The 57,671-nt window shown below is 37.3% G+C and carries 60 protein-coding genes (1 of these 60 running past the window's edge); 44 read left to right on the forward strand and 16 right to left on the reverse strand.

Annotated features, from left to right (window positions below):
* Window positions 1–321: 321 nt before the first annotated feature.
* From F3H00_RS00005 to F3H00_RS10245, 25 genes are all read left to right on the forward strand, one after another.
* Entirely contained in the window at window positions 322–639 is a 318-nt protein-coding gene (locus F3H00_RS00005; protein ID WP_103617579.1) for a hypothetical protein, read from the forward strand.
* A 17-nt stretch (window positions 640–656) separates the two neighbouring features.
* Window positions 657–899 carry a hypothetical protein gene (locus tag F3H00_RS00010; protein ID WP_103587016.1) on the forward strand — a complete coding sequence of 81 codons (243 nt, stop codon included), beginning with the start codon at window positions 657–659 and terminating at the stop codon, window positions 897–899.
* A 9-nt stretch (window positions 900–908) separates the two neighbouring features.
* Window positions 909–3,377: a VirB4 family type IV secretion/conjugal transfer ATPase gene (locus F3H00_RS00015; RefSeq protein WP_149703639.1), complete on the forward strand. Its 2,469-nt coding sequence runs from the start codon at window positions 909–911 to the stop codon at window positions 3,375–3,377.
* A gap of 2 nt (window positions 3,378–3,379) precedes the next feature.
* Window positions 3,380–3,502 (forward strand): hypothetical protein, encoded by a 123-nt coding sequence (locus F3H00_RS10665; RefSeq protein WP_258030324.1) that lies wholly within the window; start codon window positions 3,380–3,382, stop codon window positions 3,500–3,502.
* Window position 3,503: 1 nt separating this feature from the next.
* Window positions 3,504–4,154 (forward strand): VirB8 family type IV secretion system protein, encoded by a 651-nt coding sequence (locus F3H00_RS00020; protein ID WP_021091981.1) that lies wholly within the window; start codon window positions 3,504–3,506, stop codon window positions 4,152–4,154.
* Window positions 4,151–5,374 carry a TrbG/VirB9 family P-type conjugative transfer protein gene (locus tag F3H00_RS00025; RefSeq protein ID WP_103574916.1) on the forward strand — a complete coding sequence of 408 codons (1,224 nt, stop codon included), beginning with the start codon at window positions 4,151–4,153 and terminating at the stop codon, window positions 5,372–5,374. Before F3H00_RS00020 ends, F3H00_RS00025 begins: the two co-directional genes overlap by 4 nt.
* 1 nt (window position 5,375) lies before the next feature.
* Entirely contained in the window at window positions 5,376–6,599 is a 1,224-nt protein-coding gene (locus F3H00_RS00030) for a DNA type IV secretion system protein ComB10 (RefSeq protein WP_103574917.1), read from the forward strand.
* A 9-nt stretch (window positions 6,600–6,608) separates the two neighbouring features.
* Window positions 6,609–6,815: a hypothetical protein gene (locus F3H00_RS00035; RefSeq protein ID WP_149703640.1), complete on the forward strand. Its 207-nt coding sequence runs from the start codon at window positions 6,609–6,611 to the stop codon at window positions 6,813–6,815.
* Entirely contained in the window at window positions 6,808–7,755 is a 948-nt protein-coding gene (locus F3H00_RS00040) for an ATPase, T2SS/T4P/T4SS family (RefSeq protein WP_103587021.1), read from the forward strand. The genes F3H00_RS00035 and F3H00_RS00040 overlap by 8 nt, the downstream gene beginning before the upstream one ends.
* Entirely contained in the window at window positions 7,752–8,162 is a 411-nt protein-coding gene (locus F3H00_RS00045; RefSeq protein WP_021091980.1) for a hypothetical protein, read from the forward strand. The genes F3H00_RS00040 and F3H00_RS00045 overlap by 4 nt, the downstream gene beginning before the upstream one ends.
* Window positions 8,163–8,214: 52 nt before the next feature.
* Entirely contained in the window at window positions 8,215–10,020 is a 1,806-nt protein-coding gene (locus F3H00_RS00050; protein WP_149703663.1) for a type IV secretory system conjugative DNA transfer family protein, read from the forward strand.
* A gap of 199 nt (window positions 10,021–10,219) precedes the next feature.
* The gene (locus F3H00_RS00055; protein WP_149703641.1) at window positions 10,220–10,417 is read left to right on the forward strand and encodes a hypothetical protein; all 198 of its coding nucleotides are present in this window, start codon (window positions 10,220–10,222) and stop codon (window positions 10,415–10,417) included.
* 41 nt (window positions 10,418–10,458) lie between these two features.
* Complete coding sequence (locus F3H00_RS00060) at window positions 10,459–11,334, forward strand: ArdC-like ssDNA-binding domain-containing protein (RefSeq protein ID WP_103620028.1); 876 nt, start codon at window positions 10,459–10,461, stop codon at window positions 11,332–11,334.
* Between the two features lie 69 nt (window positions 11,335–11,403).
* Complete coding sequence (locus tag F3H00_RS00065; protein ID WP_103576016.1) at window positions 11,404–11,679, forward strand: hypothetical protein; 276 nt, start codon at window positions 11,404–11,406, stop codon at window positions 11,677–11,679.
* A gap of 1 nt (window position 11,680) precedes the next feature.
* Window positions 11,681–12,901, forward strand: a complete 1,221-nt coding sequence (locus F3H00_RS00070) for a type IV secretion system protein (protein ID WP_149703642.1) — start codon at window positions 11,681–11,683, stop codon at window positions 12,899–12,901.
* Between the two features lie 14 nt (window positions 12,902–12,915).
* A complete protein-coding gene (locus F3H00_RS00075; RefSeq protein ID WP_149703643.1) occupies window positions 12,916–14,871 on the forward strand; it encodes a type IA DNA topoisomerase in 1,956 nt (651 codons plus the stop codon).
* Window positions 14,872–14,894: 23 nt separating this feature from the next.
* Entirely contained in the window at window positions 14,895–15,296 is a 402-nt protein-coding gene (gene ssb, locus F3H00_RS00080) for a single-stranded DNA-binding protein (RefSeq protein ID WP_148815809.1), read from the forward strand.
* Between the two features lie 8 nt (window positions 15,297–15,304).
* The gene (locus tag F3H00_RS00085) at window positions 15,305–16,303 is read left to right on the forward strand and encodes an adenine-specific methyltransferase EcoRI family protein (RefSeq protein WP_107831746.1); all 999 of its coding nucleotides are present in this window, start codon (window positions 15,305–15,307) and stop codon (window positions 16,301–16,303) included.
* Between the two features lie 17 nt (window positions 16,304–16,320).
* Complete coding sequence (locus F3H00_RS10670; protein ID WP_258030323.1) at window positions 16,321–16,452, forward strand: hypothetical protein; 132 nt, start codon at window positions 16,321–16,323, stop codon at window positions 16,450–16,452.
* A 289-nt stretch (window positions 16,453–16,741) separates the two neighbouring features.
* A complete protein-coding gene (locus tag F3H00_RS00095) occupies window positions 16,742–17,386 on the forward strand; it encodes an AAA family ATPase (protein ID WP_021092016.1) in 645 nt (214 codons plus the stop codon).
* Window positions 17,387–17,616: 230 nt separating this feature from the next.
* A complete protein-coding gene (locus F3H00_RS00100) occupies window positions 17,617–17,838 on the forward strand; it encodes a hypothetical protein (RefSeq protein ID WP_103620035.1) in 222 nt (73 codons plus the stop codon).
* Window positions 17,839–17,878: 40 nt separating this feature from the next.
* A complete protein-coding gene (locus tag F3H00_RS00105) occupies window positions 17,879–18,172 on the forward strand; it encodes a hypothetical protein (protein ID WP_103576081.1) in 294 nt (97 codons plus the stop codon).
* A gap of 33 nt (window positions 18,173–18,205) precedes the next feature.
* Window positions 18,206–18,652 (forward strand): hypothetical protein, encoded by a 447-nt coding sequence (locus F3H00_RS00110; RefSeq protein WP_107770683.1) that lies wholly within the window; start codon window positions 18,206–18,208, stop codon window positions 18,650–18,652.
* 120 nt (window positions 18,653–18,772) lie between these two features.
* The gene (locus F3H00_RS00115; protein ID WP_103576079.1) at window positions 18,773–19,339 is read left to right on the forward strand and encodes a hypothetical protein; all 567 of its coding nucleotides are present in this window, start codon (window positions 18,773–18,775) and stop codon (window positions 19,337–19,339) included.
* Between the two features lie 18 nt (window positions 19,340–19,357).
* Entirely contained in the window at window positions 19,358–19,519 is a 162-nt protein-coding gene (locus F3H00_RS10245) for a hypothetical protein (RefSeq protein WP_159070840.1), read from the forward strand.
* Window positions 19,520–19,552: 33 nt separating this feature from the next.
* On the opposite strand, the gene F3H00_RS00120 is transcribed toward F3H00_RS10245, so the two are convergent.
* From F3H00_RS00120 to abc-f, 6 genes are all read right to left on the reverse strand, one after another.
* A complete protein-coding gene (locus F3H00_RS00120; protein ID WP_223154259.1) occupies window positions 19,553–20,317 on the reverse strand; it encodes a replication initiation protein in 765 nt (254 codons plus the stop codon).
* Window positions 20,318–20,535: 218 nt separating this feature from the next.
* A complete protein-coding gene (locus F3H00_RS00125; protein ID WP_148798931.1) occupies window positions 20,536–22,476 on the reverse strand; it encodes a BCCT family transporter in 1,941 nt (646 codons plus the stop codon).
* A 125-nt stretch (window positions 22,477–22,601) separates the two neighbouring features.
* Window positions 22,602–24,047, reverse strand: coding sequence for a DKNYY domain-containing protein (locus tag F3H00_RS00130; RefSeq protein ID WP_148798929.1), 1,446 nt, complete (start codon window positions 24,045–24,047; stop codon window positions 22,602–22,604).
* Window positions 24,047–25,558, reverse strand: a complete 1,512-nt coding sequence (locus F3H00_RS00135) for a DKNYY domain-containing protein (RefSeq protein ID WP_148798927.1) — start codon at window positions 25,556–25,558, stop codon at window positions 24,047–24,049. The genes F3H00_RS00130 and F3H00_RS00135 overlap by 1 nt, the downstream gene beginning before the upstream one ends.
* 388 nt (window positions 25,559–25,946) lie before the next feature.
* A complete protein-coding gene (locus F3H00_RS10675; protein ID WP_262367345.1) occupies window positions 25,947–26,069 on the reverse strand; it encodes a hypothetical protein in 123 nt (40 codons plus the stop codon).
* Window position 26,070: 1 nt separating this feature from the next.
* Entirely contained in the window at window positions 26,071–28,002 is a 1,932-nt protein-coding gene (gene abc-f / locus F3H00_RS00145; RefSeq protein WP_149703644.1) for a ribosomal protection-like ABC-F family protein, read from the reverse strand.
* A 103-nt stretch (window positions 28,003–28,105) separates the two neighbouring features.
* Here abc-f and F3H00_RS00150 point away from each other — a divergent pair, with 103 nt between their 5' ends.
* The 3 genes from F3H00_RS00150 to F3H00_RS00160 all read left to right on the forward strand — a co-directional run bounded on the left by F3H00_RS00150 (window position 28,106) and on the right by F3H00_RS00160 (window position 30,621).
* Window positions 28,106–29,425, forward strand: coding sequence for an MATE family efflux transporter (locus F3H00_RS00150; RefSeq protein ID WP_148798922.1), 1,320 nt, complete (start codon window positions 28,106–28,108; stop codon window positions 29,423–29,425).
* Window positions 29,401–30,063 (forward strand): M48 family metallopeptidase, encoded by a 663-nt coding sequence (locus tag F3H00_RS00155; RefSeq protein ID WP_187424081.1) that lies wholly within the window; start codon window positions 29,401–29,403, stop codon window positions 30,061–30,063. Before F3H00_RS00150 ends, F3H00_RS00155 begins: the two co-directional genes overlap by 25 nt.
* A gap of 72 nt (window positions 30,064–30,135) precedes the next feature.
* Window positions 30,136–30,621 (forward strand): tetratricopeptide repeat protein, encoded by a 486-nt coding sequence (locus F3H00_RS00160; protein WP_148798921.1) that lies wholly within the window; start codon window positions 30,136–30,138, stop codon window positions 30,619–30,621.
* Window positions 30,622–30,760: 139 nt separating this feature from the next.
* Here F3H00_RS00160 and F3H00_RS00165 read toward each other — a convergent pair whose 3' ends face one another.
* Both F3H00_RS00165 and F3H00_RS00170 read right to left on the reverse strand, forming a co-directional pair.
* Window positions 30,761–32,827 (reverse strand): TRAP transporter permease, encoded by a 2,067-nt coding sequence (locus F3H00_RS00165; protein WP_148798919.1) that lies wholly within the window; start codon window positions 32,825–32,827, stop codon window positions 30,761–30,763.
* 86 nt (window positions 32,828–32,913) lie between these two features.
* A complete protein-coding gene (locus tag F3H00_RS00170) occupies window positions 32,914–33,855 on the reverse strand; it encodes a TAXI family TRAP transporter solute-binding subunit (RefSeq protein ID WP_148798917.1) in 942 nt (313 codons plus the stop codon).
* A gap of 315 nt (window positions 33,856–34,170) precedes the next feature.
* On the opposite strand from F3H00_RS00170, the gene F3H00_RS00175 reads away from it, so the two are divergent.
* From F3H00_RS00175 to F3H00_RS00190, 4 genes are read left to right on the forward strand one after another with little or no spacing between them, the layout of a single operon-like run.
* Window positions 34,171–35,043: a phosphate ABC transporter substrate-binding protein gene (locus F3H00_RS00175; protein WP_148798915.1), complete on the forward strand. Its 873-nt coding sequence runs from the start codon at window positions 34,171–34,173 to the stop codon at window positions 35,041–35,043.
* Between the two features lie 3 nt (window positions 35,044–35,046).
* Complete coding sequence (gene pstC, locus F3H00_RS00180; RefSeq protein WP_148798913.1) at window positions 35,047–35,904, forward strand: phosphate ABC transporter permease subunit PstC; 858 nt, start codon at window positions 35,047–35,049, stop codon at window positions 35,902–35,904.
* The gene (locus F3H00_RS00185; RefSeq protein WP_148798911.1) at window positions 35,891–36,748 is read left to right on the forward strand and encodes a PstA family ABC transporter permease; all 858 of its coding nucleotides are present in this window, start codon (window positions 35,891–35,893) and stop codon (window positions 36,746–36,748) included. The genes pstC and F3H00_RS00185 overlap by 14 nt, the downstream gene beginning before the upstream one ends.
* Window positions 36,717–37,382 (forward strand): phosphate ABC transporter ATP-binding protein, encoded by a 666-nt coding sequence (locus F3H00_RS00190; RefSeq protein ID WP_148798909.1) that lies wholly within the window; start codon window positions 36,717–36,719, stop codon window positions 37,380–37,382. The genes F3H00_RS00185 and F3H00_RS00190 overlap by 32 nt, the downstream gene beginning before the upstream one ends.
* 26 nt (window positions 37,383–37,408) lie before the next feature.
* On the opposite strand, the gene F3H00_RS00195 is transcribed toward F3H00_RS00190, so the two are convergent.
* The 4 genes from F3H00_RS00195 to F3H00_RS00210 are packed head-to-tail and all read right to left on the reverse strand — an operon-like array spanning window position 37,409 to window position 40,422.
* A complete protein-coding gene (locus F3H00_RS00195) occupies window positions 37,409–38,281 on the reverse strand; it encodes a carbon-nitrogen hydrolase (protein ID WP_148798907.1) in 873 nt (290 codons plus the stop codon).
* A gap of 1 nt (window position 38,282) precedes the next feature.
* Window positions 38,283–39,209: a cation diffusion facilitator family transporter gene (locus tag F3H00_RS00200; protein ID WP_148798905.1), complete on the reverse strand. Its 927-nt coding sequence runs from the start codon at window positions 39,207–39,209 to the stop codon at window positions 38,283–38,285.
* A gap of 2 nt (window positions 39,210–39,211) precedes the next feature.
* Window positions 39,212–40,180, reverse strand: coding sequence for an agmatine deiminase family protein (locus tag F3H00_RS00205; protein WP_148798903.1), 969 nt, complete (start codon window positions 40,178–40,180; stop codon window positions 39,212–39,214).
* Window positions 40,177–40,422, reverse strand: coding sequence for a CBU_0592 family membrane protein (locus F3H00_RS00210; protein WP_149703645.1), 246 nt, complete (start codon window positions 40,420–40,422; stop codon window positions 40,177–40,179). Before F3H00_RS00210 ends, F3H00_RS00205 begins: the two co-directional genes overlap by 4 nt.
* A 110-nt stretch (window positions 40,423–40,532) precedes the next feature.
* Here F3H00_RS00210 and F3H00_RS00215 point away from each other — a divergent pair, with 110 nt between their 5' ends.
* The 4 genes from F3H00_RS00215 (at window position 40,533) to F3H00_RS00230 (ending at window position 43,534) form a co-directional block, all read left to right on the forward strand.
* Window positions 40,533–41,186, forward strand: coding sequence for an amino acid ABC transporter permease (locus tag F3H00_RS00215; RefSeq protein WP_103559227.1), 654 nt, complete (start codon window positions 40,533–40,535; stop codon window positions 41,184–41,186).
* The gene (locus F3H00_RS00220) at window positions 41,173–41,841 is read left to right on the forward strand and encodes an amino acid ABC transporter permease (protein WP_148798901.1); all 669 of its coding nucleotides are present in this window, start codon (window positions 41,173–41,175) and stop codon (window positions 41,839–41,841) included. Before F3H00_RS00215 ends, F3H00_RS00220 begins: the two co-directional genes overlap by 14 nt.
* Window position 41,842: 1 nt before the next feature.
* Entirely contained in the window at window positions 41,843–42,580 is a 738-nt protein-coding gene (locus F3H00_RS00225; RefSeq protein WP_148798899.1) for an amino acid ABC transporter ATP-binding protein, read from the forward strand.
* Window positions 42,581–42,673: 93 nt separating this feature from the next.
* Complete coding sequence (locus F3H00_RS00230; RefSeq protein ID WP_021091264.1) at window positions 42,674–43,534, forward strand: cysteine ABC transporter substrate-binding protein; 861 nt, start codon at window positions 42,674–42,676, stop codon at window positions 43,532–43,534.
* A gap of 384 nt (window positions 43,535–43,918) precedes the next feature.
* Here the strand turns inward: F3H00_RS00230 and F3H00_RS00235 are convergent, their stop codons facing one another.
* The 3 genes from F3H00_RS00235 to groES form a co-directional block, all read right to left on the reverse strand.
* Window positions 43,919–45,286, reverse strand: coding sequence for a phosphomannomutase/phosphoglucomutase (locus tag F3H00_RS00235; protein WP_148798897.1), 1,368 nt, complete (start codon window positions 45,284–45,286; stop codon window positions 43,919–43,921).
* Between the two features lie 133 nt (window positions 45,287–45,419).
* Window positions 45,420–47,054, reverse strand: coding sequence for a chaperonin GroEL (groL, locus tag F3H00_RS00240; protein ID WP_002940160.1), 1,635 nt, complete (start codon window positions 47,052–47,054; stop codon window positions 45,420–45,422).
* 17 nt (window positions 47,055–47,071) lie between these two features.
* A complete protein-coding gene (gene groES / locus F3H00_RS00245) occupies window positions 47,072–47,332 on the reverse strand; it encodes a co-chaperone GroES (protein ID WP_021091238.1) in 261 nt (86 codons plus the stop codon).
* 168 nt (window positions 47,333–47,500) lie between these two features.
* Here groES and F3H00_RS00250 point away from each other — a divergent pair, with 168 nt between their 5' ends.
* The 4 genes from F3H00_RS00250 to F3H00_RS00260 all read left to right on the forward strand — a co-directional run bounded on the left by F3H00_RS00250 (window position 47,501) and on the right by F3H00_RS00260 (window position 52,665).
* Entirely contained in the window at window positions 47,501–50,041 is a 2,541-nt protein-coding gene (locus tag F3H00_RS00250; protein WP_148798895.1) for a translocation/assembly module TamB domain-containing protein, read from the forward strand.
* Window positions 50,042–50,845 carry an MFS transporter gene (locus F3H00_RS00255; protein ID WP_188115296.1) on the forward strand — a complete coding sequence of 268 codons (804 nt, stop codon included), beginning with the start codon at window positions 50,042–50,044 and terminating at the stop codon, window positions 50,843–50,845. It begins immediately after the preceding gene.
* A complete protein-coding gene (locus F3H00_RS10250; RefSeq protein WP_187424097.1) occupies window positions 50,811–51,200 on the forward strand; it encodes an MFS transporter in 390 nt (129 codons plus the stop codon). The genes F3H00_RS00255 and F3H00_RS10250 overlap by 35 nt, the downstream gene beginning before the upstream one ends.
* A gap of 127 nt (window positions 51,201–51,327) precedes the next feature.
* Window positions 51,328–52,665, forward strand: a complete 1,338-nt coding sequence (locus F3H00_RS00260) for a hypothetical protein (RefSeq protein ID WP_148798894.1) — start codon at window positions 51,328–51,330, stop codon at window positions 52,663–52,665.
* Between the two features lie 177 nt (window positions 52,666–52,842).
* Here F3H00_RS00260 and uvrB read toward each other — a convergent pair whose 3' ends face one another.
* Window positions 52,843–54,819: an excinuclease ABC subunit UvrB gene (gene uvrB / locus F3H00_RS00265; protein WP_148798892.1), complete on the reverse strand. Its 1,977-nt coding sequence runs from the start codon at window positions 54,817–54,819 to the stop codon at window positions 52,843–52,845.
* A 125-nt stretch (window positions 54,820–54,944) separates the two neighbouring features.
* On the opposite strand from uvrB, the gene F3H00_RS00270 reads away from it, so the two are divergent.
* The 4 genes in view from F3H00_RS00270 to F3H00_RS00285 are tightly spaced (at most 13 nt apart) and all read left to right on the forward strand, a layout consistent with a single transcriptional unit that may run on beyond the window.
* Window positions 54,945–55,178, forward strand: coding sequence for a coiled-coil domain-containing protein (locus F3H00_RS00270; protein WP_021091279.1), 234 nt, complete (start codon window positions 54,945–54,947; stop codon window positions 55,176–55,178).
* 13 nt (window positions 55,179–55,191) lie between these two features.
* A complete protein-coding gene (locus F3H00_RS00275; protein ID WP_087585320.1) occupies window positions 55,192–55,428 on the forward strand; it encodes a hypothetical protein in 237 nt (78 codons plus the stop codon).
* Window positions 55,425–55,841 (forward strand): type II secretion system protein, encoded by a 417-nt coding sequence (locus F3H00_RS00280; RefSeq protein ID WP_148798890.1) that lies wholly within the window; start codon window positions 55,425–55,427, stop codon window positions 55,839–55,841. The genes F3H00_RS00275 and F3H00_RS00280 overlap by 4 nt, the downstream gene beginning before the upstream one ends.
* On the forward strand, window positions 55,841–57,671 hold the 5' portion of the coding sequence (locus F3H00_RS00285) for a primosomal protein N' (RefSeq protein ID WP_148798888.1). 23 nt of this gene lie beyond the right edge of the window; the window shows 1,831 of its 1,854 coding nt (coding positions 1–1,831); the start codon lies at window positions 55,841–55,843; its stop codon lies off the right edge, out of view. The genes F3H00_RS00280 and F3H00_RS00285 overlap by 1 nt, the downstream gene beginning before the upstream one ends.

A 57,671-nucleotide genomic window follows, 5' to 3' on the forward strand; every position in this document is an offset into this window, starting at 1 on the left:
ATAAAAAAAAATAAATTAAAATAGAATATATAAAATTAAAAATATATAGTCAAAGATACAAAATATAATTAAAAGTAAAAAAAATACAAATTTTTTATAAAGTGACATTTTGTAAAAGAAAAAATTTATAAAAAAAATAAATGAAGTGCCAAAAAAACGTTACTTTATAAAAATTAAAAAGTAAATAAAAAATTAAGAAAAACTTATATCATATTTCAGAACTCCCATAAAAACATACATCTTAAAAATATTTATACAAAAAGTCCATTTTTTAAAAATAATATAGTAACGGAAACAAAATAAATTACAAAGGAGTATGGAATGAAAAAAATCCTATCAAAAGCGAAAAAGCTTTTTTATCTAGCAATGTGCTCACCATTGTTTCTTTTTGGATCAGGTGGTGGACAAAATGTGCTGAAAACACTTGAGCAAAACGTAAATACTCAAGTAACCGAAGCAGGAAGTAGTCTTGCAAGTGTTCTCAATACGATTATACTCGTTATTGGAATTCTCTGGATAATTGTCCTCATGCTTACAGCACTTTTTAACGTGGAACAAATTAAACAGCACATAAGGTTTGTAATTATCGCATCAATAATCCTAGGAGTTTGCTACGGGCTAACCGCCGCAGCAATGTAGATAAAAGCGAGTATAAAATGGTTGTAACTGACTGCTATATGGATTTAACACGAAAAACAAAAATAATGGGGCTAACTACAACAAGCTTACTAATTATCTTTGTAATTGGATTTATCTCATGGTTTATCTTGATTTTGTATTCGTTGGCAGTCGTTGCAGTTTTATATTGCCTTTTTTTCATTTTGGAATTTTTCGATGAAGATATCTATGAGATCATCGGCTCAAATTTTAAAATTTCACAAAGAAAATTTTTTGCATAGGACTAAATAATGGCTCGTGGACTTATAGATGTTTTTAGGGATTGGAAACAAAACAAACAAGACAAGCAAGAGCTTGGAACTGAAACAAAAAAAGAAAAAGATAGCGATATCCGCTCAAAAATAAGTCAAATAAATAAAAAAGCTGACAGAATAATAATGCTGGGCGAACCTGAAATATACACAATGGCAAAAGAGAACAATATCGCATGCAAATACGGCGAGAATGCTATTGTTACCAAAGATGGCAACATAACAATTGCAGTGGAACTAAAGGGGACAAGCTACGCTGGAATTAGTCTTGACGCTGAAATGGATTATCTATTAAATCGAATTATGTTTTTTACTACACTAAGAGATAATGTAGAGACCAATTTAATCATTAAAAAAACTAAAATCAAGGCTAAAGACTATATCGAAAAAAATATAAATCAATATGCGAATGAAATAATTGAAAAATGGGAAAAAAATCAAGATATTTATTCAATCAAATATTTTATGCTTATATCGACTACGACGAAAAATATAACTGGATTTCTTGAAAGCTTTAAAACCAAAGTAACTAGCGAACAAGACGAAAAAAATAAAGAAAGCTCAAACTATAAACAAAAAATGGAGTTGTTAAATAACACACTCTTAAATATAAAAAACCATTTGGCAACGTATCAGCCACGCCAGATGAGTAGTGATGAGATAATTAATTTTTATGCGACGTACTCAAACGCACAGGAAACAAATTTAAGATACACAAACGAATTAATTACAGATAGCTATATTAGCTCTTATGTCGAATTTAAAAAAGATTATATCGAATTTTACAGGAATGATGGCACAACAAAATATGCAAGATTTGTCAGTGTAAAGGCATACGAAACAGAGCAAATAAAGTCAATCATTACGTCAAATTTGATTAAGAGTAATCATGAGTTTATGACGATGATTTACTTTAAGGCGTACGAAAAACGCAAAGCGATCAAAAAAATAAAAGATACTAGAGTTTTCTCAGTTGAACTAGTCCAACAAGAACTGGATCATTTGATGGAGTTAATCCAAGCAGATAGGGAAAACCTAGTTGAAACAAGCTTTTCTATATATTGCCTAGCCGACAACCTAACAGAACTGGATAATCGCACAAACGAACTAAAAAATATCCTTGAAAATCAAGGTTTAAATGTTGTTAGAGAGACTATTAACCAAAAGGCACTATATTTTAGCCTCTTCCCAAGTCGTGGAAATTTGAACGCAAGAAAGAAAACCCTAAACATAAGCAACCTAGCTACGATCGCAAATTTTGAAAACGAAGTAACTGGATTTAACCAAAATGATTGGGGCGACGAAGCAGTTACGACTTTTAAACACTTAAATGGCACACCATTTTTGTTTAACTTTCACTGCCAACCTGATGGAGATAGACCAGCTGGTCATACAATGATCATAGGTGGAACAGGAACTGGTAAAACAACAACAATTCAGTTCTTAATGACAAACCTCTTTAAATATCCTGTAAGTATTTTTGCAATGGACAAGCTAAGAGGTATGTATTGCTTCACAAATTACATGGACGGAGAATATCATGATAGCGAAAGCGATGGGTTTAAACTAAATCCATTCAGCCTAGCCGATACAGCAGAGAATAGAGAATTTTTAGCGTCATGGCTAAGCTCAATGGCAGAGCTAAAGCCTGAAGAGCATGATGCAACAAAAGATATTAGAGAAACAATAAATAGGCTTTTTGACAATAAGCAAGCGGATCAAATATTGTCGTTAAGCGATTTCATAGACTCACTGCCAGCTGATAATGAAGCAAGATTAAAAACTAGATTTGGAAATTATAAGGGCTCAATTTTTGATAACAAGGAAGATGCCCTAAATTTCACAAAACAGCTATCAGTACTAAACATGGATGGAATATTGCCAAACAAAAAGGTATCAGCCCTCACCGCAATGTATGTATTTCACAGACTGAAAAATCAGGCAAAAAATAGCGAAAATATACGTGGCTTTTTTTGTTTCATAGACGAGTTGAAGGACTATTTAAGAGATGAAGTAATGTCAGAGAAAATCCTTGAAGGTATTTTGGAGTGGAGAAAGATAGGCGGTGTTGGATGCTTTGGCTTTCAAAACATAAGCCTATTTAATGGGAATGAGCGTGGCTCATCATTTCTTGACAATATCGCAAATTTTCTTATCTTCCCAACAAACAACGAAGATACGCTAAATCAGCTAAGCGAGATAATAGGACTAACACCTACGGAAGCTAAATTCTTGAAAGACACTCAATCAAATGCTAGGCAGGTGCTTTTAAACATGAAGCTACGAAATGAGAGTGCAAAACTAAATGTCAATTTGTCAAGCCTAGGGAATTATTTGAGAGTATTCTCGTCAAGCTCAGACAGCGTAAATTTGATAAAAAAATTAAAAACTGAAAGCCCAATACATTGGCGTAAATACTATATAGAACACAAAGAACAAAGGAGCTAAAAATGAAACTAGCAGTAATTGTAACAACGGCTTTAATGATATTTCTAGGTGGATGTGCTGATAAGCCAAGCAAAATAGAAAAAGTAAGTCCTTGCGCTTGCTACGACATCATACAAGTAGGTTAATATGGCATACGAAGACAAAAAAGTAGACCCAAATTTTATTTTTAAGGCGGAGCGAAACATAAAAGCGTATATGTTTTATGTGATCATTGCTTTAACAATAGTCAGCATAAGTTTATCCGTTGCGATAGCACTACTAACACCTCTTAAAGAGACAAAGCCTGTATTGTTAAAATTTTCAGATGGTGACTCAAGGTTTGTGACAATAGACGATACCAGTTTAAATGTTAGAAACAATGAAGAACTTTTAAAAAGCATACTTGCAGGATATGTGAAAAATAGAGAGTTAATTAATCGCATAGATGATGCTGAGCGTTACAACGAAATACGTACGCAAAGTAGTAGACAAGTATGGGAAGCGTTCGAAAATTTGGTTAGCGATCCTAATTCAATTTACACTACAAAAAATTACTATAGAGATATAAAAATTCTAAACGTAGCGATTTTAAGCCAAAATGTAGCTACGATAGATTTTCAAGCAGAAATTACAAATCCAACTCGCACTGAAGTAAGCTATAAAAAATATAGAAGTGCAATAGAGTATGACTTCCGCAACCAAACTAGTAATTATGCGGACACAATGAAAAACCCAACAGGCTTTATAGTGAACAAATATCAAGTAACGCAGATAATAGATGAAAAGGATAAAAAATGAAAAATTTAACTAGATTATCTTTAATAGCATTATTTGTTTTAAATTTAAATGCAGAACAAGACCAAGGCTTAAGCGAAGAACAAATGAATGAAGTCCGTGCAATTATGCGACAGACACAAGAACTAGTTAATGAACAGCAAAAAAATGGCTCAATGGGCGAAGATATTTTTAATGACAAAAACAAGGATGTTAATAGCCAAGTTCAATCAAATTTTAAGGTAAAACCATTTGGTATGGGGCAGAACAATCATCCACAACTAGCAAAATTTAATAATTCTCAACCACAAATGGCACAAATGCCAGAGCAAGATGGAATGGGTGTGGAGCAATCACAAGATATAAGCAAAGAAGAGCTTGAGCTTATGCAAAATGCTATAAGAAATCAGGACTTAAAAGCACTACAAAACAAATTCCACACTAAAAATTATAGCGGATATGAAAATACACAAACAATAAAATACGTACCAAATAAGACGCATAAAATACGTACTCGCCAAGCAATGGCAACAACGCTTATATTTGATAATGATATAGATAATTTTGTATTGGGTGACCAAACAGGATTTAAAGTAGAGCAAATACCAAGCAAAGCAAATGCGATAGCGATAATCCCACAGCTTATAGGAATTGATACAAGTCTAACTATTTTTACAAGCGATGGAAAAATCCACACATTTTATTTATATTCGACAGATTACAAGAATACGAATGATCCAAGCTTTGTAATTCGCATACAAGACGATGAAGTACAAAAAGCAAAGCAAGCCAAAGCAAAAGATGAAAGCGATAAATATAAAATCATAAAAGATGGCATAGCAGAGCTAAAAGTGCTAAAGAGCGATATTTATACTGGCTATACGCAAAAAGCAAAAAAAGAAAATGAATGGCTTTTGTCAGCAGAAATTTTTAGCGACAAGAAATTTACATATTTTAAATATGCCAAAGATGAAATGCCACAAATTCCTACAATTTTTGCAGTTATCGACAAGCAGGACAGCCCAGTAGAAACAAGAGTGATAGGAGACTACATTATAGCCGAAACCATAAATCCAAAATTTACTATTAAAAGTGGCGATAGCTATGTGTGTGTAGAGAGAAAAGAAACGCAAGAAGAAAGAGATAGAAAAGAAATAAGAAAAAACCTAAATACAGATAAAGAAGCAATAAGACAGCACCAAAAAGAAAACAAAAAAACAATAAATGAAACTAAAGGAATTTAAAATGAAAAAGGGGAATAGACTATTTTTAAGCATAGTTACAATTAGCGTTATATCTGCCCCCCTTTTTGCCACCAATACAGCTACGGCTGAAATATTTGATGACGAAAATATAAGCAAAAAAGCAAAAGACGATAAGATCAGGAATCTGCAAAATCAAACAAATTTAAATCATCTATTCGAAAATTCAAAATTCCCAGTAGATGATTATATTTATAAAGCTGGCAAGAGAGAGCCAAATGAAGATCAGAATTTAACTGAGATTTTAAACAGACTCGAGAAGCTAGGCAACAAGCAACAAAATGCTCTAAATGCACAAAGAAATCAAAATTTGCAAGATCAGACGCCTGAGCAAGATATACAAGAGCAAGAGCAAATGGCACAGCGTGCAAGAGAACAACAAGCCAAGCTTCAAGCCAAACAGGAACAATTGCGACAAGAAATGGCAATAGACAACCAAAGAGCGTATAAAAAACGAATGCAGGAGCTAATGCGAGCGCAAATTTTAGCAAATCGCAATAATGAAGTAAAAAGCGTAAATCAAAACAGCTCAAAATATGGCGTTGATAGCTTTTCAAATCAAAAGCCTGTTGATATAAGCACAAATGAGCATAGGCTGTATCGCACAATTAGAGCTGGCAGACTAATCCCAGCCATATTAACTAGTGCAATAAGCTCGGATTTAAGCGGAATAGTTACGGCTCAAATAGAGCAAGATATATATGCCGCAATGGGGCGAGCCGTATTGATACCACGTGGAAGTAAAGCAATAGGATTTTATACCAACGACACCAAAATCGGAAACGAACGATTAGAAATTAGATGGCGAGAGATTATCACGCCACAAGGCATAAACATAATGCTAACAGATGCAATAGTGGCTGATAATATGGGTATGACAGGAGCAGTTGGAGCAGTCAATAACAAATATTGGGAAAGATACGGCATAGCATATTCAATCTCAACAATTACAAATGCTTTGCTTTTAGGCATAGCATCGAAAATTAATAGCGGAAACAATGCAAATAACACCTATGTAAATGAAATTTACTCTAATTCAAGAAGCGATGTAAGTAGTGTAGTTCAAGACATAATCCAACAACAAAGTCAAATTAAACCAACAATTGAAATTAAAAGCGGAAGCCGTATATTTTTAGTACCAACAAATCACATGTGGTTTGCAAAACCTAAAAATGGCGAAGTTTTAATGCAATATTTCAACGATTAAGGAGCAAGTGTGCAACTAGAAGATATTAAAGCGGAAATCAAAAACCAAAACGCTTATAACAAAATTTTGGAGCGTATAGCAAAACAGGTAAAGAAAACCGAGAAAGCTCAAGTGAATGCAGATAAAGAGAAACAAAAGCTTGAGATGTTGCTAGAAGAAAAAAGAAATTTAATGAACCAAGCACCAGACCAAAAGCAAAACGAGCAAGATGAGTGAAAGTATAATTTTAAAAAACATTCTTAATGTTTTAAAGCCATATCTAAATCTAAACGCAAATGAGCTAATTTTTAACCAGCCTTGCGAAATTAATATAGATTATGGCGACCACTGGGAAGTGGTAAAAGACGAAAAACTAGATGCTAAATTTTTAAATAGTTTTTTAGTCGAGCTGGCAACTAGAAGAAATCAACGTTTTGATGAAAGCCATTGTCACTTGTCTTGTGAATTGCCAAGTCCATTTTTGCGATATCGTGTCCAAGCACAGCACAAATCAAGCCTATTTAATAGCGAAATAGCAATCTGCATAAGGATACCAAGCAAAGAAATTTATCCGCTCGAAAGCTTTATCCTAAGTGAAAAATGCATAAATAACGGCTGGAGCTATGAAAAAATAAAAGACTTGATACACGAAAAAAAGAATGTGCTTTTAAGCGGTGGAACTGGAAGCGGAAAGACAAGTTTTTTAAACTCACTAATGGGAGAAATAGACCCAAGCGAGCGAGTAGTAACCATAGAAGATAGCCAAGAACTAAGAGTTGAAAACATAAATAAAACTCAACTTGCCGTCCCGAAAATAGCAACAGAAATTTATAGCTACCAAGTAGCGATCGACAATGCAATGCGTTTGCGACCTGATAGGCTTTTCTTAGGCGAGATAGATATCAGAAATACGTTTTCATTTTTAAGAGTAAATAATACAGGACACGCAGGCAACCTAAGCACACTACATGCGAACAACCCAAAAGATGCCATAAAAGCAATAAAAACAAACATTATATTAGGCGGTGGATTATCAAATGTAGACGAAAGTATGCTTGATAGCCTAATAATGACAGCAATTGACTATATCATTCAAATAGCAAGGGTAAAAAATAAAAGAGTAATTACAGATATCCTCAATTTGAAAGAGATAGATATTGCAAGGATGATCGCATGAAAAAAGTATCTAGTCATTTTATTTATTTTACCGAAGCCGATGCAAGAATTTTAACAAAAATGATGCAGGCAAGAAATGAAAGCAAATCTGCGATCGTTAGAAAATTAATTCATGTTGAAAAATATGCACAAACCCTAAAACAAATTGAGATTAATAATGAAATTTTGGCTGATTTTTTGAAAGAATTTAAGCATCTCGGAAAAAATTTAAACCAAATAGCATATCACCTAAATGCTCACATTATAAAAAAAGAAGAAGCTAAAAGCGACCTAGAAAAGACTATGTATGAGTTTTTTGACGCAATAGAAAGACTAAGTAATAAGATCGGTAAGCTAAAAATAAAAATAGACGTAGAACGAACAAAGCAACCTAATAACAAAGAGATAAAAGGATTGCAAGGTGAATAGCAAAGAATTTACAGCTAAAAAGTGGATATTAATATACATAACATCCATAATAATGGGGATAATTGCATATTTGGTAGTTGTAAAACTTATTTTTAACCCTGACATAGTAAATGTGCCAATTGTAGCATTTAAAATTTTACAAAATATTGGCACGCCAACGTTAAAAATGAAAGCCTATGTCGCGGTATTTGCACTAATAGCACCACTCTTAGTCGCTATAATTTGGTGGCTAATGCCATATCTAAGAGATAATGAAGATTATGGATCAGCAAGGTTTGCAACGCCAGCAGATTTTGAAAAGATGAAGATAAACTACAAAACAGGACTTGTGCTAGGATGTTTTGACATTGACAGCACAAGCCCAAAATTTATACGTGCAACGCAACCACTCTCAACATTAGTAGTAGCACCTCCTGGAAGCGGAAAAACGGCTGGTATGATTATCCCAAATTTATTAAGTGTGCCAAATTCTTGCGTAGTATTGGATATCAAAGGGGAGCTTTACGTAAAAACAGCAGGCTATCGTCAAAAATATTTTAACAATGAAATCCAGCTATTCTCCCCTTTTAGCTGGGATAATACATTATTTTTTAATCCGTTTGATCATAGCCTAGTTAAAGATTTGCAATATCTTCATATAAAAAAATTAGCCGAGCAGATCGCCTCCACAATATTTGTAGGCGAAAAAGGTAGAGAAAACGATCACTGGATAATATCGGCAAAAACAATGTTTGTATTTTTTGCAGAGTATTTTATGCAAAAAGACAAGCACGCAACACTGGCACAATTGGCACAAGCACCAAAGGCTGATTATTTCGACTATCTTGATGAGAAATTTGGCGAAGAAGCCATGAAAGAGCCTGATGAAGACGATCCAACGAAACCAAGAGAACGAGATTATGATGTAGATACTTTCAAAATTTGGCTCAAACAGACTAGTTTTGACGAAACTATAGATGAGAATACAAGAAATCAAGCTAGAGCCTACTCAAAATCTGCCGACAATGAGTTTGCATCGATAAAATCGACATACGATACTTTTATGAAAGTTTTTACAAACCCACAAGTTGCTAGTGCCACCAGCAAAATGAGCTTCACATTTGAAGACCTAAGAGAAAAAAGAATATCGATGTACGTAGTCGTTCAAACCGAAGATATGGACATCCTAGCACCACTTATAAGAATTTTTGTAGAAACGCTATTTAAAAAGCTTATGAGCGGAAAAGAATGTAGTGATTTAAATAAATTTATTTACGCATTTTTAGACGAATTAGTTAGATTTGGAAAAATGCCATTCTTGCTAGAAGCACCAGCACTATGTAGGAGCTATGGCTTATTGCCTGTATTTGTGACCCAAAGCTATGAGCAAATCAAAAAATATTATGGCGAAGATGATATGAATATCGTTAAAAATAACAGCGGTTATCAAGTAATTTTTGGCATGAACAGCGACAAAGACGCTGAAGACACAAGTAAGCTAATAGGCGATTACACCAACATAAAAATAAGTAAATCGCAAGGCAATATGGATCTTTTTAAAAGCAATATCTCAAAAAGCAAAGAAGCAAAGAAGCTGGTCACAGCACAAGACCTAAAAAATCAGGATAGTAGCGATATTTTGATACTTGTAAAAGGATTTTTTAAAATACCTATCAAGGCGAAAGTGCCATATTGGTTCAAAATAGAGCAATTTAAAGGGGCAGATAAAGTAGAAGTAGTATCGACCCAAGAAATTATAGAAACAGCAGAAACAACTAAGACAATTACAAATCAAGAACAAACACAAGTAAAAGATGAAAGAAAAGAGCAAAGAGATGAATTATTAAAATCATTAAGAATAAAAATAGATAAAGAGTAGAAATTTTTTAAAAAAATTTATAAATATTACCAATAATTTTAAAGCAATAGTATTTATAAGCTTTAAATATTTTTACTTTTTAATATTTTATTGTTATATATTTTATTATTTATAAAGTTTTTAATCTAAAATTTAATAAAAAACCTAAATTTTAGATTAGAGCCTAAAAACTCTAAAAATCTGTCCTAAGGAGTAGAAAATGACCTATGCAGAAAAGCTAAAGCAAGAAGAAGCATATAAAGAGTATGAGATGTATCTTGCAAAGCAATTCGAAGAGAGCCAAGACGGCGATTTTGAAATCAACGATGATGAAAGCAAGAAGTGGGATTACCTAAAAAAAGACCACCAAAGCCTCGAAATCATAGAAGAAGAAAATGAGCCTAACTCAAACCTATAGCCCAAAAGTTATAGGTTATTAACAGATGTAAAGGATAAAAAATGGCTGATTTTACAAAGTATATCAAGTCAGAACAACAAGAAAATGCCACTCAACAAGAGAGAAAAAGCTGGAATCAGATGGATAACGCTGAAAAGAAAGAGAGCTTTGATAAATACATGAAATATAAGCTCTTTGAAGCCCACAAGACAGCAAAAGCAGACTGGCAAAAAGATATGAGTAAAGAAGAAGTCGATAGGACAATTCCATACAACGCAAAGACTGGAGCCACATACTCAAGAGAGACTAGTATGCTATTGAGAGCCGAAATGGCTATAAAAGGTTATGACAAGCCTCAATTTGTGACAATGGAGCAAGGTAACGCAATGGGCGGAATACTAAAGCTAAAACACGATGAGAAAACAGGCGAAATCCTAACCACTAAAAATGGCTTACAAGCTAGAGTCGATGGTGTCAAAATGCTCTATATTGCAGACCACGAGATTAGACCAAAACTAGACAGAGATGGTAAAGAAATCATGGCTGTTGTTAAAGACAAAGACGGCAATATAAAGTATGACAAAGAGACAGGGGAAGCAATGACCTATGTTGTAAAGGAAAAAATCCCAATTAATCCACGCCTAGAAACAAAAACTCTATATCACGTAAGTCAGTTTGATGGACTAGACGAGAGCAAGATCAAAGAAAGAGATCTAACAGCAATCCAGCACTATAGAGAGCAAGCGAAAAATCAAGATTTTGAAGTAAAAATAGATTACAACAAGACCTTGGGAATAAGCGGAAATTTAGAGAAACAGCTAAACAACCTAACGCTAGCTCAAATTAAAGGTGTAGATTATTTTAATCCAGCTAAAAAGATCGACATGACCAAAGAAAAAGCTCAAACCAAAGAGCAAAACAAGGGCATGGAGAGATAAATAGGTCATAAACGAAACTTAGGACAAATAGGGAGCAAAGCTCCCTATTGTTTGTAAAAAGGGAAAAAGATGTTAAGCGATTTTATAAATTTTTTAGGGCTGAGCGACAAAAAGAACAATAGCAAAATTCAAACAAATGTGGGCAACCCTGCCACAAAAGAAAATACGGAAAATTTTATCATAGAAATGCAAAGCCCATACTTTGAAGAAGAAATCGCGACAGAAACAATTATAAAAAATAATAAAAAAATAGAAATTAAAAAAATAAAAACCAAAAAGCCATTAGATAATGGAAAAGCACTAATATCAATAAAAACATATATGAAAGAAATAACAAAGGCGTAAAATGGCACAGACAGAAGTAGCAAAAGACATATTAACCGATAGTAATTGGATTAATAAAGTACAAGCCGTTATGCAAGAAAACGTAATGAGCTTATTTGAAAAATTTTATAATGGATCGCATGATTTAGTATATTCAACTGCATCGGAAACTATAATAATTCTTATAGTGGTGTTTTGGCTATTGGGTAGAGTAAAAAATGGCTACCCAACAAGAGATGAGATCTTCGGAGCTATAAAATATTTAATATTGCTATGTTTTATATTTGCAACTCTTAGCTCCTTTAACGCCTATATGGGCGTTTTATATATCCTAACAATCCCAGAGAACGCAATAACTGCAATAGTCAGCTCAATTTTTGAAAATAAAGACTTTGGATCGATTGTGACAGAGTCAGCAAACAGGATCGATAATCTAAGAGAAATGATGTGGAGCTACGGAACAAAAGAGTATTTACAATCGCAAGAGTGGTCATTTTTAGGCATTAGCTTTAACGGCGTAATGGATTATTTATCGGCAGGTGTGATAACAGCAATTCGTATGATACCTTTTTGGATTTTTTATTTAGCATTTTTTATACTTTTGATAGGAATTACAATAGTGATTTTCTTTAGTAAATTTATGGCATTTTTAATACTTAGCACCTTGCCTTTAGTCATACCATTTTTAATAATGCCAAAATTCTTACCATATTTATGGAGCTGGTATAAGCTCTATTTATCATACGCAATTATTGCACCATTAGCATTTATAGCCCTAAATTTAGCAATGAACCCAATTTTAGAACTAGAGAAATACCAAGATTATATAGGCGAACTATTTACTAAACAATTCGAATACCTAATTACAGGATCGATAACCTGCATAACAGCATTGTTTTTATTAAGGAAAATTCCAAGTTGGATCAACGCAGTGCTTGGTACGCAGATGGAAAATGGAAGTGGCGGTGTAACTGGCGGAATAGTGGCTGGTGCAGTAGCAGGCAAAACCATATTAAGCGGATTAGCTAGAAAAGCTGGTGGCGGAAGTTTCATAGGCGGAGCAGTAAGTGGATTTGGATCAGCTACAGGAGTTGGAGTAGCAGGACAAATAGCTAGTGCAAGTATAGGAGCAGGTGCAAATTTGATAAAAGATATCGGCGCAGGCTCAAAAGCAATAGGTCAAGGCGTAGGAAAAGCATATGAAAAGTATAAAACATTTCGTGGCGGATATGTAGCCCCATAAAAAGGAGTAAAAACATGCAAAATACAATAATCATAATTGAAAGCCCAAACAAGGTCAATAAGATAGAGCAAATAACTGGAGCAAAAGTTTATGCTACAAAAGGGCATTTTAAAGAGCTTACAAATCAAATAGTAGTTGATTTTAAGAACTATGAGCCAATATTTGATTTCAAAGAAGATAGCAAAAGCCGAATAAATGCAATATTTAATGATTGCAAAGGGAAAGATGTCGTAATTGCGACAGACCCTGATAGAGAGGGATACGGAATAGGCTATATGGTTTATCAAACTATTAAAAATATAGCAAAAAGCGTTAAACGTGCAGAATTTCACGAGATCACAGAGAGTGGAATAAAAAAGGGGCTAGATAGTGCTGTGCCTTTTGCAAACTCAAATTTAAAAGAATTTGATAGCTTCAAGGCAAGAGCGGTAGGCGACAAGTTGGTGGGATTTATTATGTCGCCAACATACATCAATAAGCTAAATGACAAAAACAATAGCGTAGGCAGGGTGCAAACCCCAGCTCTTGCTCTAATTGTAAAGCGAGAATTGGAAATAAAAGAATTTCTAGAAAATAAGGCAAACGCAAAGATCGATTATAAAATAAAAGTAAAGCTTAAAACAAAAGACGGCATAGAATTTAATGCGGTAAATGACAATGTATTTACAGACAGAGATGAAGCAAACGCCAAAATATCTGAATTAGCTGGTAGCCTAGCAAAGGTATATAAAATTGATGTTAAGCAGGCACAACAAAAGCCTAAAGTACCTTTTAGAACCTCACAACTACAAGAGTACGCAAATAAAAGATTGGGCTTTAGCCCTGACAAGACGATGAGCCTTGCTCAAAAATTATTTGAAAAAGGCTTAATTACTTATCATAGAACCGATAGTAACAGCTTATCAAACGAATTTATAGATGAAGTAGGCGTTAAATTTGGCAATGAAGAATGGTATGAGAAAAAAGAATATAAAGCAGGAAGCCAAAGCCAAGCAGAAGCACATGAAGCAATACGTATCTCACACATACATGATTTTAACCAAATAGAAGAAATAGCAAAAAAAGAAAGCCTAACGGATGACGAAAAAAGCCTTTATGAGCTTATCTTTTTAAATTCGGTTCAAAGTCAAGCCAAAAATGCGATTAACGAAAATACTATATATGATATAGATATAAAGACGCTAAGCTTCAAGGCAAAAACGAGCAAATGTATCTATAAAGGATTTAAAAATGCTATCGTAGCCACAACTGAAGATGAAGACGACAAAGATAAAGAAATTCAAGAGATAACATTAAATCTAGCTCAAGGAGATGAGCTCCAAATATTAGAATTTAATCTACAGGAAGTAAAAAAGCAAGCGCCACAGCACTATAAAGAAAGTAATTTTATATCTCTTTTGGAAAAAGAAGGTATCGGTCGTCCAAGCACGTATGCAACATTTCTACCAACACTTATTAAAAGAGAGTACGTAAGCATCGAAACAAAAGGCAAAAATAGCAATATCATAGCAACGCCAAAGGGTATAAATTTTATTGAAACTATAAAAACAAACAACGATGAGTGGATCACACAAAGCGAATTTACGAAACAAATGGAAAGTGTGCTAGATGAAATTAGCAATGGAAAGGTTGACTATTTAGACTTTATAAGACCACTCCATGAGAAAATGGGCTTCAAAGAGCTAAACGATAGCATACAAAAGCCACCAAGCGAGAAACAACTCGAGTGGGCTAAAAATATAGCACATAGTTTAAATATGCAATTGCCAGACGGCATCGAAAAAGACTGGAAGATTTGCTCTAATTTTATTGATAAAAATAAAGACAAAGTCATAGTACCACCAAGCGAGAAACAAATAGAATTGGCTAAAAAGCTATCTAAAGACAAAGGAATGGCACTGCCAAAAGATTACGAAAAAAATCTACAAATTTGTAAAGATTTTATAAACAAAGCAATAAAGAAAAAATAATAAAACAATAAAAAGGAGAAAACATGCATACATATGTGTCAGTAATAGGAAATTTAACAAGGGATGTTGAGCTCAGATACACACCATCAGGGCTAGCCATAGGCAACACGGCTATCGCATCAACATACAAGTACACTATTAACAATGAGAAAAAAGAAGAAATCTGCTTTATAGATATCACTTTTATGGGTAAGACCGCAGAGATCGCAAATCAATATCTCAAAAAGGGGTCAAAAGTTTTCGTAGATGGTAGATTGAAATTCGACCAATGGACAGACAATAATGGACAAAATAGGAGCAAACATAGCATTGTCGTTGATAAAATGGTAATGCTTGATGGCAAAAAGCAGGAAATTAACGAAAAGGAAACGCCTAACGAGCGAGAAGAACAAACTGAAAAAACCGAGTATGTGCAAGGGGAATAAGCAGTAAAATGCAAAATTTAACCCAAAGCGAAAGAGCTCAAAGCTGGTTATCAGATAAAGATAAAAGAGCCAATATCTACTTCATGAGTGCAAAATATGACGTAGATGATGAGTTTTATACGAGTTTCGATGAGATAAGAGCCGAAATACAAGATTATAGAACACATTTTAAAGGCAAAGTAGTAGTATGCCCTTGCAACGACGGCAAGAAAAGCAACTTTTATAGATACTTTGCCTTAAATTTTAAATCCCTAGAGCTAAAAAAGCTAATTACAACGACGTACAATATTAAAGAGCCAAAATCAAAGGGGATGAAAATAGAGATCAGCGAGAGCGGAATAAATGAGACGATGTTGCAAGGGAACGGTGATTTTAGAAGCAAAGAAGTAAGACATATTATAGCAAGTGGCGATATAATAGTCACAAATCCACCTTTCTCCCTTTTTCGCGACTTAATAGAAATTGTAGAAAAACAAAACAAGAAATTTTTAATAGTTGGAGGAACCTACTCAATTACGTATAAAAAAATATTTGAGCTATACAAAAATGGTAAAATTTGGCTAGGCAATCATCAAGTAAATATTTTCACACGACCAGACGGCAGTAAGAAGCGTTTTAGCAACATATCATGGTTTACAAATTTAAAAAGCATAAAACACCAAAATGGTATAAGATTAACCCAAAAGTATAAGGGCAATGAAAATAAATACCCAGAGTACGATAATTACAAGATCATAGAAGTCAAAAATTGCAAGGACATACCAATTGACTATGACGGAGTAATTGGTATACCGCTAACATTTTTTTTAAGGCACAACCCAGCACAATTTAAAATTTTAGGCTGTGACTTTGAAATTAAAGACAAATACCCTGAGCTAGTTAAGCATACCTACAAAGAAAACAACACAAAATCAGCGGTTCTAAAAGGGCAAGAACTTTTTACAAGGATCATCATACAAAGAAAAGGTGGATTAAAGCCTAGAGCAAGAATATTAAATCAATTTTAGGTAGCAAAAGGACAAAAGTGCATGAAGAAGAAAAACAAGCTACAGCTTTTCAATACCCCAGCAAAGCGGTTTATGTGGGTTTTTGCATTTATAAATTTATTTGGGATCGGCATAAATACTATTTTATATCTTTTAAAAAAACCAAATAAAATAGAGACCCTACTCAATGCAGATGCCTTTTTTATAGCCCTCGCTATTATGTGCTATATAATTTTTAACGTAATGCTATATTTTATTATCAAGATAAATTTTATTATTTCAGAAAGAAAAGAGTAATTTTTTATAAAATACTATTGTTTTATTTATAAAAAAATATTCAATATATAATTTTTATTTTTTAGATATTTATTTAAAATACTATTTAATAATTTAATATTTTATTATTTATTAAGTTTAAAAGTATATAATCATTTAAAAATCTAAGGCAAAGGAATAAAAATGATTGTTTCTATATGTAATGAAAAAGGCGGAAGCGGTAAAAGCACCCTAGCTACTAATATAGCGATAAACCAAGGCATTGTAAAAGGCGAACCACTATTATTGGTCGATACAGACCCACAGAAGTCAATAGCCACATTTTTAAATATACGAAACGAAGAAAATCACCCAAAAGCATTTGACTTTGCATATAAATACGGCGAAGAACTAAAAGTATTCCTGCAGGACAACAAAACAAAAAGGGATATAGTAATCGATACAGGCGGACGAGATAGTCGAGAAATGAGAATAGCAATAGCACTAAGCGATATTGTTATAATTCCGACAATTCCAAGCCAGTTTGACGTAAGCGTCCTTGATAAAATGGTAAACATAATCAAGATGGCAAAGGAGCAAAACACTAATCTGCAAACATATATTGTAATCAATAGAGCGTCCACAAATCCATTTTTAGCCAAAAAAGTAGAAAGTCTCAAGAACTTTATAAAAGAAATTCAAGAAGACTATATAAAACTAGCAGAAACAATTATATTTGAAAGAGAGCGATATAAAATTGCGACCCAGCTAGGACTAAGTGTAGTTGAAATGAACGACGGCAACAAAACTGAACAAGAAATCAAAAATTTATGCAGTGAGATATTTTAAAAAATGAAGATAATAGTAGCATCGCCAAAAGCGATGTGTAAATTTAAAAAGGGGGAAGAAGAAAAGCATTTTTTTATATTTTACTTATAATTTTCACTGAAAAAATATTTTTATGTTATTTAAATTTTATATATTTTTTAATTATTTATTAGTTTATTTTTACTTATTTTATTATTTTTTAAGCAAATTTTCACTATAATAAACTAAATTCAATAAGAAAAGGATACAAAATGGAAAAAACAAGAGATGAGCTAATCAAGGTTGGAGCTTACATAGAATCTAAAAATGGTATAGAGTTCTATGTTAAAATCACTAAGGTAGAAGGCTCAAATGTAACCGTTAGTTGGAGAAATGATTACTACGAAGAAAACTCTCAGGTAATTCCTAAGTCTATCATTAAAGTAGATGGCGATGGCGAATTAAGTGTTCCAAATTGGACAATAAGAAGGTAGTCAGCGGATTGTTAAAATATAGCAAGAAGCAGATATAAAAATGAGACCAACTAACTTCAAACAAGAGACAATGGAACTCATAGGAGATCACAAAGTAGATGAGTATATGCTTAAATTCTCAAGAGATTGGTGTTGCTCTACTATTACCAGCTACAAGGGTAAAGGAGAAATCCCTTGGAATGAGATACAAGCAAGTATGCTTAACTATGACAAAGGATATGGCTCACAATACTGGAAGGGTTGGATAACCTTTAAGGACATCCCTGATTGGCTAGAACGTGAAGAATATGATGGTGCTGAGTGGTGGGCTTGGAGAAGTAAGCCTAGTTTATAAAAAGGCTTAGTATTAGTAGGCAAAGGGATAAAAATGGCGTTAGATACATTATCAACAAATTTCGTAGATTTTATAAATTATACGTTTTCAGCTTTTTCGATTATGCTTTTGACAACTGGAATGTTTTTATCATATCCATTTTTAAGAGGCGAAATCGAAGATGAAGAAAAAAATGAAAGAGAGGCAAAGGTATTTGCTGTCGGTCTTGGTATTAGTATTTTAATGACAATGATATGTCTTTTTGTGATGATTATAACGCCTATTTATGCGATGCTTAATGGCATAAATATAATTGAATTTATAAAAGTTGCATTTAGTATCCTTGGTTACGCAAAGGACAATGGGGATGAGACTGACATTTTTTTAATGCTAATTATCCTTCTCGTTAATTTTTCAGTCATCGCTTGGATAGGCGGTTTAATAACCAGATTTTGGGGGAATAAAATTTTTATAAAAAAAGATAAAGTAGAAGAAATATGATAAAAGAACAAAAGCTACTAAAATTTATCTGTAAAAAGGAGTAAAAGATGAGTAGAGAAGCTATAGGGTAGTAATAAATTTTATAAAATGTTACAATCAAATTAAAAAAAGGAAAAAGAGATGGATTTTAAAAGAACAAGCAATTCTACTGACAAATTAGATGAATTTATAGCTGGAGCAGATAGTCAAAAGGAACAATCTACAAAAAAAGGCAAGGTATCGGTTGGAACTAAATTTTCTAAAGAACTAGGCATAAAAATACGCAAGAAATATCCAACATACACGCTAGCAAAATTTATAGAATTAGCATTAACAACACCTATACCATATATAAAAGATGAAGTGCTTGTAACGATCTATGACCAAGCAAAATGGCACAATACGAGCATGAGCGAATTTGTAAGATTTAAAATGGGATTAATAGAAGCCCCACAGCCAAATGACGCAAAAGAGAAAGAGCATCAGCAAAACTATATAGTATTTGTAAGCGAAGCAAAAAAAGAAAAGATAAGACAAATCGCAGAAAGCCTAGAAATAAGTATTTTAACCTACTCAGACATTAAAATTCTAGCAACATACGAGCTAAAAGATATTTTCACATTTGATGAACTAATGCAATTTAAGGCGGAAGCGAACAACTTTGACCTAGATCTGGAAGAGTACATAGCCATGAGAATAAGAGGTTGATAAGCCAAGAAACAAAAAATGACTAAAAAAATTAAAAATAACCTTATAAAAATCCATAAAATTTTAGTAAGAATGTTTAAAAATAAAAATAACGATGGTGATAGTAAAAGGCAAAATTTACCTACCCCAAAAGCTGAGCAAATAAATTTTGACGTTCAAAAGCTAGAGCTAGATTATTAGGATAAGTAAGAGTGATCGTAGCTCTAAGCAAAATCAAGCATCCTCATTTAACATAAACCTAAAAGAGTAGCCGATAACGTTCTTTTTAGAGCCTTCAGCAATTTTCTTCTCGAGAACAATCTTTTTAAAGTAGTTTTCGTTTAACTCTTCTATGGCAGGATTTATTACACGGCGATCCAAATCTCTCGTTTCGTATTTTTCAGGAACGCTCATAAATCTTTCGAAATCAGGTCTATTAAAATTTACACACTTAAAGCCATCTTTGTCGGATCTGATATTTTGATATTGTAGTAAGAGGCGATAAAGAGACTTTGCAAATTTACTTCGAATTGAAATAAAATCGTGTAAATTTATTCTCATAAATTTTAGAGTACCAAATAAAATATCGAGAGCTTCTGTATTTAATTTAAATTTTAAAATTTGCGTATTTCTAAAGGCTTTAATAGAAATGAAAAAAACTCCAGCCGTCATAATTTCATCATTATTTGTAATCTCTAAACTTTTGTAGATTGCCGATCCGTTTTCGCCTAAAACCTTTTTACAAAACTCAAGCACCTCGTTATTAAAACGAGTTTTATTTAGACCTTCAGCAAAGAATTGTGATATCTTAGAATACGGCATTTCAATATAATTTCTGCTATCCGAATACCCCAATTGCTTTGCATACCAGCAAATAGTAAAGAAAATATCATAATCCCTAGATGTAAAATTTACTGGAAACAATATAGAATTCATTTTATTACGGAAAACGAGCGTTCCATTGCTTTCTATATGAGCGACTCTTGTGGTTTTAAGCACGAAATTACCTTTCTCAAAATAGAAAGACATTTCACACATTTTTTTTACCTCAAAGTTCAATTTTAGAATCTCGATAGTAAAATACGTTCAATTTATTACAGCTTAAAATTTATAAACAAGCACATCACACTTTTAAGTTCAGTAACAAACGATAACGAGTGAGTAGGATTTATAATTTGCCTAGAAATTTTCAAATTCCAGGCAAATTTAAGTCAAGCCTACCTTCTAACGACATGCAAAAACTGCATATGTTTGCGGTATTGCTCGATTACGTCGTTTATCAGCGTGGCCTCGCTCCAACCAAGCACGTCGTAGTCTTGACCGCCCTCTTTTAGATATACCTCGGCTCTGTAATAAAGATCGTCGCCCTCAAGCTCTCTAGTGTAGTCCGGGCTCTGGCTTTTGGTGAGATATACGCCGTATCTAAAGTCCATCTCGTCGCCAAGTCCGACGTTTAAATTTACGAAATTTTCAGCTTTTGTTACATTTACCTCAAGGCCGTTTTTGGCAAATTCCTCTTTTAGCTCGTTAAAGGCTTTTAGCACGACTTCGTTTAGAAATTTACTGCCGTCTTTTTTGCTAGGTAGCGTGATGATCGCGCTTAGTCGCTCTTGCCAAGGCTTTGAAAGATCGCTAAGAGGCATATTATTAAAGTTATTTGTCTCTTTTTTGGTCACATCGACGCGCAAGGCTTTAAATAGCCCAAAAATCGCACCCAAAAGCACCACCGAAAATGGCATTGCCGTGGTGATCGTGAGAGCTTGAAGCGAGCCAAGACCGCCGGCTAGCATCAAAAATGCCGCCACGACGCCCACCGTAACGCCCCAAAAGACCTTTTGCCAAACTGGTGTATCGTCCTTGCCGTTTGAGCAAAGCATGTTCATAACGATCGCCGCAGAGTCGGCAGAAGTGATGAAAAATATGACAATCATAAAGACTGCGATGGTGCTTAGCACGCCTGAGAAGCTAAATTTCTCCAAAAACATAAAAAGTGCTGAGGCTGAGTCAGAATTTACCGTGGTCGCTAGCTCGCTAAAGCCACTTTGCACAAGCGCGATCGCTGAGTTGCCAAAAAAGCTCATCCAAGCAAAGGTAAAGCCAGTTGGCACGAGAAGCACGCCGATCACAAATTCTCTTATCGTCCTACCTTTTGAAATTTTAGCGATAAATAGCCCCACAAACGGCGACCAAGATAGCCACCAAGCCCAGTATAGCAGCGTCCAGCCACCAAGCCAGCTCTCGTTTTGCCTCTCGTAGGCGTAGAGATTAAAGGTATTTGAAATGAGCGTAGAGACGTAGTCGCCGCTGTTTTGCACAAACGACTTTAAAAGCTGCGTCGTATCGCCCAAAAATAGTATCAAAAACATAAAACATATAGCTAGCGCAATATTTGCGTTTGATAAGATTTTGATGCCCTTATCCACGCCGCTAGCCGCTGAGATGGTAGCTGCAAAACAAAGCACTATTAGAAGCGTGATATGCATAGTCGGCAGGCCAAAAACGTGCGTAAGACCGGCATTTACCTGAAGTACGCCGTATCCTAGCGAGGTCGCCACACCAAAAAGGGTCGCTACGACGGCAAATGTATCGATGGCGCTACCTATCTTGCCATAAATTTTATCGCCGATGATCGGATAAAATGCCGATCTAAGCGTGAGTGGCAAGCCGTGTCTATACGAGAAAAAGGCTAGAATTAGCGCCACGATAGCATAGACCGACCATGCGCCCATGCCCCAGTGAAAAAATGTGATATTCATCGCAAGCTTTTGCGCTGCGATAGTTTGCGCGTCGCCGAGCGGCGGGTTTAGATAGTGCATGAGCGGCTCGGCCACACCAAAAAACACTAGACCTATGCCCATGCCAGCGGCAAAAAGCATAGAAAACCACGAGATATTTTTGTGCTCTGGCTTTACGTGATCAGCTCCTAGTTTGATCTCGCCAAGCTTACTAAAGCCAAGAATGATGACGCTTAGCAGTATGACGGCGACGGCTAGGATGTAAAACCAGCCAAATTTCGCTGCGATGTAGTTTTGCATACCTTTAAAAAACTCATTTGAGAAATTTGGAAATATCGCAGCAAATGCCGTTATTAAAACTATGACAACAAGCGATGGTATAAACACCGAATTGTTAAATTTTGATCTTTGAAATTTAAACATTTTTCTCCTTTTTGTAAATTTCAGCTTCCTTTCAAACTAACAAAAAAGAGTAAATAGGTCAAATTTTCTCTTTAAATTTTTATGAAATTTTAAACTTTAGCCACCAAAAATAGCCACTTTGAAATTTATCTCAAGTCGCTTTTATCTCTCTTTGGTTTTGCAAGAGTTGTTAGCACTATGACAAAAAAGGCGACGCCAAATGTGATATATAAAATGATCTTTGGCGAGTCATACTCTACCCTCGACCTTGCGACCTCTTCGCCGCTTGCCTCCACTAGCTCGCCGCGCTTTATCATATCGCTGATATCTTTTGCGCTAAGCTCTTTAGACGCTCTTGTTAAAATTTCTATGACGCTAGGACCCGCCACCTCATAAACGCTATGCTTTATGCCGTAAAATGGCTTTATCTTGCTAAAAAAATAGACCTTCTCGCCATTTGCATAAACTGCGCCATATTCGCCATCTTTTACCTGCCCTACTTCGCGCCAAGAGCTACTTGGGGCAAATTTATATAAAGAGACTGTTTGCGCCTCTAAGTGCCTGCCGTGCTTTGAGCGCCGACACTCTTCGCCTTGCTGCAAGAAATACGCTGAGCTCTCATCTATAAAAATGTCAGCATAGAGCCTTTTTAGCTCGCCTTTTAGCTGGTAGTCTGAAATTTTAGCTTGCTCGTTTTTGCTGCTATTCCAAAAGTAAATTCCATCTTTACTGGCAAAAAGAGGCCAAAACGAGTGCACGTTATCCACGCTATGAATGGCGCTATAAGGCATATTTTGAGCGCTAAATTTACGCTCATTTGCAAACGCCGCCCCACTTTTTGGCTCAAAAAGATATTCTATATCGTGCTTTGGGTCATAGCATATCTGGCGCACCTCATCTGTGTAGCCAGCATCAAGCTTATAAAAGCCTAAAAATAGGCTTTTGCCGTCTGTGTAATATCCGCTAGGAGCGCCGCTTTCTGTCGTGATGTATCTTAGCTCGTTAGTATCTGCGTCAAGCTTTTCGCCCTTGTAGTAAAGCGTAGCTCCGTCTCTTGCAAAGCCAGCGTCAAAGATAGGCTCTAAATTTGTGCTTTCGACCCTTTTTGTCCTGTAAAAATAAGGGCTATCATCGTAGCTTTTTATAAAAACGTGAACAAGGTTTTTCACAATGGCGCTAAATTCGCTAAATCCCGCCTCTTTCTCGCTTCTAGTAGCGCAATAATAGCTTACCTTGCCATCACTTAGATAGCCATTGCCAAGCACTTTGGTGCTGTTTGGATCAAGGCCAGGCAAAATTTCTCTAGCGCAATAGACATGATTTTTATCAGCTCCTACGTTTGAGTAATCATACGCGTGTTTTAGCTTTAAGACCCTAAAACTAGCCTCATCGACACCTTTTAGCTCATACTTGCCGCTGCCTGAAATTTGAACATAAATTTTACCCTCTGGTGAGCGGTAAAACTCACTATTATCAATATTTGCAAAGCCTCTTTGATACTCGCCCTCATGCCAGAGATAAAGCATCGCCAAAACAAAAAATAGCGTCAAGATAACTAAAAAATAAACAAATCTAATAGTAATTTTTCTCATTATCTATAATCATCCACCCTTTTTTTAAGCCCACTTTTTTGCTTTTTGTTTTTAAAAATAGCGCCAACTACCGAGACTATAAATGCAATGGCTAAAAATATCCAGTAGGCATATTTTTGCGAGTAATCATCAAAGTCGCTTATCGCATCGATCACCACCTCGCCCTCAGCTGGCACCATAGCGCCTTGATCTACCATTTTTACTATCTCATCAAGTTTTAAATTCTTAACATTTGGGCCATAAGGACGAGTGAGAATTTCAACCACACCAAGGTCGTTTATATCATAAATGCTGCTGTTAAAATACCAGCCGTAGCCGACGTTATCAAAATAATATGTCTTATCGCCGTTTGCATAAACCGCTCCGTAGCCATCGTTTCTTACAAGGCCGATCTTTCGCCACTGCTCTTTTGTATCAAGCCTTACGATAGACGTGTGGCGTGAGCTTAGGCTGTGATCATTTTTTGTGTTGTGCCAAATTTCATAGGTTTTTAGAAAATATGTCTTGCCGTCATTTATCACCACGTTGCCATATAGTGGCGTTATCTCGCCTTTAAATGGATCGTCGCCATCTCTTACAAACTCGCCTTCATCTATGCTGTTATACCACTGCCACTTTCGCTCCCAGTGATAGATACCGCCTTTGCTACGAAAGAGCGCATGATAGGAGTGCTCATCTTTTAGGTTAAAAAGTGGCTCGTATGGGGCAAATTTTGGGTCAAATTCGTGATCGTTTGCATAAACCATGCCAGAATTTGGCTCATAAAGATAGTGAATGCGCCATATCTCGCCGATATCACGCATTTGCGGGCTAAATTTGATCCCTAGTTTTGTGCTGTCATAATAGACATTTTCTCCGTCAGTCGTAAAATGCACGCTCTTTCTGCCAGATGCCTGCTCGATGTATCGCATTTTGCTCGCATTTGCGCCCTCTAGCTCTTTGCCCTCATGATAGACCTTTACTCCGTCGCTTGCATAGCCAAAGCCCAAGATCGCAGCTAAATTAGCGTTATCAACCTGTCTAAATTTATAGATATGAGTTTGCGCTTTAGGGGTATTAAACATTTTATGTGAGACGATATCCCAAAACTCTTTAAATGCAGATATTTCGAGGTTCGTCTCGCTTACGCTATCGCAAAAATATGTTATCTTGCCATCACCAAAGTAGCCATTGCCAAGCGCTCTAATGCCATTTGGATCAAGCCCACTCATCACGAGATTGCCACAATATACCGCCTCATCACTAGCGCCAACGTTTCTGTTGTCGTATTTGCCGGTGTCAATGTATCTAAATTTGCTGACCCTCACGCCTATTAGCTCAAATTTACCGCCGCTTGGCACCATGGCATAGACCTTGTCATCTTTGACGTAAAAAAAGCTATTATTTAACTCTTTACTATCACCAATGTCGTCATCTAAAATAGTAGCTAACCCAAAGATAAAAAAATAGATAGCAAAAAATATCACAACTATGGCAAGTAATGTGGTGATTAGCGGATGTTTTTTTAGCATTTTAGCCTCGTTTCAAACAAATTTAGCGACCTCATCATGGCGCAAAAACCTTTCATACATTTAAATTTCAAAGTACCTATCCAAATATAAAATATCTAAAAATTAAAAACCTAAAATATGCGGATTTACCCATCCAAAATAGAAAACAAGTGGCTGCTAATGTAATAATAAGCCTAATAATATTAAATTCCAACATAACCCCATAATAAATAAAGACTGACGCAATAAAGCATAAATAAAAATAACTAAGCATGAAGATCAAATTTTTAATCCTTGCAAAAAGTCCTGACTCTTCGCTGCTTTTTGCGATTAGCCTAATGGTCTCTATCTTATTTAAAAATCCAACCCTCTTATATTTTATATCGACTAGATCGCCTACTTCATATTTTTATATCTCTGGTGAAAACACCCCGCTAAATCTCTCTTTACCTATCAAAAGGCTCATACTTGTGGCTAAATTTTGCCTAACAACTCTTCTATTTAGCGCGCTTATCCTACCGATCTTTTTCAAGCTACTCGAGCTCCTCGGCGATCTCTAGCACTTCAAAATACTCATTTTCTAGGCTTTCAAGCTCGGCTTTTACCTTTTTTAGCTCTTCATAAAGCTTAGCAAGACCCACTTCTTGATAAATTTTAGGATCACTAAGCCCCTCGTTTAGCTCGGCTACCCTTGCTTCAAGGGTTGAAATTTTATCTGGATATGTGTTTAAAATTTGCGTTTGTTTATAACTTAGTTTTACGCCAGATTTACTCTTTTGTTTGGTTTCATTTTGGCTATTTGAGAGCTCTTTTTCAAATTTATCAAGCTCTTTCATCTCATCTTCAAGCTCCAAATAGACGCTATACTCTTCGTGCAAGACATTTATCTTCGTGCCCTCAAACGCCCAAAGCTTATTTGCCATCTTATCGACAAAATACCTATCGTGGCTAACGAGTAAGATAGCCCCCTCAAAGCTTTGCAAGTAGTCTTCTAAGATGTTTATAGTTGCGATATCAAGGTCGTTTGTTGGCTCGTCTAGCACCAGCACGTCGTAGGTTTTTGTAAAAAGAAGTGCAATCGCCACGCGGTTTTTCTCACCACCACTTAAAACGCCTATCTTTTTATCTAAAAATTCCTTTGGGAATAGAAAATTTTTAAGATAGCCATAAACATGCATATTTCGCCCACGAACCAGCACGTGATCGCCGCCATTTGGGCAAAATGTCTCGATAAGGCTTTTATCATCATCAAGGACATTTCTAGCTTGATCAAAGTAGCCGATGCTCACCTCGCCTCTTTTTATCTCGCCGCTACTTTGCTTTTCAAGTCCTAGCAAAATTTTAAGTAGCGTGCTCTTTCCACTGCCGTTTCGCCCCACAATGGCGATCCTCTCGCCTTGCAAAACTCTTGCGTCAAATTTCTCAAAAAGCACCTTGCCATCTATGCTTTTGCTTAAATTTTTAAACTCAAAGAGCATTTTTTTACGGTTTTGGCTTTGCGTTTGGTTGAAATTTTTACTTGCACGCTCCAGCTCAAGCCTCACGCGCCTTATCACACCTGGATTTTTCTTAGCCTCCTCGCGCATAGCAAGCACCCGCTCTTTTCTACCCTCATTTCGCTTTAGCCTAGCTTTTACGCCGCGCCTTAGCCACTCTTCTTCTGCCTTTAGCTGTTTTAGCAGCGTCTCATGCGACTTTGCAAGGCTTGCTAAAATCTCCTCTTTTTTGGTTAGATAGTTTGCATATCCGCCCTCGAAATTTTTTAAGCCCGTATCCTCGACCTCAACGCACCTAGTTGCCAGTGCATCGATAAAATACCTATCGTGGCTAATAAAAACTATGCTTTGATTTGAGCTTTTAAGCATATCTTCAAGAAATTTGACCATGTAAACATCAAGGTGGTTTGTCGGCTCATCAAGCAGCAAGACATCTGGCTTTTTAAGAATGAGTGCACCCAGTGCCACGCGTCTGATCTCGCCACCACTTAGCGAGCAAATGGGTCTATTTTCATACTCTTTTAGCTTAAATTCTTGCAAAATTCGCTCGATCTTGTACTCGATATTCCAGCCATCCTTTGCCTCTATAAATTTTAAAAGCCTCTCTTGCTCTTTTAAAATTTCTTTGTTCTCTGGATCATTTGCTAGTAAAACGCCGCTCTTTTCATATTCGCTTATCGCGTCAAATATCTCTTTTAGCTCGTTATTTAGTGCCTGCCTTACGGTAAAAGTTGCGTTAAAATTTGGAGTTTGAGCTAGCATCTCGACGCTTATTAAGTTTTGCACTATGCGTCTGCCACTATCTACTGCTATCTCGCCGGAGATGATCTTCATTAGCGTGCTTTTACCGCTGCCATTTTTACCGATGATCGCTATCTTTTCATTTTCATTTATACTAAAATTTACAGCGTTTAAAATCTCATTTGCGCCAAATTTTTTACTTACGTCTATCAGGTCGATTAATGCCATTTTTCTCTCATTTTTTAAATTTCTCGCGATTATATCAAAAGGGAGCTAAAACCTAATTTTGGCTATAATCGCCAAAATTTTTAAAATAATTAAGGAAAATTTAATGAACTTATCTATGAGAAAACTCGTAGTTCCGATATTTTTGGATATGTTTTTACACTTCATTACGCTTATTATCAACACCTACATGGTAACAAAAGTGAGTGTGCATCTAGTTGGTGCCATGGGTGCTGGCAATCAAGTGATGGATCTTTTTATGACTATTTTTAACTTCCTAAGCATTGGCTGTTCAGTCGTCGTCGCCCAAGCGCTGGGAGCTAAAAAGAACGATCTTGCTTCAAACGTCATACACGCAAGTATCACGTCAAATACGCTCTTTGGTATCTTCTCAGCTATCGTTATCTACGTCTTTGGCTACAACATATTAAATTTACTAAACGTGCCAAAAGAGCTTATAAATGATAGCTTCTCATATCTTCATATCCTTGGCTTTGCACTGCTTTTTGATGGCATCGGTATGGTGCTAGCTGCGGTGCTTCGTGTTTATAACCTAGCAACTGCTGTTATGCTAACTTCGGTTTTGATGAACGTAATTACGATTTTAGGCAATGCTATCTCCCTTTTTGGCTGGTTCAATCTACCAAATTTAGGACTACAAGGAGTTGCTATCTCGACACTTATTGGCAGACTAGTGGGCATTTTTGTGCTAGCTTATATGCTAAGTCAAAAGGCAAAAGTTAAAATTTATTTTAAAAAGCTACTTGTCGTGCCATTTGAAATTTTAAAGAAAATTCTCTCAATCGGCCTTCCAAGCGCAGGCGAAAATTTACTCTGGATGGCACAATACATGGTCGCTTTTGGCTTTGTGGCAAGCATGGGCGAGGCTAGCCTAAGCGTGCAGACTATTTACTTTCAGATTACGCTTCTTATCTTGCTTTGTGGAGCGAGTATCAGCGTGGCAAATGAGGTCATTGTAGGACATTTAGTTGGAGCAAGCGAGTTTAACGAGGCTTATACAAGGACATTTAGAGCACTAAGACTTGGAGTTTTTATAACACTAGTAGTCGTGCTTATAGCTTATGCACTAAAGCATCAAATCATGGACGCACTAAATTTAAATGAAAATTTACGTGCGATTATGCTACCACTTTTTACACTTTCGATATTTCTTGAAGCGGGCAGAACCTTTAACATTGTCATCGTAAATGCCCTTCGTGCAAGCGGCGACGCAAAATTTCCTCTTGCGACTGGCCTTATCTTCATGTGGGGGCTTTCACTGCCACTTGGATATTTTTTAGGTATCTATCTTGGTTGGGGGGTTATCGGCGTTTGGATAGGGTTTTGTGCTGATGAATGGCTAAGAGGCCTTGCAAATACGTGGCGTTGGAGAAGCAAAAAATGGCAAGAAAAACGCCTAGTTTAAAGCAAAAGAGCATAAATTTAGACTTTTATGGGCTAAGCGTTTTAATAAATTTTAAAACAAATGTAAAATCCATGCGTCTAAGAGTTGGCAATGACGCTAAAATCACGCTATCTATGCCATTTTACAGCACACAAAAGATGGCTCTTAGCTTTCTTGAGATGCATAAAATTTGGCTTGAAAATACTTACAAAAAAGCTCTTGCAAATTTACCAAAAGATGATGAAATGAAATTTCTTGGAGAAATTTACAAGATCAAATTTGATGAAAGCATAAAACAGCCATTTTTTGAAGACAAATTTATTATAACGCCAAATTTAAAGGCACTTGAACACTTTATAAAAACAAAGACAAAAGAGATATTTTTAGAGCTCATAAGCCATTTTGAGCCTTTTATTGATAGGCCGATTAACCGTATCGTCATACGAAATAGCAAAACTCGCTGGGGTAGCTGCAATCATAAAAAAGGCTATATAAACTTAAGTCTAAGGCTCATCGAAAAGCCCATCTCTGCCGTGAGCTACGTCGTTCTTCACGAGCTAACACACCTGCTCTATCCACATCATCAAAAAAGTTTTTACGATTTTATAGAAAAAATCATGCCTGATTATAGAAAGCAAGAGCAAATTTTAAAAGCGTAATTTATTTTCATCAAGTAAGTGTAAAAATTAATATGCTAAAATCGCATGTTAATTCACAAAAAGGAAATTTCAATGAAAAAAATGATTTTTATCTCAATCTTAGCCACTTGTGCTTTTTCAGGTAACTTTGAAGATGGCCTAAAGGCATATGGGAGCTCAAATTTTAAAGAAGCTTTGGCTAAATTTGAAGCAGGATGTTTGGCAAATGATGTAAAATCTTGCGTAAAAGTTGGAGCGATTTACCAACTAGGAAAAACAGCTCTACCTAATCCAAGCAAGGCCTTAGAGTACTATAACAAAGCTTGCGAAGCTGGTGAGGTTGAAGGTTGCTCGGCAGCTGGTGGACTTTATCTAAATACTGAGCCACAAAAAGCAAGAGAACTTTTTAATAAAGCTTGTGAGAAGAATGATGGATATTCTTGCGAGATGGTAGGTTCTATCTTGATAGAGGCTAAAGAATTTAAAAAAGCTTATGAATTTTTAGTAAAAGGCTGCGAATTAGGCGATAAGATGTCTTGCGAATTTGCAGGCGATCTAAGGCGCTCAAAACAACTATAATTTTTAGGCTTAAGAGCCTAAAAATTTCTTAAAACAAAAAAATCCAAAAAACACTTATTTTAAATAGAAATTACTCAAAGTATAAAGGTAGTCTAAAAATTTATATTAGAAATTTAGGCAAGAGTACTCTTGCCTAAGATTAGATTATTTTTATTTGATCAAGTGGTTTATCTTTAATGCCCCATTGAGTCATAAAAACAAATCCATAAAGTACAGCAGCTACGATATAAGCAGTGTATTCGTTTGGTATAAGATTAAATTTTGCACATATATTTGGTACAAGAGCTAGTGGCACAACAGGGATCAAAAGAATACGTTCCCAAATTCTAAGCTTTGTAACATAGTAACCTTGAAGTAAGCTTGAAAAAGCAAACATTCCCACGATCGCCATACCAAAGACAAGTAAAATTTCAAGTGGATTGCTCATCCAGACTATTCCTTTTGAATCAAGCGGGTCGCCCTCATTTACGCTTTCTATTAGCATAAGTTTGTTGTTAAAGAAAAATGCAAATGGCAAGATCGCCGTTCTTAGATCATAAAAGAATCCTTGAACACCAACGGTTATAGGATTTGCTTTGGCGATACCAGCTGCTGCATAAGCTGCGATACCAACTGGTGGCGTGTCATCAGCTAAAATTCCAAAGTAAAAGACAAAAAGATGCACAGCAATGGCTGGAATTAAAAAGCCATTTTTGTGCGCCAAAAATAAAATAACAGGTGCCACAAGGCTTGAAACTACGATGTAGTTTGCTGTTGTTGGAAGGCCCATTCCTAGTATAAGTGACATCATCGCAGTAAGAAGCAATATCATAACTATATTATCACCAGCAAGTAACTCAACTAAATCTGAAAGTACTTGGCCAAGGCCAGTTAAAGAGATAGAGCCCACGATAATACCTGCAAGTGCGGTTGCAATGGCGATCGTTGTCATACTTTTTGCGGCTGCAACCATCGCCCAAAATATATCTTCAAAGCCTATTAACACATCATTTATTCCAACTTTTTCGCCAATTGCTAGTTTTTTAACCGGCTCTTGAAAGATCATTATTAAAAATAAAAATCCAATAGCATTAAATGCTGCAGCGATGGCTGACTCTTTTGCGATTAATAGCGTATAAAGCAAAATCAAAATCGGAGTTATATAGTGAAGTCCACTTACAAAAATTTTAAATCTTGAGTGAAATTCGCTTTGATTTATACCTTTTAAGCCAAGCTTCACACTCTCTAAATGAACAATAAAAAATAGTGACAAATAGCAAGCAAAAGCTGGAATTACCGCTGCCATCATAACATTTGTATATGTCATGCCCAAAAACTCAGCGATGATAAAGGCAGCTGCGCCCATGATCGGAGGCATAAGCTGTCCATTTACGCCAGCAGCAACCTCGATGGCTCCAGCTTTTGTGCGTGAAAGACCGGCTTTTTTCATAAGTGGTATGGTAAATGTACCAACTGTTACGACGTTTGCTGTTGAGCTACCTGAGACCATGCCAGTTAGGCCACTTGCGATGACTGAAGCCTTAGCTGGGCCGCCTCTATATTTGCCAAGAAGTGAGAAGGCTAAATTTATGAAGTATTGTCCAGCACCTGCTCGCTCTAACAATGAACCAAAAAGAACAAAAAGGTAGATAAAACTAACACTAACTCCAATAGGCACACCAAAGATGCCCTCAGTCGTCAAAAACATATGGCCTGCGATCTTTTCAAAGCTGGCACCCTGATGAGCGATGATGTCTGGCATATAAGGACCAAAGTGATCATATATCAAAAATAATATACAAATAATTGGAAGTGCTGGCCCCATGACACGCCTGCCAGCCTCAAGCAAGACAATGATCGCCAAAAATGATATGACGATATCTTGCGTGATGTAGTCCCCTGTCCTATCAGCTAGTTCATAAAAATAAACCGCTGGATAAAGTACGGCAACAACGCCTACCACACAAAAGACCAGATCGTAAAATGGCAAACTAGAATGTGCCTTTTTATGAAAAGTGACTGGATAAAGCAAAAATACAAGCCCAACCGCAAAGGCTAAGTGTATTGAGCGCGAAATATTTGTATTAAGCGGAAAATAAGCTATATAAAGCTGAAAAACTGACCAAGAAAAGCATACAATCGCAATAAAATAGTTGTAAAAATTGCTATTTATCTCCCTTGTTTTTACCTCGACAAATTGTTCTTCGTTGTCTTTGACTTCGTTCATCTCTCTCCTTTAAAATTTAAATATATAAATTTAAAAGAATTTGCATATTTAAATTTTATCCAGAGGCAAAAGCCCCTGGAAATGGATTATTTTAAAATACCAGCCTCTTTAAATGCAGCTTCTGCAGCTGGGTGAAGCGGAGCTGAAAGACCTTGAACAAGATCTTCTTTATTTACTGATTTTAGCGCTGGGTGAAGAGTTTTATACTCATCAAAGTTGTCTAAAATAGCTTTTATCACAGCCTTTACAGCCTCATCTTTTGTATCTTTATTAGTTACCAAAACAGCTTTTACACCGATAGTATTTACGTCGTGATCAACGCCATCATATGAACCTTTTGGTATCACACCTTTTGCGAAGTATGGCTTATCTGCAAGAAGTTTGTCGATCTCGCTACCTTCGATATTTAGGATATCAATAGGCAAAGATGTCGCAGCGTCAGTGATGTTTGCAGTTGGGTGGCCGACAACAAAGCTATATCCGTCTATCTTTTTATCTTTTAGTGCGTGTGGGCATTCGCCAACTGTTAAAACGCCGCGATATCCTAGTTTTGAAACATCAAAGCCTTTTGCTTTAAAGACTTCAAGCGTGCTCACTTCGTTGCCACTGCCTGGGTTTCCGACGTTGTATTTTTTGCCTGCAAATGAAGCAATATCACTTGTTAGACCGCTATCTTTTGCTACAACAAATGCAAGAAGCTCTGGATAGATCGCTACTACTGAGCGTAAATTTTCATCTTTTGCTCCGTCAAATTTGCCAGTGCCGTTAAATTTATCATAAACGACATCACTTTGAACAAAGCCAAATGTAAGCTCTTTTTTGAGGACGTTATTTACGTTATAAACTGAGCCGCCAGTTGATTGAACAGAGCATTTTACATCGGTGTTTTTGTTTGCCAAGCGGCAGATCGCTCCACCTATCGGATAGTACGTGCCTGTCATGCCGCCAGTGCCGATACTGATAAATTCTTTTGCTGAAAGTGTTGTTGCTAAAAGCAAGCCAGCAAGTGCCAAAGAAGTAGTTTTCATCTAAGATCCTTTCAAGAAATTTAAGGCTATTTTATTCTATAAATTTAGCTTTTTACCTTATTTAATATGATATTTTTATGCCGTTTTGGTAAAGTTGCAACCATTCTACACAATCAAGACTTAAAAAAATATTTTCTTAAGATTAAATTTATATTTCTTTATTAGTCAAAATAAATTTGATAAACCGGCTATTTAAATATCATTTTTTATTGTATAATCCATCGCAGTTCTAAGTTTTAGAAAAACTGTTGCAAATTTACAACATAACCAATAGCTTTTACAAATGTTAACAACAATCAAATTTTGGAGGTTTTTATGAAAAAATCACTTATGTTGGCTGCTTCTATGCTGCTTTTATCTTTAAATTTCGCTTCAGGTGCGGACGAAAAAACGCAAGTTAGCTTTAGTGGCTCATCTACGCTAGCTCCAGTCATCGCTAAAATTTCAACTGATTTTATCGAAAAATACGAGACTTGGGATAAAGTAGATAGCGCATTGCCAAACAAAAATATTACTATTTTTGTCTCAGCTGGCGGCTCTGGTGCTGGTGTAAAAGCTGTGCTTGATCATGTCGCTGACTTTGGCATGCTAGCTCGCGACGTAAAAGATAGCGAAAAAGCAAAGATCAAAGACATGAAAGCCTATACGCTTGGCATAGACGCACTTTGCGTGGCTGTAAACCCAGAAAATGAGGTGATAAAGCTAAAGGGCGGAAATTTGAGTAAAGATGAGATTATCAAAATTTTCTCAGGCGAGTACAAAAAGTGGATCGATCTTGACAAATCCCTACCAAATGACGAAATAGTCGTAGTTACAAGAGATCTTGGTGGCGGTGCTCACGAGGTATTTCAAAAAAAGATCATGAAAGATATCAAAGTTAGCAAAAACGTCATCCAGTCACCATCAATGGGCGCACTTGTCTCAAAAATAATCGAAAATAAAAACGCTATTGGCTACGCATCTTTTGGCATCACAAACCAAAACAAAGGCAAGCTAATACCGCTAAACGTTGACGGCGTCGAGCCAACTGTTAAAAACATAGTTGATGGCAAATACTACATCTCTCGCCCGCTCATCATCGTAAAAAGTGGCGATCTAAGCAAGAGTGAGCAAATTTTTGTTGATGTGCTAAATTCAGCCGAAGGTCAAAAGACTATCGAAAAAATGGGATTTATACCAGTAAAATAGCCAATGATAGGGCAAATTTTTAAAGGTGGGGTATATGCTTTCACACTTTTATCCGCCATGCTTTTGCTTTTACTCGTGGGGTTTTTGCTGCTAAATTCCACGAGTTTTTTTGCAGAAGTAAGTCTCTTTGACTTCTTACTAAATGGCGACTGGGACGTTAGCACGGAGCCATTTAGCTTTGGGCTTTTTAATATCCTAGTCGCAAATTTCGCAGTTGCATTTCTAGCTTGCATATTTTCATTTTTCATCTCCCTTGGCGTTACTATCTTTATCTGCTTTTTTGCGAGTGCTTGGCTTAGGCATGTGCTAGACTGGATGATAAGAATTTTAGCTGGTATACCCTCGATCATTTACGGATTTTTTGCACTTTACACGGTTGTAAAAATTTTAGAGTCAGGACTAAAAATGTCCGCTGGAGAGTCAGTTTTGGCGGCTAGTCTCATCCTTAGCATCATGATCCTGCCATTTTTTACATCACACCTGCTTCAAAGTGTAGATCTGTTAAAGCAAAATTTCAAAACAAACTCAGATGCGCTTGGCGTAAGCACTGGATATTTTATACGTAAGATCATTTTTAGAAAGTCAATAAGAGCTAGCATTTCAGGCTTTATACTCGCATTTTCAAGGGCAGCTGGCGAGACGATGGCTGTGATGATGGTCATAGGCAACACCCCGCTTTTTCCGCACCTGCTCTCAAAAGCTCAGACCATACCATCTCTAATAGCCCTTGAAATGGGCATGAGCGAGGCTGGCAGCCTGCACTATCACGCTCTTATTGCAAGCGGATTTATCCTGCTTGTTTTTATATTTATGCTAAATATTTTTATCTTTAAATTTGAGAAAAACAATGAACGCTTTTAAAGATCATCTAGTCAAATTTTATGCCTATCTTTGCGTATTTATAGTGGTTGCGGTGATATTTTGGATATTTTATTTCATCTTTGCAAATGGCATCTCTCAGATAAATTTAGACTTTCTAACCAAAAATCCACAAGGTTTAAATTTAGGTGAGAGTGGTGGCATAAGAGATGCCATCATAGGCTCATTTTTGCTGATGATCCTATCTATGATATTTTCCGCGCTCCTTGGCGTTAGCTGCGCCATTTATAGGCAAATTTACTGCACTTCTAGCACGATCAAGCTCGGCCTTAAATTTATCATCCAAACGATGGCTTCTATTCCTTCTATCTTGCTTGGGATGTTTGTTTATGGGCTTTTTATCGTTAGTCTTGATATCCCCAAAAGCCTGCTAACAGCTAGCATTACGCTTGCTTTGATGGTCTTTCCATTTGTTGAAGTAAGCGTTGAAAAGGTGATCTCACAGATCGATGAGAAGATGTTAAGAGATAGCTTCGCGCTTGGCGTTGATAAAAATTTCATGGCTAGAAAGCTAGTTTTGCCAACCATTAGAAAAAATATCATATCGATCTTGATTCTTGCTGGCAGCTACGCCATAGGAGCCACCGCGCCGCTACTTTTAACTGGAGTCGTCTTCATGGCAAAGGCAGAAGGCCTGCTCTCGCCAGTCATGGCACTGCCTTTTCACCTGCACATGCTCTTAAGCCAGTCAGTCGCAACGCAAAATGCCTACGCCACGGCGCTCGTGCTCATTTTTATACTGATCATTTTACACCTGCTTTCAGCCGTAGTTTTATTTGATATAGGAGAGAAAATTGCCAAATATTTTAAACATAAAAGATCTTAGTATCTTTTACCAAGACAATGAAATTTTAAAAGATCTAAATCTTAGCGTCGCCGAAAACGAGATCATCTGCCTAATGGGTAGCTCAGGATGTGGTAAATCGACATTTCTATCAGCGCTAAATGGCTTTTTGGAGCAAAAGGGCGGTAGATATAGCGGAGAGATATTATTTAAAGGTGAAAATATCAAAAGCAAAGACGAAATTTGGCTAAGACGAAAGCTAGCCATACTCTTTCAAGACGCCACGCTCTTTCCCTTTAGCGTCGAGAGAAATTTAACCTATGCGATGGAATTTTATGAGGGCAACATAAAAGATAAGCAAAAAAGAGTAGAAGAGCTGCTCAAAAGCGTAAATTTGCTAGATGAGATAAGTGACCTAGATATGCCAGCTAGCAAACTTTCAGGCGGTCAAAAGCAAAGACTTTGCATCGCAAGGATGCTAACTACAAAGCCTGAAGTGCTCATGCTTGACGAGCCTTGCTCATCACTTGATATGAAAAATGTCTTGATCATAGAAGATCTTTTAAAAAGCCTGTCGCAAAGATATACGATCATCATCACCACGCACAATGAAGAGCAGGCAAAAAGGCTTGGCGGCAGGATAGTCCGCATAGTGGATAAGAAATTTGCATTTTAAAAGAGCTAGAAATTCTAGCTCCAAATTTAGTCGATAAATCTTTTTGTGATATTTGCGTAGGCATCGATCCTGCGGTCTCTTAAAAATGGCCAAATTCTGCGAACTTCTTCGCTTCTTTTCATGTCTATCTCAACGATCTTGCATAGCTCATCTGTGCTATTTGCACGGAAAAGCTGCTCGCCTTGCGGCCCGTAAACAAAGCTATTTCCCCAAAACTTAATCCCATCCATCACGCCACTATCATCTTTTTCAAAGCCCACGCGATTTACTGCGACCACTGGCAGGCCATTTGCCACGCTGTGACCTCTTTGCACTGCCACCCACGCTTCAAGCTGCCTTGATTTTTCATCATCACTATCGCCCTCAAACCAGCCAATAGCCGTTGGATAGATGAGAATTTTCGCCCCTTTTAGCGCCATGAGCCTTGCAGCCTCAGGATACCACTGATCCCAACACACCAAAACGCCAAGCTTGCCAAGGCTCGTCTCAATAGGCTCAAAGCCGATATCGCCTGGCGTAAAGTAAAATTTCTCGTAAAATCCAGGGTCATCAGGGATGTGCATTTTTCGGTATTTGCCAGCCACGCTGCCATCACGCTCGAAGACAAAGGCGGTGTTGTGATAAAGTCCGTCAGCCCTCTTTTCAAAGAGTGAAGTGACCAAAACTACGCCGTTTTCTTTTACCACCCTGCCCCAAAAAGCGACATCTTCTTGCCAGTCATTTGCGTGATCAAAGAAATTTGTATCCTCGCTTTGGCAAAAGTACTGCGTCTGGTGCAGCTCTTGACAGACCACGAGATCAGCGCCACCTTTTTTTGCCTCTGCGATTAGCTCGAGTGTCTTTGCTATGGTCGCCTCTTTTGTCCCTTTAAATTCTTGTTGAAGTAGTGCTACTTTCATCTCATTTCCCTTCTTTGTCGTTGTATGGGTCTAAATGTGTGGTTATCTGCCACGAATAATCCCTAAATTTCTCTCTTATCTCAGCTTCAAGCGAGTCGGCCACTTCGTGCGCGTCGTAAAGCGAGATGTCTTTGTCAAAAACTAAATGCAGCGTTAAAAATATGGTATTTGCGCTCTGTCTTGTGTTTAGGTAGTGAAAGTCTGAAACCCTCTTCTTTGCCTTTATCATCTTGATGATCCCCTCTGTGACCTCAGGGCTTACTGCGTGATCTAGCAAGACACCAAGGGCGTCTTTGCCAAGGCTTATCGCACTTTGAGCGATGTAGCCACTTATCACGATACCAAAGATCGCATCTATCATCACAAATCCGCTAAATTTAATGATAAGCAGCGAGATGATGACTGCAAGGTTGCTAAAAAGGTCTATTTTATAGTGCAGCGCGTCTGCTTTTATGATAAGGTTTCCACTTTTTTTAGAAATTTGGTTTAAAAATAGCACCAAACATAGCGTCACAACTACCGAAAATACCATCACGCCGAGGCTTAAGCCAAGGTCTATCTCTAAATTTGGCTCGCTAAATTTCTTAACGCTCTCATAAAAAATATATCCAGCCGCTGCCACGATGATGATGCACTCAAATAGCGCTGCTAACGCCTCTAGCTTTGTGTAGCCAAAGTTAAATCTCTCATCGGCTTGCTTTCTTGACTTTCTAAGCGCAAATAAATTTAAAAGCGAGACTATAAAATCAAGCATTGAATCAATCGCCGAGCCAAGCACAGCGACTGAGCCGCTAAAAAGTCCAGCTGTAAATTTTACAAGTGCGAGCAAAAAAGCGCATGCTCCAGCTGCGATAACAGCCTTATTTTCGCCCTGCGTGCACTCCTGCTTATTTATGCGGTTAAACTCATAATCAAACGGACTTGACAAAGTTAAGACCTTTTGTATCTATTTTGGCTTGAGCAGTGAAGCGAGCCATTTTGACGCACAAAAACTAGCGAATTTACACCGATGATCTTTCTATCTGGCAGTGCCTTGGCTAGTAAATTTAGCACCTTTTTATCGTTTTCGTCATTATATGTTGGCACGATTAGCGCACCATTTATAAAGATAAAATTTGCGTATGTGCAGCCAAGCCTTTTACCATCATAAAATTTAGACTTAGGAAGCGGCAGAGCAAGTAGCTTAAAGCCAGTTTTTTTAAGCTCATCCTCCATCCTTTTTAGCTCGCTAAAGTGCTCATCGCTCTTGTCATCACAAGCTGCGTAAGCGATAGTATCAGGTGTGATAAAACGCGCTAAAGTGTCGATGTGGCTATCTGTGTCATCACCTCTTATAAAGCCATTTTCAAGCCAGATGATACGCTTTAGGCCAAATAAATTTTTTAGCTTCTCCTCGATTTGCTCTTTGCTTAGAGAGGAATTTCTATTTTCATTTAGCAGGCATTTTGTGGTGGTTAAAAGCACACCATCTCCGTTAAACTCGACGCTTCCGCCCTCTAGTATCATATCAACTGGCTCAAGCTTGGTTTTGTAAATTTTAGCTAGCTCTAAATTTATCGCATCATCTTTTGAACTCTTAAATTTACCGCCCCAAGCGTTAAATTTAAAGTCATAGCTCTTTACGCCGTCTTTGGTGCAAACGTCGATCATACCGTAGTCTCTGATCCAAGTATCATCAGTATCAAGCTTAACAAACTCAACATTTTTAAATTTCTTAAACCTAGAAAAATTTGCCTCATCAGGGCAGATGAGCACTACCTTTTCAAACGGCGTAATAGCAGCCACTAGCTCTTCATAACTAGCTAAAATCTCCTCTAAATAAGGCTCCCAGTCGCTCTTACTATGTGGCAGCGACAAAAACAAAAGCTCCTGCTCTTCCCACTCTGCGTAAGCTCTCACGCTCTCTCCTTATAAATTTTATAAATTCCATAAATCGTAATGAATATCCAAAAGACCTCTATCAAAAATGAACCGAGGTTAAAGTGCACAAAAAGCGAGATGATAAGTAGCACCGCACCTGCTAAATTTATTATCTGATAGGCTAGATCGCGGCTATTTAGGTGGCCGATCTGAAGTAAAAAGTAGCCCATCACGATACAAATCATCCCTAAAAAGCCGATGATCTGAAAAAGATCGATCAAATTTTATCCTTTTTGCAAGCTTAAATTTAAAGCAAGATCATATCTAATTAGTTTTAAATTTATGATTATAAGATAAAATAACTCCATTTTTCAGATTGGATTAAAGTTTTATGGATTTTGAGTTTATTGAGAAATTTTATCCGCTTTATGTTAAGGCCGGAGTGCTTACCTGTGAGATCGCCTTTTTAGGGATCATTTTTTCTATTTTGATCGGTATTTTTTGTATGGCTGTAAAATTTTACAAGCTAAAATTTCTATCAAAAGTGATTGACTGCTACGTCGAGCTCTCAAGAAATACGCCACTTCTTATACAGCTTTTCTTTTTATATTATGGCTTGCCAAAGCTTGGAGTGTCAATGAGCGGCTTTGCCTGTGCGGTTGCGGGACTTAGCTTTCTTGGTGGTAGCTATATGAGCGAGAGCTTTAGGCTTGGCTTTGAGGCAGTGAGAAAGTCGCAGATCGAAGCGGGACTTAGCATCGCACTTAGCAAAAATCAGCTCCTAAGATATGTTATCTTGCCTCAAGCATTTAGCGTAGCGGTGCCAAGTATTAGTGCAAATATTATCTTTTTACTAAAAGAGACAAGCATCGTTAGTATCGTAGCTCTTGCTGATCTAGTTTACGTCGCAAAGGATCTTATCGGGCTTTATTACAAGACAGACGAGGCACTTTTTATGCTGGTTATTAGCTATCTCATCATCATTTTGCCAGTCTCGCTGGTGCTTAGCTATGTCGAAAAAAGGGTGAGAAATGCAAGGAGTTAGTATTTTATTTGACACGCAAAATTTACTAAGACTCTTTGAAGGTCTAGTCGTTAGCACAGAAATTTCATTTATCTCTATTTTTATCTCTATAATCGGTGGCTTAGTGCTTGGCGTGCTTATGAGCATGAAAAACAAATTTATCTATTTTATTTTAAAAATTTGCCTAGAAATCGTTCGCATAATGCCTCAGATCGTTTGGCTATTTTTATTTTATTTTGGTGTCAGTAAGGCGTTTGATATTCACATTTCAGCATTTACAGCCTCATTCATCGTCTTTAGCTTGTGGGGAATTTTTGAAATGATGGACATCGTGCGTGGCGCAATAACATCAATACCAAAACATCAATTTGAATCAGCCGCCTCACTTGGGCTTAGTAAATTTCAAATTTACTTTTATGTCATCATCCCGCTTGCTACTAGAAGGCTAGTGCCTGGGGCTGTAAATTTACTAAGCCGTATGATAAAAACGACCTCTATAGTCGTGCTAATCGGCGTTGTAGAGGTAGTCAAGGTCGGTCAGCAGATCATCGAGCGAAATGTATTTACAAATCCTATGGCGCCATTTTGGATATACACGCTCATATTCTTTTTATATTTTGTGATCTGCTATCCAGTCTCAAAACTATCAAAAAAACTAGAAGAAAAATGGAGTTAAAATGAGCGAAAACATATTAGAACTTAAAAAAATAAATAAATTTTATGGAGAGCTTCACGCCTTAAAAGATATAAATTTAGAGGTAAAAAGCGGTGAAGTGGTCGTGCTTCTTGGACCATCGGGCTGTGGCAAAAGCACAACTCTTAGGTGCATAAACGGCCTTGAGAGTATCGCAAGCGGTGAGATAATAATCGATGGCGAAGTGATTGATGCTAAATTTAATGATTGGCAAAGAATCCGCCAAAAGGTCGGCATGGTCTTTCAAAGCTACGAGCTTTTTGATCACATGAATGTCATAGACAACGTCCTTCTTGGACCTTTGAAGGTGCAAAAAAGAGATAGAGCTGAGGCTGAAAAGACAGCTGATATGTGGCTAAGCAAGGTTGGGCTACTTGATAAGAAATTTGCCTATCCAAAAGAGCTAAGCGGCGGTCAAAAGCAACGCATAGCTATAGTAAGAAGCCTTTGTTTAAACCCTGAGATCATGCTGTTTGACGAGGTTACGGCTGCGCTTGATCCAGAGATCGTTAGAGAAGTGCTTGACGTGATACTAAATTTAGCCAAAGATGGAATGACGATGCTAATAGTCACTCACGAGATGAGCTTTGCAAGGGCGGTTGCAAACAAGATCGTATTTATGGACGCTGGGGCGATCGTGGAGATCAGCGAACCAGAGGAATTTTTTACCAAACCAAAGAGCGATCGCGCGAAGAAATTTCTAAATTTATTCTCGTTTTAGAAAAAATAAGAGATAATTTGCCGTTTTTTCAAAATGCGTTTAGAGCGAAATTTTAACGCTCTTATTTATTTAACTTTTTTACAAGGAGAAAGAGTGAGAAAATTTAAATTTTTCTTATTAGCATTAATCGCTACCGTCTTTCTAACGGGTTGTGGTAATGACAAAGGTGCCGACACGGCAAAAGCTGCTTCAAACGAAGCTGATGCGATCGCAAAGATCAAAGAGCGCGGATATGTAAGAATTGGCGTTTTCAGCGACAAACCACCATTTGGCTATGTCGATAAAGACGGCAAAAACCAAGGCTATGATATTTACTTTGCAAAACGTATCGCAAAAGACCTACTAGGCGATGAGAGCAAGGTAAAATTTGAGCTAGTAGAGGCTGCTGGTAGAGTTGAAGTTTTAGTAGCTGATAAAGTGGATATCACGCTTGCAAATTTTACAAAAACACCTGAGCGTGCACAAGTTGTTGATTTTGCGCTTCCATATATGAAAGTTTCACTTGGCATCGTTAGCCCTGAGGGCGCTGTGATAAAGAGCATCGATGAGCTAAAAGACAAAACCCTAATCGTAAATAAGGGCACAACCGCAGACGCGTTTTTTACAAAAAATTATCCTGACATTAAGCTTGCAAAATACGACCAAAATACTGAAACATTTGCAGCTTTGGTTGATAAAAGAGGTGCTGCACTAGCGCATGATAACGCCCTACTTTTTGCCTGGGCGAAAGAGACTCCAGGTTTTGTTGTAGGCGTTGAAGCACTTGGTGATGTGGATGTAATAGCACCAGCTGTTAAAAAAGGCAACAAAGTTTTACTTGACTGGCTAAACAATGAGATCATTGAGCTTGGAAAAGAAAATTTCTTCCACAAAGACTATGATGCTACACTAAAACCGATCTACGGCGATAGTGTAAATCCAGAATCACTTGTCGTTGAAGGCGGCAAACTCTAAAAATTTAATGGCGTAAATCTTTACGCCATCTCTCTTTTTTTAAATTTAACAATATGCTTGTGACTTTTTTCAGCAGGTAACACTACATAAATTCCATAAAGGACGGATATCTTACATACCTGAGCAGCAAGCTAGTAGACGAGCCCTTGCAAAATAATGAGCCATTTTAAAAGAATACCGACATTAGATAAGATTGTATTATCCGCATGAATATTCAAAAAGGCTGAGGCGCATGTTTTTGATAAATTTAAATTATAGATAGTATGTATGCAGAGAAAAAAATCTGCGAAAGCTAAGAGAGAAAGATAAATCTTAGTTTCTGAATGTCTAAATAAAATTTTAAAAGCATTTTGGAGTAAATTTAGCCCAAAATGCCTTTGCAAGCTACATTAAGCTCTTTAACAAATTTGTCACTTTTTGTTCGATCTCTTCTAGAAATTCCTTGCTCTTTGCCTCAAATCTAGTGACGATAACTGGCGTTGTATTTGATGCACGCACCAGCGCCCAGCCATTTTCAAACTGAATTCTTATGCCATCAATGTCGATGATATTTTTTATCTTTGGCAGATCGCAACTCTCGTTTTTCACGCACTCTTTTAACTTAGCAACTATCTTAAATTTGGCTTCATCAGTCGTTTTTACCTTGATCTCATCGGTACTAAAGACTAGCGGCATCTTATCAAGCTCACCATCAAGGTCAAAACCCTTATGAACTAGCTCAAGCACCCTCATCATCGCATAAAGCGCATCATCAAAGCCAAAATAGCGCTCTTTAAAAAAGATATGACCACTAACTTCAGCCGCAAGATCGACATTTAGCTCTTTCATCATCTTTTTTATGTTACTATGCCCAGTCTTACCCATGAAAACTTCGCCGATCTTTGCGATCTCATCGTACATGTTTTGCGAACACTTAACCTCACCAAGCACCTTTGGATGTTTCATATTTAGAGCATAAAGATATGCTAGTTCATCGCCTTTTATATCTCTTTTTGGCGTTATAACCGCGATCCTGTCGCCATCTCCGTCAAAGCCAAATCCAAGGTCAAATTCTTTCTTTTCGATAAGAGAAAATATCTCTTTTAAATTCTCTTTTTCACTTGGGTCTGGATGGTGATTTGGGAAATTTCCGTCTGGATCTTCATATAAAATTTTTGCATTTAGTCCAAGTGCCTTGACGATAGGCACCAAACTCACGCCAACAGCGCCATTTGCACAGTCGATGATAAAAGGCTTTTTGAAATTTTTAAGCTCACTAAATTCTTTTACAAAAAACTCAACGTATTTTTCTAAGATATTAAATTTCTCACAGCTCTCATCGTCTGCGATCTCTAAATTTGAGGCGATTATTTCATTAACTTTATCTTTTAAAATTTGCAGATCTTTGCCAAAGAAACTATCTTTTTTAATGGTGATCTTAAAGCCGTTGTACTCTTTTGGGTTGTGAGAGCCAGTGATCATGATATTTGCGTCGAAATAATCAGCATAAACGCTAAAGTAGCCAACAGGAGTTGGAAGTAAGCCGATGCTATAAATTTTAAAGCCACCAGCCTTGTTTAGGCCACTTAGCAGATACCTAAAAAGCGTGCTAGCACTTAGCCTTGCGTCAAAGCCAACGCTTAAAGTTTTTACGCCAAATTCATTAAATTTCTTACCCAAAGCAAGCCCTATAGCCTTGACGCTATCTTCTGTCAAGTCTTTCTCAAAAATGCCGCGGATGTCGTATTCTCTAAAAATTTCATCATATTTCATTGTAAATTCTCCCTAAAAGAAAGCAAAATGATACAAGAATAAATTTAAAAAGGAGTAAATAATTTTATAAATTTAGTGAGGTTAAAGTTTAAATATAAATTCGAGCTAGAAGGCTCTAGCTCGAAAAGGGCTGCTACATCATGCCACCCATACCACCCATTCCGCCCATGTCAGGCATTGCAGGCATTGCTTTTTCTTCTTTTATCTCGCTGATAGTTGCCTCAGTTGTTAGTAGCAAGCTAGCCACGCTAACAGCGTTTTGTAGCGCGACTCTCTCAACTTTAACTGGGTCGATGATACCAGCTTCAAACATATTTACATATTCGCCAGTTGCAGCATTAAAGCCAAAATTTGCATCTTTGCTTGTCTCAACTGCATTTGCTACTACGCCTGCGTCAAAGCCAGCGTTTTCAGCGATTTGGCGAAGTGGAGCACGAAGCGCTCTTCTAACGATCTCAGCGCCGATTGCCTCATCACCTTGTAAATTTAAATTTACACTCTTTGAAGCAAGGATAAGAGCTGAACCGCCACCTACTACGATACCCTCTTCAACAGCTGCACGAGTAGCGCTTAGAGCATCATCAACGCGGTCTTTTTTCTCTTTCATCTCAGTTTCAGTCGCAGCACCTACTTTAATAACTGCCACGCCGCCACTTAGTTTTGCAAGGCGCTCTTGAAGTTTTTCTTTGTCATAGTCGCTTGTAGTCTCAGCGATTTGCGCTTTGATCTGAGTTATTCTAGCGTCTATCGCTGACTTCTCGCCTGCGCCATTTACGATAGTTGTGTTATCTTTGTCGATAACTACGCTTGAAGCTTGACCAAGGTCGTTTATAGTAGCGCTTTCTAGTGTTCTGCCTAGCTCTTCGCTGATGACTTCGCCACCTGTTAAGATAGCGATATCTTCAAGCATCGCTTTTCTTCTGTCGCCAAAGCCAGGAGCTTTAACAGCTGAGATGTTTAGCACGCCGCGAAGTTTATTTACAACAAGCGTTGCAAGTGCCTCGCCCTCGATATCTTCAGCGATGATTAGAAGTGGTTTGCCACTTTTTTGTACTTGCTCAAGCACTGGAAGCAAGTCTTTTAAATTTGTGATCTTCTTGTCAAATAACAATATAAATGGGTTACTTAGCTCAACTTGCATCTTTTCAGGGTTTGTGATGAAATATGGGCTTAGATATCCGCGATCAAACTGCATACCCTCAACAACGCTTAGCTCGTCTTGGATAGACTTTGCCTCTTCTACTGTTATGACACCATCTTTACCGACTTTTTCCATCGCATCAGCGATAAGTTTGCCAATACTCTCATCTGAGTTAGCAGAGATAGTAGCGATCTGTGCGATCTCTTTTGAGCCAGAAACTTTTTTAGAGATATTTTTTAGTGCATCTATAAGAGCTGCTACTTCTTTATCCATGCCGCGTTTTACTTCGATAGGATTTGCGCCAGCAGTTACGTTTCTAAGGCCCTCTTTAAATATCGCGTGAGCTAGCACGGTTGCTGTTGTAGTGCCGTCACCTGCTTGGTCATTCGTCTTACTTGCCACTTCTCTAACTAGGCTTGCACCCATGTTTTCGATAGTATCTTTTAGCTCAACCTCTTTAGCCACGCTAACGCCGTCTTTTGTGATGTTTGGAGCGCCAAAGCTCTTTTGGATAAGGACATTTCTGCCTCTTGGTCCCATTGTCACTTTCACAGCGTCATTTAGTTTTTTCACGCCCTCATATAGGCGATTTCTTGCATCATCAGAGTAAAAAATTTCTTTTGCCATTGTTTTTCCTTTTTAAATTATTTAATCACACCTAAAACATCGTCTATGTTTAAAACAAGATATGTTTTATCATCTAAATTTATCTCAGTGCCACCGTATTTTGCAAATACAACTTTATCACCAACTTTTACGCCCTCTACTTCAGCACCAACCGCTTTTACCTCACCGCTTAAAGGTTTTTCTTTTGCGTTATCAGGTATAATAATGCCCGAAGCTGTGGTCTTTGTCTCCTCTACGCGTTCAACTAGAACACGCTTGCCTAATGGTTGAAAGTTCATTGTTCATCCTTTTGGTTTAATTGTCTTTTTTAGCACTCTTTATTTTTGAGTGATAAAATCCTAGCACTTTTTTCTAAAAAAGTCAATAATTTATAGTTAAATTTTATTAAAACTTTAGTCACTTGCACTAAAGTTTTATGATATGTAAAACTAATATAAAGGAATTTTATGAAAAAAATAGCCTATATAGTAGCGGCTTTGGCGCTGATAATCCTTTGCATTTTTGGCTTTATCTTTAGCTCTTTTGGTAATAAATTTATAGCCAGCAAAATAGAAAAAGAGGCACTTACTCGCGGTATCGATGTGAAATTTAAATATTTTAGTTTAGGATTTAGCACGCTAAATTTAGAAGCGATCGTGATGAACGCTATAAATTTAAAGGCAAATGGGGATCTCTCGTTATTTGCTCAAAGCATGAATTTAAACATAGATATAGACGCCGACAAGTCGAAGGCTAGCAAGCTTGGATTAAAAAAAGATGTCGCACTTAAAGCAAACGTGGCTGGTAAATTTAGCGACTTCAAGCTAGTGGCAACTGGCACCGCACTTGGCTCAAATATAAATTTAAATGCAAATTTAAAAGACTATCTGCCAAAAGCTCTAAATCTTGACGCTAAAAATATCGAACTCTCTGAGATATCAGCCCTTGCACAAAAGCCGAATTTAGCTAGCGGTAAGCTTGATCTAACGAGTGATATGCAAGTGATTGATGAGAAAAATGAGCCGATCATTAACGCTCAAATTTTAGCAAGCGATGCTATGATAAACAAAGAAATTCTAAAAAACGAATTTGGGCTAAATTTAGCAAAAGATATAAATTTTAAAGGCGGCGTAAATGCTAAATTTACAAATGAAAAAATGAGTGCAAAAGCCCTCATCATCGCGCCTGAAGCTACTTTAAAAGCAAATGAGACGACTTATGATCTAAGTAGCAAAAATTTAAAGAGCGACTTTTTGCTAAACGTGCCTGATCTTGCGCTTTTTGGCAAACTTTTAAATCAACAGCTAAGCGGCGCAGTGGATGCAAACGGCGAAATCACAGTGCAAGAAAATGCCCTCAAAAACCTAAAAGCTGAGATAAACGGGCTTGGCGGCAAGATAAATGCAAATTTTGATAGCAAAAACTTAACTTTAAATGCAGCTAACATCAAGCTAAAAGAGCTTCTCGCACTTGCCCTGCAGCCTAGCTACGCAGACGGGCAGATAAATTTAAATGCAAATTTTAGTGGCTTTGACGAGCTAAAAAAACTTGCAGGCGATGCTAAATTTGAGATAAAAAACGGCCTTATAGATAAAGGGCTTGCAAAGCTTAAAAATGCGGCTAAATTTGAGCTAAAAGGCGGCGCCACCGCAAAAGGTGAGCTTGTAAATTTTGACGCAAATGTGCTTAGCGACCTTGGCGAGTTAAAGGATGTAAAGGGCGTTTATGACCTAAAAAACAGCCAAATTTTTAGCAAATTTGCCCTGCTCATTAGCGACCCCGAGAAATTTAAAGCGGTTAGTGGCTTTGAAGTGAGCTCAAAGATGGCGCTTGCGGGCGATGTGAAGGTTAAAGAGAGCAAGATAGATGAGCTAAATTTAGGCGGCGATGCCTTTGCTGGCAAGCTAAACGCCACCATAAAAAATGAAAATCTTGATCTTAGCCTAAAAGAGGCACAGCTAGGAGAGATCTTAGCACTTAGCGGCAACGACAGGCTGGCAAATGCTAAGACAAATGTCCAAGCAAAGGGGCAAAATATCTTTAGCAAAAGCCCAAGCGTCGCCGCAACGATCACTTTAAATGATGGCAAATTTAACGCCGCAGCACTTAGCAAAATGCTTGATAAAAAATTCCCTGAAAACGAGAAATTTAGCTCAAATTTGAGCCTAGACTATAAAGGTGACATAGCGAAATTTAGCGGCAACTTTCTTAGCTCGCTTGCTGATATAAAGGGCATAGATGGCAGTTTTGACGTGGGTAAAAGCACGCTAAGCTTAAAGCTTCAAGCGGTAGTTTCGGAGCTAAATAAGCTTGCATTTTTAGCTGGCCGCGAGCTTCACGGTAAATTTGCAGCTCTCGTAACAGCAAATGGCAAAGTGGATGATCTAAGCGCAAAAGCCACTTCAGATGATCTATTCAAGGGCAAACTCGAGGCAAATTACAAAGGCGGCGCGCTTGATGCGGTGCTAAAAAACTTTGAGGTCAAAGGGCTAACGCAGACTTTGGGGCTGGATCATCTATATGACGGCAACGGCGATGCTAAATTTGACTACGAAACAAAGCAAAAGCTCGGTAAATTTGACATCTTGCTAAAAGAAGGTCACCTAGCCAGCACAAATCTCACAAACAATATAAAAACCTTTACCGGCAAGGACATCACAAAAGAAATTTACAAAGACGGCAAAATTTACGGCGATATAAAGGGCGATAACGTCATCTTTAACGTAAATTTAAGCTCGCCAAAGAGCGACATAAAGGTTGCAAACGGCACTTACAATACCGCGACAAAAATGCTTAACGCGCCGCTTGTTTGCAGGCTCGAAAAGACCGATCTAAACGTGCAAATTTCAGGTACGACAGACAAGCTAAAATACGACGTTAGATCGCAATATCTCGAAAATAAGGTCAAAAAAGAGATAGGTAGATTTTTAGATAAAAAGCTAGGCAAAGATGATGACGCAAGCGGCGACAAACAAAATTTAAAGGGGCTTTTAAAAGGGCTATTTTAGATGAAAAAGGCGGAAAATTTAAAGTATCTAATGGGGCTTGGGCACTTTTGTAGCGACATAAACCAAAGCGCGCTTGGTGCGATGCTGTCCTTTTTCATCGCGAGCTACCACTACGACTATGCCACAGCCGCCTCGCTCGTGACCGCCACAAATTTAGCAAGCTCGCTCATCCAACCACTGATCGGCCGCTTAAGCGACAAAAAAGAGCTGCCCTACGTCATCCCGCTTGGGCTACTACTTGCTGGCGGGGGCATGAGCCTAACTGGCTTTGTGACAAACTACTACATCATCTTGGTTTGCGTGATGATAAGTGGTATCGGCGCCGCGCTCTTTCACCCAAGTGCCGCAAGGATCGTAAATTACGCCTCAAATGCCAAAAATAGAGCCAAAAGCATAAGCATATTTTCATTTGGTGGTAATGTCGGCTTTGCAGTTGGGCCCATTTTAGTCGCTGTTTTTGTGGGAAATTTTGGCCTAAAAGGGACGCTAGTCTTTATAATTCCCCAAATTTTTTTGACACTTTTATACCTCAAAAAGAGCAAATTTATAAAAGTGCTCGAGGGCAATCATAAAAAGCAAATTTCACAAAAAAATAGTGCTTTGAAAGACGATTTAAGCGCCTTTTTAAGGCTTTGCGTCTGTATATTTTCACGTTCCATTGTAGCATTTGGCTTTTCAGCATTTTTTAGCATATACCTCATCAAAATTTTTGGCCTTAGCAAAGAAGCTGCAAATGTAAATTTAAGCCTCTTTTTTTGCCGCAGGTGCGATCTCTACGCTATTTGGCGGAGCACTAGCGGATAGATACGGCCTAGTTAGGCTCATCAAAATAAGCCTAAGCATCGCCGCGCCACTAGTCGTGCTAATGCTCTTTATTGACAGCTACGCGTTATTTCTCGCAGCCTCCATGTGCGTGAGTGCCTGCATCAGCCTATCTTTTAGCCCCTCAATCGCCCTTACGCAGCTTTATTTGCCAAATCAAATCGGCCTAGCCTCTGGCGTAACGCTTGGACTTAGTATCACAATCGGCGGTATATTCGCAACAGTCATCGGCAAGATCGCTGACATCTTTAGCCTAACGCACTCATTTTACTTTATCGCCATAGAATCGCTTATCTGCGCGGTTTCTAGCTACTTTTTAAGGCCAGTCACGAGATAAATAAATACCAAATTAAAATAAATTAACCTGATTTAAAATATTTAAATATTTTTTAGACTAATTACAATAAAATAACTAATTTAATTTAAGGAGTAAATTTGGAACCGTTACAACAAGAAAAAAATATATGTTAAAAAGTGCCAGAGAGTTGGGGATTATATCTTGTATTGTGGCGATATTTAAGTATCTAGTTTTCGTTTCAGGGCTTTACAAAACCCTTGATCGTGATTTCAGTCTTATCCTCAAAGCATGCTGCGACTCTATCAGTTGGCTACTTTTATTTTTTGCTATTTCATTGATATGCTCTATTTATAATTCCTCAAAACTAAGAACATATTTTAAAATTTTTACTATTTTCATTTTGATATATGTGATTTTAACTCTTTTGACTTTTAAAATTGTTATGTATCTGGGAGAAAGAAATTTTAACAATGATGATTTTATCTTTACGATATTGAATCATTTTTATAGCAATGAAGAGATTATGTATAATCATGACCTATTTAAACAGCTATTCATTTATCGTAGTTATTTATTGAGAGTATTATTCGTAACAGCATCACTATTTTTGTTTATATCTATCGCAAAATTAATAAAAATAACAAAAGAAAAAATGTTTTGGGCTTATGCATTATTTGGCGCATCTCACATAGCAAGCTACTTTATTAAAATTGATCACAAAATTTATGATTATATTGATATTGGAGCTTTCTTTCTTGCTTTAATCGCATGGTGGCGACTAAAGACACAAGTAAGTAGTAACGAAATTCAAGTAATTAGCGAAAATGGGATTTTAAATGTGACTACTATCAAATCTTCAAGCCAATTAGCCGCGAAAGCCTGCTTAGTTGGCCTTATCGCAATATTTTTTTACTATATTTTTTTTGAATATTTGTTAGCACATCAAGAAAGAATGTCACTTCGACCAATAATATTTACAAAGCCTCTTATTTATGCGGTAGTATTAGCGGTTATTTACTCTGCCGTTAAGCAGATAGCACATACGTTAAATGAGATAAGACTACATACAAATTTCTTATTTTTCTCTATCCTTTTTGTGATATTTACAATAGCAAAAGCAACAACTGACTACATGTATATATATGCTTACGATTATAATTTTTTAAATATCTTTGGTACGCACAATGCCTCAATTAAATCTTTAGTTTCTAGTGCCAATACAATCTTATACATTGGAGTATTTGCTCATTTGTTAGCTACAGTATTTTTATTTTTATTTACAACAAGATTAGTGAGCGCGACTAAAAGTAGGCTATTTTGGATAAATTTTATATTGTTTGTGGTAAGTTCAGTCATACTTTTAGCACTACTATTTCCGGATAAGCCAGACTTTATAGGCCTTTTAACCAAAAACATAGACCTTTTTAATATAGCAGAGTTTTTCTTTTTACTAATTGCTTGGTATAGCGTGAAAAAAGACACAAGAGAGCAGGATAGAACATAAAACGGCATTTGGCGATAAATTTATAGTTTAAACAGCTAAAGACAAGATGATTTTTGTCTTTAGCTTCGCTATGAGGAGACGAGGCGAAATTTTACGATACAAAGGAGCATACATGTAGTATGTGACTGAAGTAGAGTGAAATTTCAACGACGTATAGCAGAAAAAGACAAAATAGCCTTAAAGCTTTCTCATCTTTGCTATTTCGTCGCGCAATGCCGCCGCCTTCTCAAACTCAAGCTGCGCCGCTGCTTCAAGCATCTGCTTTCTTAGCTCTTTTACTATCGCAGCTCGCTCGCTAGCTGGCATCTTTTCTAAATTCTTACCACGTTTATAAATTTCGCCGTCATCTTCGACGTGCAAGCTCTCTTCGATATTCCTGCTAGCAGAGTGTGGTGTTATGCCGTGAGCTTTGTTGTACTCATCTTGAAATTTACGCCTAGCAGTCGTCGTATCGATCGCCTCTTTCATCGATTTTGTTATCTTTTTGGCAAACATGAGCACCTTGCCATTTACATTTCTAGCTGCACGCCCCATCGTCTGTATAAGGCTCGTGGTTGAGCGCAAAAAGCCCTCTTTATCAGCGTCCATTATCGCTATCAGGCTCACTTCAGGCAGGTCCAGCCCCTCACGGAGCAAATTTATGCCTATTAGCATGTCAAATTCACCACTTCTAAGCCCTCTAATGATCTCATTTCGCTCGATCGCATCGATGTCTGAGTGCATATACTTGACCTTGACGCCAAGCTCGATGTAGTAGCGGCTAAGCTCCTCAGCCATTTTTTTAGTTAGCACCGTAACTAGCACACGCTCGTTTCTAGCGATGACCACCTTTGCCTCATCAAATAGTGCCTCGACTTGATTATCACTATCTTTTATCTCAATGATCGGATCAAGTAGCCCAGTAGGACGCAAAATCTGCTCATAGACGTGCCCCTGGCTGATACCAAGCTCGTACTCGTTTGGCGTGGCTGAGACAAAGAGAAATTTCGCCTTTTTGCTTATAAACTCGTCAAATTTAAGCGGCCTGTTATCAAGCGCTGAAGGCAAGCGAAATCCGTACTCCACAAGCACCTCTTTACGGCTCCTATCACCCGCATACATGCCCCTAAACTGCGGCAAACTCACGTGACTCTCATCGACGATAACCAGATAGTCCTCGCCACTTATCTCAAAGTAGTCAAACATCGAGTACGGCGTCTCTCCGGGCTTTTGTCCGGTTAGGTGGCGCGCGTAGTTTTCGATACCTTTACACATACCAGTGCTTGCCATCATCTCGAGGTCAAACTCCACCCTTTGCTTTAGCCTCTGCGCCTCGACTAGCTTACCCTGCTCGTTAAACTCTTTCAAGCGCGCATCAAGTTCCTCTTCGATCTCTTTCATCGCGATCTTTAGCCTATCAGCACCTACGATAAACTGGCTGGTGGCATAAAGCGTAAATTTAGAAATGTCTTTGAGTCTCTTGTTATCAAGCACGTCAAAATGATACATCGAGTCGATCTCATCGCCAAAAAACTCAACTCTTAGGGCTTCGTCGTTGTAATAAGCAGGATAAATGTCCACCACATCGCCATTTACACGAAAATCACCCCTGTCAAAGTAGTTGTCATTACGCTTGTAGCCCATATCGACAAGCTGCTCTAAAAGCTTTCTTTGGTTTATCTTCTCCCCTACACTAAGATATGCCACCATCCCTTTATACTCGCTTGGATTACCAAGTCCGTAGTTTGCAGAGACTGAGGCCACACAGACGACGTCATCAAAGCTTAGCAAGCTAGCCGTCGCAGAGAGGCGCAGGCGCTCAAGCTCCTCATTTACTGAGCTATCCTTTTCTATATATAGGTCGCTTCTTGGGATGTAGGCTTCTGGCTGGTAGTAGTCGTAGTAGCTTATAAAATACTCCACATGATTTTTTGGGAAAAAGCCCTTAAATTCGCTGTAAAGCTGCGCAGCCAAGGATTTATTATGCGTCATTATCAGAGTTGGCATATTTAGCTCTTTTATCACATTTGCCATGGTAAAGGTCTTGCCAGATCCTGTGACACCTAAAAGTGTTTGATTTTTGTTACCTGATTTTACACTTTTTACTATCTCTTTTATCGCTCTTGCCTGGTCGCTACTTGGACTAAATTTAGATGAAATTTCAAATTTGTTCATTGATTGCCTTTAAATTTGGGCGAATTTTATAGCAAAGATAGTGCTTTGTCAAATGAGAATTTTAATAAGAATTTAGCCTCTGCGTGTTAGAATACGAGCCTAATTATTATTTTAAAGGAACTTTTATGTTTGAAGATAATGCGATCTTAACCACACTAAGCGATAAAGTAAATGACCTGATTACAAAATATGACGAACTTTGCAAAACGAACGAAGAGTTACGCAACGAGATCGTAACTTTAAAAGCACAAAATGAGGCAAAAAGCAATCAAATCATGCGTTTAGAAGAGGATCTTGACAAGAAAAATACCGAAGCTGACGATGTAATGAGAAAAATCGAAGCTGTCCTTGGCAGATAAGCTTGGCTAAAATATGAAAAAAATTACGCTCACGATATCATCTCGCGACTACACGATCACGCTTGATGATGATTTTGCTAAATTCTTTGAAGATGACTGGCAAAATTTAATGGGCGGACGCCAATTTATCGAGCCAAAAGAGCTTTTAAATGCCTTTATAGAAAAATGTTATGAAAATTATGCTGTGATAAAGACAGTAAAAAATTTAACTGGCAATGTTGATGAGATATTAAAGCGAGAAGAGAGATGAAAAGACGAGCTTACACCTTGCTTGAGCTGATATTTATAGTAGTTATACTAGGTATTTTAAGCACAGTCGCTATACCTAGACTATTTTTTTCTAGAAGCGATGCTACCATCTCAAATGCCAAAACTCAACTTGCCGCTATAAGAAGTGGAATTTCACTAAAATACAATGACAATATCTTGCAAGCAAAGCCAGAATTTCCACAAAAACTAGATGATGGCGATCCAAACAAACTCTTTAAAAATGTTATAAATATACCAATAAAAGATAGCGGTAGCAAAAATGGCTGGCACAGAATAAGCGACGACAAATACACATTTAGACTAGATGGCAAAGTAGCAAATTTCAAATACGACAAAAACACTGGTGATTTTGGTTGCAGTGATGAAAATGAAATTTGCAAATCACTTCAGTAATGCATTATTACATACTCGCATTTTATGGGCTAAATTTAGCCCCACTCACTTATGAAAGCGATAAAAACCTAGAAAAATTTCAAGGCGTAAAGGCTTCTTTAAGAGGCAAAATTCTTACTGCTTTTATCGTAAAAGAGACTGGCAAACCAGAGTTTAAAACAAGCAAAATTTTAGAAATTCTACCGATTAATCTAGCTTCAATGCAAAGCGAATTGGCAATATTTATCTCAAAATATTACACATGCGAGCTTGGCGTCAGTCTAAATTTATTTGAACCAAATGACACTATTGCAGTAGATCAAATTTATGAAAATCAAAATTTTAATGTGACACCCAAACTAAGCGAAAAACAGCAAGAGGCTTTGGATTTTATAAATAAACGTAAAATTTCACTCATCTTTGGCGACACTGGAAGCGGAAAAAGCGAGATTTACATAGCTAAGATCAGAGAAATTTTAAACGCAGGCAGCCAAGCGCTATTTTTAATGCCTGAAATTTCACTCACGCCACAAATGCAAAAACGCCTTGAGAGCTTCTTTGGAGAGGCAGTGGCTGTTTGGCACTCAAAGATCACATCAAAGAAAAAAGAGCAAATTTTAAAAGATATAAAAAGTGGCAAAGTTAGGCTCATTGCAGGTGCAAGATCTGCTTTATTTTTACCACTTGAGAGGCTAAAACTCATCATTATCGACGAAGAACATGATGATAGCTACAAAAATACAGGTTCAAAACCACACTACAACGCAAGAGATCTTGCCCTCTTTCTAACTGGTAAATTTGACCTGCAAGTAGTACTTGGAAGCGCCACACCAAGCCTTACTAGCTTTTACAAACAAGAACATTTTCGCCTAAAAGGGACATTTTTTGACTCACAAAAGAGCTATATATTTGACGAGAGTGAAACTGGAATTAGTGAAATTTTAAAAGACGAAATTTCAAAAACACTCGCGAATAAAAAGCAAGCTGTCATCTGCTTGCCAACAAGGGCAAATTTTAAATATCTAGTCTGCAAAAACTGCGGTGAAACGTTAAAGTGCCCATTTTGTAGTATCGGCATGAGCTATTACAAAAAACAAAGCGTGCTAAAGTGTCAATACTGCGAGCATAAAATGGCAGTGCCAAAGACCTGCCATCAGTGCGGTAGCGAGATGATAGAGGCTAAAAAGATCGGTACTAGTGAGCTACTTGAGCAGCTACAAGCTGAGTTTGCAAACGCTAGGATCACTAAATTTGATAGGGATGAAATAACGACGCAAAACAAGCTCGTAAAGGCTTTAAAAGAATTTAACGACGGTAAGATAGATATCTTACTTGGTACGCAAATGCTAAGCAAAGGGCATGATTATCACAACGTAGAGCTTGCTGTCATCATGGGATTTGACGAGCTTTTAAATTTTCCTGATTATAAAGCCAGAGAGCGAACACTCGCCCTTGCCATGCAAGTAGCCGGAAGAGCTGGTAGAAACGGGGTTGGTAGAGTTATCATTCAAAGCAAACAAAGAGAATTTTTTGAAAACTATATTAGCGATTATGACGCATTTTTAAAAGATGAGATTGGCTACCGAGAGGGGCTTTATCCGCCATTTACCAGGCTTCTTCGCATTATCATCTCACATAAAGATGAACACATAGTAAAAAATACAATGAATGAATTTGTGCAAAGAATAGAACCTTTAAGAAGCGATGAGCTTGAGATCATAGGATACGGAAAGTGTCAGATAGAGTATCTTGGAAGCAAATTTAGATATGAAATTTTACTCCGCTCAAACTCTCATATACCTCTTTTAAAAGCTGCAAACCTCTGCAAAAGCGAACTTAGCGATATCGATA

The organism is Campylobacter concisus, assembly GCF_902460845.1.
GTDB classification, from domain to species: Bacteria; Campylobacterota; Campylobacteria; order Campylobacterales; family Campylobacteraceae; genus Campylobacter_A; species Campylobacter_A concisus_X.

Excerpts from the sequence above, each read along its gene's own strand:
- F3H00_RS00025 (WP_103574916.1), top strand. The coding sequence starts at position 4,151 with ATGAAAAATTTAACTAGATTATCTTTAATAGCATTATTTGTTTTAAAT.
- F3H00_RS00075 (WP_149703643.1), top strand. The coding sequence starts at position 12,916 with ATGCAAAATACAATAATCATAATTGAAAGCCCAAACAAGGTCAATAAG.
- F3H00_RS00170 (WP_148798917.1), bottom strand. The coding sequence starts at position 33,855 with ATGAAAACTACTTCTTTGGCACTTGCTGGCTTGCTTTTAGCAACAACA.
- groL (WP_002940160.1), bottom strand. The coding sequence starts at position 47,054 with ATGGCAAAAGAAATTTTTTACTCTGATGATGCAAGAAATCGCCTATAT.
- F3H00_RS00015 (WP_149703639.1), top strand. The coding sequence starts at position 909 with ATGGCTCGTGGACTTATAGATGTTTTTAGGGATTGGAAACAAAACAAA.
- F3H00_RS00050 (WP_149703663.1), top strand. The coding sequence starts at position 8,215 with ATGGGGATAATTGCATATTTGGTAGTTGTAAAACTTATTTTTAACCCT.
- F3H00_RS00085 (WP_107831746.1), top strand. The coding sequence starts at position 15,305 with ATGCAAAATTTAACCCAAAGCGAAAGAGCTCAAAGCTGGTTATCAGAT.
- F3H00_RS00005 (WP_103617579.1), top strand. The coding sequence starts at position 322 with ATGAAAAAAATCCTATCAAAAGCGAAAAAGCTTTTTTATCTAGCAATG.
- F3H00_RS00185 (WP_148798911.1), top strand. The coding sequence starts at position 35,891 with ATGAACGCTTTTAAAGATCATCTAGTCAAATTTTATGCCTATCTTTGC.
- F3H00_RS00020 (WP_021091981.1), top strand. The coding sequence starts at position 3,504 with ATGGCATACGAAGACAAAAAAGTAGACCCAAATTTTATTTTTAAGGCG.
- F3H00_RS00135 (WP_148798927.1), bottom strand. The coding sequence starts at position 25,558 with ATGCTAAAAAAACATCCGCTAATCACCACATTACTTGCCATAGTTGTG.
- F3H00_RS00110 (WP_107770683.1), top strand. The coding sequence starts at position 18,206 with ATGGCGTTAGATACATTATCAACAAATTTCGTAGATTTTATAAATTAT.
- F3H00_RS00010 (WP_103587016.1), top strand. The coding sequence starts at position 657 with ATGGTTGTAACTGACTGCTATATGGATTTAACACGAAAAACAAAAATA.
- abc-f (WP_149703644.1), bottom strand. The coding sequence starts at position 28,002 with ATGGCATTAATCGACCTGATAGACGTAAGTAAAAAATTTGGCGCAAAT.
- F3H00_RS00030 (WP_103574917.1), top strand. The coding sequence starts at position 5,376 with ATGAAAAAGGGGAATAGACTATTTTTAAGCATAGTTACAATTAGCGTT.
- F3H00_RS00275 (WP_087585320.1), top strand. The coding sequence starts at position 55,192 with ATGAAAAAAATTACGCTCACGATATCATCTCGCGACTACACGATCACG.
- F3H00_RS00055 (WP_149703641.1), top strand. The coding sequence starts at position 10,220 with ATGACCTATGCAGAAAAGCTAAAGCAAGAAGAAGCATATAAAGAGTAT.
- F3H00_RS00070 (WP_149703642.1), top strand. The coding sequence starts at position 11,681 with ATGGCACAGACAGAAGTAGCAAAAGACATATTAACCGATAGTAATTGG.
- F3H00_RS00195 (WP_148798907.1), bottom strand. The coding sequence starts at position 38,281 with ATGAAAGTAGCACTACTTCAACAAGAATTTAAAGGGACAAAAGAGGCG.
- uvrB (WP_148798892.1), bottom strand. The coding sequence starts at position 54,819 with ATGAACAAATTTGAAATTTCATCTAAATTTAGTCCAAGTAGCGACCAG.
- F3H00_RS00150 (WP_148798922.1), top strand. The coding sequence starts at position 28,106 with ATGAACTTATCTATGAGAAAACTCGTAGTTCCGATATTTTTGGATATG.
- ssb (WP_148815809.1), top strand. The coding sequence starts at position 14,895 with ATGCATACATATGTGTCAGTAATAGGAAATTTAACAAGGGATGTTGAG.
- F3H00_RS00115 (WP_103576079.1), top strand. The coding sequence starts at position 18,773 with ATGGATTTTAAAAGAACAAGCAATTCTACTGACAAATTAGATGAATTT.
- F3H00_RS00270 (WP_021091279.1), top strand. The coding sequence starts at position 54,945 with ATGTTTGAAGATAATGCGATCTTAACCACACTAAGCGATAAAGTAAAT.
- F3H00_RS00160 (WP_148798921.1), top strand. The coding sequence starts at position 30,136 with ATGAAAAAAATGATTTTTATCTCAATCTTAGCCACTTGTGCTTTTTCA.
- F3H00_RS00060 (WP_103620028.1), top strand. The coding sequence starts at position 10,459 with ATGGCTGATTTTACAAAGTATATCAAGTCAGAACAACAAGAAAATGCC.
- F3H00_RS00105 (WP_103576081.1), top strand. The coding sequence starts at position 17,879 with ATGAGACCAACTAACTTCAAACAAGAGACAATGGAACTCATAGGAGAT.
- F3H00_RS00225 (WP_148798899.1), top strand. The coding sequence starts at position 41,843 with ATGAGCGAAAACATATTAGAACTTAAAAAAATAAATAAATTTTATGGA.
- F3H00_RS00235 (WP_148798897.1), bottom strand. The coding sequence starts at position 45,286 with ATGAAATATGATGAAATTTTTAGAGAATACGACATCCGCGGCATTTTT.
- F3H00_RS00095 (WP_021092016.1), top strand. The coding sequence starts at position 16,742 with ATGATTGTTTCTATATGTAATGAAAAAGGCGGAAGCGGTAAAAGCACC.
- F3H00_RS00155 (WP_187424081.1), top strand. The coding sequence starts at position 29,401 with ATGGCAAGAAAAACGCCTAGTTTAAAGCAAAAGAGCATAAATTTAGAC.
- F3H00_RS00100 (WP_103620035.1), top strand. The coding sequence starts at position 17,617 with ATGGAAAAAACAAGAGATGAGCTAATCAAGGTTGGAGCTTACATAGAA.
- F3H00_RS00130 (WP_148798929.1), bottom strand. The coding sequence starts at position 24,047 with ATGAGAAAAATTACTATTAGATTTGTTTATTTTTTAGTTATCTTGACG.
- F3H00_RS00175 (WP_148798915.1), top strand. The coding sequence starts at position 34,171 with ATGAAAAAATCACTTATGTTGGCTGCTTCTATGCTGCTTTTATCTTTA.
- F3H00_RS00215 (WP_103559227.1), top strand. The coding sequence starts at position 40,533 with ATGGATTTTGAGTTTATTGAGAAATTTTATCCGCTTTATGTTAAGGCC.
- pstC (WP_148798913.1), top strand. The coding sequence starts at position 35,047 with ATGATAGGGCAAATTTTTAAAGGTGGGGTATATGCTTTCACACTTTTA.
- F3H00_RS00220 (WP_148798901.1), top strand. The coding sequence starts at position 41,173 with ATGCAAGGAGTTAGTATTTTATTTGACACGCAAAATTTACTAAGACTC.
- F3H00_RS10245 (WP_159070840.1), top strand. The coding sequence starts at position 19,358 with ATGACTAAAAAAATTAAAAATAACCTTATAAAAATCCATAAAATTTTA.
- F3H00_RS00250 (WP_148798895.1), top strand. The coding sequence starts at position 47,501 with ATGAAAAAAATAGCCTATATAGTAGCGGCTTTGGCGCTGATAATCCTT.
- F3H00_RS00125 (WP_148798931.1), bottom strand. The coding sequence starts at position 22,476 with ATGTTTAAATTTCAAAGATCAAAATTTAACAATTCGGTGTTTATACCA.
- F3H00_RS00260 (WP_148798894.1), top strand. The coding sequence starts at position 51,328 with ATGTTAAAAAGTGCCAGAGAGTTGGGGATTATATCTTGTATTGTGGCG.
- F3H00_RS00280 (WP_148798890.1), top strand. The coding sequence starts at position 55,425 with ATGAAAAGACGAGCTTACACCTTGCTTGAGCTGATATTTATAGTAGTT.
- F3H00_RS00255 (WP_188115296.1), top strand. The coding sequence starts at position 50,042 with ATGAAAAAGGCGGAAAATTTAAAGTATCTAATGGGGCTTGGGCACTTT.
- F3H00_RS10665 (WP_258030324.1), top strand. The coding sequence starts at position 3,380 with ATGAAACTAGCAGTAATTGTAACAACGGCTTTAATGATATTTCTAGGT.
- F3H00_RS00045 (WP_021091980.1), top strand. The coding sequence starts at position 7,752 with ATGAAAAAAGTATCTAGTCATTTTATTTATTTTACCGAAGCCGATGCA.
- F3H00_RS00065 (WP_103576016.1), top strand. The coding sequence starts at position 11,404 with ATGTTAAGCGATTTTATAAATTTTTTAGGGCTGAGCGACAAAAAGAAC.
- F3H00_RS00040 (WP_103587021.1), top strand. The coding sequence starts at position 6,808 with ATGAGTGAAAGTATAATTTTAAAAAACATTCTTAATGTTTTAAAGCCA.
- F3H00_RS00165 (WP_148798919.1), bottom strand. The coding sequence starts at position 32,827 with ATGAACGAAGTCAAAGACAACGAAGAACAATTTGTCGAGGTAAAAACA.
- groES (WP_021091238.1), bottom strand. The coding sequence starts at position 47,332 with ATGAACTTTCAACCATTAGGCAAGCGTGTTCTAGTTGAACGCGTAGAG.